This is a genomic window from Orrella marina, assembly GCF_003058465.1.
In the GTDB taxonomy this organism is placed as follows: Bacteria; Pseudomonadota; Gammaproteobacteria; order Burkholderiales; family Burkholderiaceae_B; genus Algicoccus; species Algicoccus marinus.
In genome coordinates this window covers 2,073,544-2,131,214 of record NZ_CP028901.1, presented here as the reverse complement: position 1 = coordinate 2,131,214, position 57,671 = coordinate 2,073,544, and the positions used below count along the sequence as shown (strand labels likewise).

The 57,671-nt window shown below is 55.4% G+C and carries 46 protein-coding genes and 4 pseudogenes (2 of these 50 only partly in view); 25 read left to right on the top strand and 25 right to left on the bottom strand.

Annotated features, from left to right (window positions below):
- The 9 genes in view from ccmI to ccmA are tightly spaced (at most 6 nt apart) and all read right to left on the bottom strand, a layout consistent with a single transcriptional unit that may run on beyond the window.
- On the bottom strand, positions 1-867 hold the 5' portion of the coding sequence (gene ccmI, locus DBV39_RS09550; RefSeq protein WP_108621337.1) for a c-type cytochrome biogenesis protein CcmI. It extends 12 nt beyond the left edge of the window; only the first 867 of its 879 coding nucleotides appear in the window; the start codon lies at positions 865-867; its stop codon lies off the left edge, out of view.
- Positions 867-1,319 carry a cytochrome c-type biogenesis protein gene (locus DBV39_RS09545; RefSeq protein ID WP_108621336.1) on the bottom strand — a complete coding sequence of 151 codons (453 nt, stop codon included), beginning with the start codon at positions 1,317-1,319 and terminating at the stop codon, positions 867-869. The genes ccmI and DBV39_RS09545 overlap by 1 nt, the downstream gene beginning before the upstream one ends.
- A complete protein-coding gene (locus DBV39_RS09540) occupies positions 1,316-1,840 on the bottom strand; it encodes a DsbE family thiol:disulfide interchange protein (protein WP_108621335.1) in 525 nt (174 codons plus the stop codon). The genes DBV39_RS09545 and DBV39_RS09540 overlap by 4 nt, the downstream gene beginning before the upstream one ends.
- Positions 1,837-3,798, bottom strand: a complete 1,962-nt coding sequence (locus DBV39_RS09535) for a heme lyase CcmF/NrfE family subunit (RefSeq protein ID WP_108621334.1) — start codon at positions 3,796-3,798, stop codon at positions 1,837-1,839. The genes DBV39_RS09540 and DBV39_RS09535 overlap by 4 nt, the downstream gene beginning before the upstream one ends.
- A complete protein-coding gene (gene ccmE, locus DBV39_RS09530; RefSeq protein WP_108621333.1) occupies positions 3,795-4,244 on the bottom strand; it encodes a cytochrome c maturation protein CcmE in 450 nt (149 codons plus the stop codon). Before ccmE ends, DBV39_RS09535 begins: the two co-directional genes overlap by 4 nt.
- Positions 4,228-4,422, bottom strand: a complete 195-nt coding sequence (gene ccmD, locus DBV39_RS09525) for a heme exporter protein CcmD (protein ID WP_108621332.1) — start codon at positions 4,420-4,422, stop codon at positions 4,228-4,230. Before ccmD ends, ccmE begins: the two co-directional genes overlap by 17 nt.
- Positions 4,419-5,156 (bottom strand): heme ABC transporter permease, encoded by a 738-nt coding sequence (locus DBV39_RS09520; protein WP_108621331.1) that lies wholly within the window; start codon positions 5,154-5,156, stop codon positions 4,419-4,421. The genes ccmD and DBV39_RS09520 overlap by 4 nt, the downstream gene beginning before the upstream one ends.
- A gap of 6 nt (positions 5,157-5,162) precedes the next feature.
- A complete protein-coding gene (gene ccmB, locus DBV39_RS09515) occupies positions 5,163-5,846 on the bottom strand; it encodes a heme exporter protein CcmB (protein ID WP_108621330.1) in 684 nt (227 codons plus the stop codon).
- Positions 5,843-6,457 carry a cytochrome c biogenesis heme-transporting ATPase CcmA gene (ccmA, locus tag DBV39_RS09510; RefSeq protein ID WP_227870574.1) on the bottom strand — a complete coding sequence of 205 codons (615 nt, stop codon included), beginning with the start codon at positions 6,455-6,457 and terminating at the stop codon, positions 5,843-5,845. Before ccmA ends, ccmB begins: the two co-directional genes overlap by 4 nt.
- Positions 6,458-7,493: 1,036 nt before the next feature.
- Here ccmA and DBV39_RS09505 point away from each other — a divergent pair.
- From DBV39_RS09505 to ltrA, 7 genes and pseudogenes are all read left to right on the top strand, one after another.
- Positions 7,494-8,027: a JAB domain-containing protein gene (locus DBV39_RS09505; protein ID WP_108621329.1), complete on the top strand. Its 534-nt coding sequence runs from the start codon at positions 7,494-7,496 to the stop codon at positions 8,025-8,027.
- Between the two features lie 565 nt (positions 8,028-8,592).
- A complete protein-coding gene (locus tag DBV39_RS09500; protein WP_227870573.1) occupies positions 8,593-9,066 on the top strand; it encodes a DUF3560 domain-containing protein in 474 nt (157 codons plus the stop codon).
- Positions 9,067-9,114: 48 nt separating this feature from the next.
- Positions 9,115-9,501 (top strand): transposase, encoded by a 387-nt coding sequence (locus tag DBV39_RS09495; protein ID WP_159078890.1) that lies wholly within the window; start codon positions 9,115-9,117, stop codon positions 9,499-9,501.
- A complete protein-coding gene (gene tnpB / locus DBV39_RS09490) occupies positions 9,498-9,833 on the top strand; it encodes an IS66 family insertion sequence element accessory protein TnpB (protein WP_108621327.1) in 336 nt (111 codons plus the stop codon). The genes DBV39_RS09495 and tnpB overlap by 4 nt, the downstream gene beginning before the upstream one ends.
- Before the next feature lie 98 nt (positions 9,834-9,931).
- Positions 9,932-11,503 (top strand): annotated as a pseudogene (gene tnpC, locus DBV39_RS09485) (IS66 family transposase).
- A gap of 91 nt (positions 11,504-11,594) precedes the next feature.
- Positions 11,595-11,888 (top strand): hypothetical protein, encoded by a 294-nt coding sequence (locus tag DBV39_RS19715; RefSeq protein WP_108621326.1) that lies wholly within the window; start codon positions 11,595-11,597, stop codon positions 11,886-11,888.
- Entirely contained in the window at positions 11,878-13,380 is a 1,503-nt protein-coding gene (gene ltrA / locus DBV39_RS09475; RefSeq protein WP_227870572.1) for a group II intron reverse transcriptase/maturase, read from the top strand. Before DBV39_RS19715 ends, ltrA begins: the two co-directional genes overlap by 11 nt.
- 581 nt (positions 13,381-13,961) lie before the next feature.
- Here ltrA and DBV39_RS09470 read toward each other — a convergent pair.
- The 3 genes and pseudogenes from DBV39_RS09470 to DBV39_RS09460 form a co-directional block, all read right to left on the bottom strand.
- Entirely contained in the window at positions 13,962-14,789 is an 828-nt protein-coding gene (locus tag DBV39_RS09470; RefSeq protein ID WP_108621325.1) for a hypothetical protein, read from the bottom strand.
- 255 nt (positions 14,790-15,044) lie between these two features.
- Positions 15,045-16,487 (bottom strand): tyrosine-type recombinase/integrase, encoded by a 1,443-nt coding sequence (locus DBV39_RS09465; protein ID WP_227870571.1) that lies wholly within the window; start codon positions 16,485-16,487, stop codon positions 15,045-15,047.
- A gap of 199 nt (positions 16,488-16,686) precedes the next feature.
- Positions 16,687-16,905, bottom strand: a pseudogene (locus DBV39_RS09460) (transposase domain-containing protein); the annotation flags it as partial.
- Between the two features lie 22 nt (positions 16,906-16,927).
- On the opposite strand from DBV39_RS09460, the pseudogene DBV39_RS09455 reads away from it, so the two are divergent.
- From DBV39_RS09455 to DBV39_RS09445, 3 genes and pseudogenes are all read left to right on the top strand, one after another.
- Positions 16,928-17,161: pseudogene (locus tag DBV39_RS09455) on the top strand (transposase domain-containing protein); the annotation flags it as partial.
- Between the two features lie 268 nt (positions 17,162-17,429).
- Positions 17,430-17,585, top strand: a complete 156-nt coding sequence (locus DBV39_RS09450; protein ID WP_108623203.1) for an STAS-like domain-containing protein — start codon at positions 17,430-17,432, stop codon at positions 17,583-17,585.
- A 403-nt stretch (positions 17,586-17,988) separates the two neighbouring features.
- Entirely contained in the window at positions 17,989-18,885 is an 897-nt protein-coding gene (locus tag DBV39_RS09445) for a polysaccharide deacetylase family protein (protein ID WP_108621324.1), read from the top strand.
- A gap of 204 nt (positions 18,886-19,089) precedes the next feature.
- On the opposite strand, the gene DBV39_RS09440 is transcribed toward DBV39_RS09445, so the two are convergent.
- The 8 genes and pseudogenes from DBV39_RS09440 to DBV39_RS09405 form a co-directional block, all read right to left on the bottom strand.
- Positions 19,090-19,767 (bottom strand): amino acid ABC transporter permease, encoded by a 678-nt coding sequence (locus tag DBV39_RS09440; protein WP_108621323.1) that lies wholly within the window; start codon positions 19,765-19,767, stop codon positions 19,090-19,092.
- A gap of 42 nt (positions 19,768-19,809) precedes the next feature.
- Complete coding sequence (locus tag DBV39_RS09435) at positions 19,810-20,487, bottom strand: amino acid ABC transporter permease (protein ID WP_108621322.1); 678 nt, start codon at positions 20,485-20,487, stop codon at positions 19,810-19,812.
- 18 nt (positions 20,488-20,505) lie between these two features.
- The gene (locus DBV39_RS09430; RefSeq protein WP_108621321.1) at positions 20,506-21,246 is read right to left on the bottom strand and encodes an amino acid ABC transporter ATP-binding protein; all 741 of its coding nucleotides are present in this window, start codon (positions 21,244-21,246) and stop codon (positions 20,506-20,508) included.
- A gap of 48 nt (positions 21,247-21,294) precedes the next feature.
- Positions 21,295-22,158, bottom strand: a complete 864-nt coding sequence (locus DBV39_RS09425) for a transporter substrate-binding domain-containing protein (RefSeq protein WP_108621320.1) — start codon at positions 22,156-22,158, stop codon at positions 21,295-21,297.
- 62 nt (positions 22,159-22,220) lie between these two features.
- A complete protein-coding gene (locus DBV39_RS09420) occupies positions 22,221-23,171 on the bottom strand; it encodes an N-carbamoyl-D-amino-acid hydrolase (RefSeq protein ID WP_108621319.1) in 951 nt (316 codons plus the stop codon).
- A pseudogene (gene hydA / locus DBV39_RS09415) lies at positions 23,168-24,645 on the bottom strand (dihydropyrimidinase). Before hydA ends, DBV39_RS09420 begins: the two are co-directional and overlap by 4 nt.
- A 15-nt stretch (positions 24,646-24,660) precedes the next feature.
- A complete protein-coding gene (locus DBV39_RS09410) occupies positions 24,661-25,593 on the bottom strand; it encodes a dihydrodipicolinate synthase family protein (protein WP_108621318.1) in 933 nt (310 codons plus the stop codon).
- Positions 25,594-25,699: 106 nt separating this feature from the next.
- Positions 25,700-26,638: a LysR family transcriptional regulator gene (locus DBV39_RS09405; protein ID WP_108621317.1), complete on the bottom strand. Its 939-nt coding sequence runs from the start codon at positions 26,636-26,638 to the stop codon at positions 25,700-25,702.
- A 283-nt stretch (positions 26,639-26,921) separates the two neighbouring features.
- Between DBV39_RS09405 and DBV39_RS09400 the strand changes: the two genes are divergently transcribed.
- The 4 genes from DBV39_RS09400 (at position 26,922) to DBV39_RS09385 (ending at position 32,396) form a co-directional block, all read left to right on the top strand.
- Entirely contained in the window at positions 26,922-27,593 is a 672-nt protein-coding gene (locus tag DBV39_RS09400; RefSeq protein WP_322348755.1) for an aspartate/glutamate racemase family protein, read from the top strand.
- Between the two features lie 119 nt (positions 27,594-27,712).
- Complete coding sequence (locus DBV39_RS09395; RefSeq protein WP_108621315.1) at positions 27,713-29,122, top strand: FAD-binding oxidoreductase; 1,410 nt, start codon at positions 27,713-27,715, stop codon at positions 29,120-29,122.
- Positions 29,123-29,316: 194 nt separating this feature from the next.
- Positions 29,317-29,937, top strand: a complete 621-nt coding sequence (locus tag DBV39_RS09390; RefSeq protein WP_159078889.1) for a class I SAM-dependent methyltransferase — start codon at positions 29,317-29,319, stop codon at positions 29,935-29,937.
- Positions 29,937-32,396, top strand: coding sequence for a DEAD/DEAH box helicase family protein (locus DBV39_RS09385; protein WP_159078888.1), 2,460 nt, complete (start codon positions 29,937-29,939; stop codon positions 32,394-32,396). The genes DBV39_RS09390 and DBV39_RS09385 overlap by 1 nt, the downstream gene beginning before the upstream one ends.
- 98 nt (positions 32,397-32,494) lie before the next feature.
- On the opposite strand, the gene DBV39_RS09380 is transcribed toward DBV39_RS09385, so the two are convergent.
- On the bottom strand, positions 32,495-34,834 hold the full coding sequence (locus DBV39_RS09380) for a glycosyltransferase family 4 protein (RefSeq protein ID WP_159078887.1): 2,340 nt from the start codon (positions 34,832-34,834) through the stop codon (positions 32,495-32,497).
- A gap of 312 nt (positions 34,835-35,146) precedes the next feature.
- Here DBV39_RS09380 and DBV39_RS09375 point away from each other — a divergent pair, with 312 nt between their 5' ends.
- Together DBV39_RS09375 and DBV39_RS09370 are read left to right on the top strand one after the other, a co-directional pair.
- A complete protein-coding gene (locus tag DBV39_RS09375) occupies positions 35,147-35,494 on the top strand; it encodes a transposase (RefSeq protein ID WP_227870917.1) in 348 nt (115 codons plus the stop codon).
- A gap of 193 nt (positions 35,495-35,687) precedes the next feature.
- Positions 35,688-38,960 carry an Ig-like domain-containing protein gene (locus DBV39_RS09370; RefSeq protein ID WP_108621311.1) on the top strand — a complete coding sequence of 1,091 codons (3,273 nt, stop codon included), beginning with the start codon at positions 35,688-35,690 and terminating at the stop codon, positions 38,958-38,960.
- Between the two features lie 34 nt (positions 38,961-38,994).
- Here DBV39_RS09370 and DBV39_RS09365 read toward each other — a convergent pair whose 3' ends face one another.
- Together DBV39_RS09365 and DBV39_RS09360 are read right to left on the bottom strand one after the other, a co-directional pair.
- Positions 38,995-40,068 carry a DNA-binding protein gene (locus DBV39_RS09365; protein WP_108621310.1) on the bottom strand — a complete coding sequence of 358 codons (1,074 nt, stop codon included), beginning with the start codon at positions 40,066-40,068 and terminating at the stop codon, positions 38,995-38,997.
- A gap of 112 nt (positions 40,069-40,180) precedes the next feature.
- Positions 40,181-40,963, bottom strand: coding sequence for an IclR family transcriptional regulator (locus DBV39_RS09360; RefSeq protein WP_108621309.1), 783 nt, complete (start codon positions 40,961-40,963; stop codon positions 40,181-40,183).
- A gap of 443 nt (positions 40,964-41,406) precedes the next feature.
- On the opposite strand from DBV39_RS09360, the gene DBV39_RS09355 reads away from it, so the two are divergent.
- The 9 genes from DBV39_RS09355 (at position 41,407) to DBV39_RS09315 (ending at position 52,691) form a co-directional block, all read left to right on the top strand.
- Positions 41,407-42,972, top strand: a complete 1,566-nt coding sequence (locus DBV39_RS09355) for an acyl-CoA synthetase (RefSeq protein WP_108623202.1) — start codon at positions 41,407-41,409, stop codon at positions 42,970-42,972.
- A 75-nt stretch (positions 42,973-43,047) separates the two neighbouring features.
- The gene (locus tag DBV39_RS09350) at positions 43,048-44,187 is read left to right on the top strand and encodes an FAS1-like dehydratase domain-containing protein (protein WP_108621308.1); all 1,140 of its coding nucleotides are present in this window, start codon (positions 43,048-43,050) and stop codon (positions 44,185-44,187) included.
- Between the two features lie 8 nt (positions 44,188-44,195).
- A complete protein-coding gene (locus tag DBV39_RS09345; protein WP_108621307.1) occupies positions 44,196-45,410 on the top strand; it encodes a CaiB/BaiF CoA transferase family protein in 1,215 nt (404 codons plus the stop codon).
- A 44-nt stretch (positions 45,411-45,454) separates the two neighbouring features.
- Positions 45,455-46,441, top strand: coding sequence for a Bug family tripartite tricarboxylate transporter substrate binding protein (locus tag DBV39_RS09340; RefSeq protein WP_227870881.1), 987 nt, complete (start codon positions 45,455-45,457; stop codon positions 46,439-46,441).
- 81 nt (positions 46,442-46,522) lie between these two features.
- The gene (locus DBV39_RS09335) at positions 46,523-47,017 is read left to right on the top strand and encodes a PaaI family thioesterase (RefSeq protein ID WP_227870880.1); all 495 of its coding nucleotides are present in this window, start codon (positions 46,523-46,525) and stop codon (positions 47,015-47,017) included.
- A 234-nt stretch (positions 47,018-47,251) separates the two neighbouring features.
- A complete protein-coding gene (locus DBV39_RS09330; RefSeq protein ID WP_108621305.1) occupies positions 47,252-48,859 on the top strand; it encodes a carboxyl transferase domain-containing protein in 1,608 nt (535 codons plus the stop codon).
- Between the two features lie 66 nt (positions 48,860-48,925).
- A complete protein-coding gene (locus DBV39_RS09325) occupies positions 48,926-49,717 on the top strand; it encodes an enoyl-CoA hydratase/isomerase family protein (RefSeq protein WP_108621304.1) in 792 nt (263 codons plus the stop codon).
- Positions 49,718-49,726: 9 nt separating this feature from the next.
- A complete protein-coding gene (locus DBV39_RS09320) occupies positions 49,727-51,751 on the top strand; it encodes an acetyl/propionyl/methylcrotonyl-CoA carboxylase subunit alpha (protein WP_108621303.1) in 2,025 nt (674 codons plus the stop codon).
- Positions 51,744-52,691, top strand: a complete 948-nt coding sequence (locus DBV39_RS09315; protein WP_193853059.1) for a hydroxymethylglutaryl-CoA lyase — start codon at positions 51,744-51,746, stop codon at positions 52,689-52,691. Before DBV39_RS09320 ends, DBV39_RS09315 begins: the two co-directional genes overlap by 8 nt.
- 131 nt (positions 52,692-52,822) lie before the next feature.
- Here the strand turns inward: DBV39_RS09315 and DBV39_RS09310 are convergent, their stop codons facing one another.
- Complete coding sequence (locus DBV39_RS09310; protein WP_159078886.1) at positions 52,823-56,131, bottom strand: mechanosensitive ion channel domain-containing protein; 3,309 nt, start codon at positions 56,129-56,131, stop codon at positions 52,823-52,825.
- A gap of 464 nt (positions 56,132-56,595) precedes the next feature.
- Positions 56,596-57,671 carry the 3' portion of a CNNM domain-containing protein gene (locus DBV39_RS09305; RefSeq protein WP_227870879.1) on the bottom strand. The gene runs 79 nt beyond the window's last position, so the window shows 1,076 of its 1,155 coding nt (coding positions 80-1,155); its start codon lies beyond the right edge, outside the window — the gene reads right to left on this strand; the stop codon is at positions 56,596-56,598.

Sequence of the window (57,671 nt, the reverse complement as noted above, 5' to 3'; positions counted from 1 at the left end):
CTCAATCCCTAACTTATCGGAAGGTGTGTTTTGATCCCGCTGCCCGCGCGCGCGCTCGATGCTGTCGTTGACAGCGCGCGCGGCGTCTGAATCAGGGGGAAGCAGTTCGCGCAACTGTTGCCAATAATTGATTGCCTGATCGTAATCGCGGCGTTCGAGCGCTGCAGCCCCCGCCAGGGTCAGAGCAAAGGGTTCTTTAGGATTAAGAGCGAGCGCTCGCCCAAGTAGCGCGGTAGGCTCGCCCACGAATCCATTCGAGCTGCTTCGTACAAGTGCCTCGGCATATTCGGTCAAAGCGAGTGGGTCTGACTTGATCGCGCCGCCCGCTTTCGCAAAAGCATTAGCGGCGTCTTCATACCTGTCGAAATAGCGATACGAACGCGCCAGCATCAGCCAGCCTGCCGGATCATCGGGGTTGAGCGCAAGGCGGGCAGCGAGCGAATCTACCATGGCTTGCACATCGGCCTGCGTGACGTTTGGGACGCTTTGCACGGGTACTGGGCTAATTGCCGCAGGATTTCCCAAACGAAGGTAAATCAACGTGGATGCTAAGGGGAGTACGATGGCCAGCCCTAGCGCTGCATACTTGCTGCTTGGCCGGCGGCTGACGATCGTTGTTGGCGGCTTTGCCTCCTCGAGGACGCGGCGTTGTAGGTCTTGAACAGCTTCTGCGTGGTCTTGCTCGGATAAGGTGCCGCTCCTGCGGTCACGGTCCAGTTCAGCGAATTGGTCACGCAGTACAGACGCATTAACCACGTGGTGCTCTACACCCCCGTCTGTGCGTGGCCCCCGCCATAGCACGAGCCCGAGGCGCAGCGCGACTGCTGAAACCAGCAGCGCGGCAAGTACAATAAAAATTATATTCATCAGCGTTTCCCAGTGTCGGCAGCTTGAGCCAACAACGCGTTAGCTCGTCTGCGGTCTTCGTCGCTCAACGACGAGTTGACAATTCGAGCCTTGCGTCGACGCAGCGACACCATTAGTATCGTGAGGCCAAAGAAAAAGAGCAGCATCGGTCCGAACCAGAGCAAGAAAGTGGTGGCTTTGAACGGCGGGCGATAGAGCACGAAATCACCGTACCGTTCGACCATATAGGTTCGGATCTCGTCGTCAGTCTGGCCGGCCTGGATCTGCTCTCGGATTTGCTGACGTAAATCGACCGCCAGATCGGCCCGTGACGCCGCAATGGATTCGTTCTGGCATACTAGGCAGCGCAGCTCCGCTGCGATGCCCAGCATACGTTTCTCAAGCTCGGCGCTCGTCGCCAAAGAGGGCATTGCATTTAGTAGGCAAAACACCGCCAGCCACCAATATTTCATTGCTGCAACTCCCTTATCAGTGGCAAGAGTGTGTCGCGCACAGCGCTTTGCGTCACTGGCCCTATGTGTTTGTAGCGAATAACGCCTTGCTTATCGATCACAAATGTTTCAGGCACGCCATAGACGCCGTAGTCGATGCCCACGCGCCCCTGCGTATCGGAAACTGACAGCGTATAAGCATCGCCGTTCCGTGCGAGCCACGCGAGTGCTTCGTTTCGCACATCCTTGTAATTGAGCCCTACGATGGGCACGATGCCCGATTTAGCCAGTTCCGTGATGACAGGATGCTCATCAAGGCATGCAACGCACCATGACGCCCATACGTTTAATAGCCACACCTGGCCCTTCATCTCTTCTGGCGTAAAGGCCTTCTCGGGCGCCGCTAAGTGGGGCAGGGAAAAGCTTGGTGCTGGCTTACTGATCAATGGTGACGGCAGTTCGCTCGGTTTTAATGTGAGACCTATCGCAAGAAAACCCACCAACACGATAAAGCCGGCCAAGGGCCAAAAGAAACGATTCACGATGTTGCCCCTTTCAATGCCGTAGAGGCGCTATGCTGCTTTCGCTTCAGGCGGTAGCGCCTATCGCTAATGGCTAGCAGTCCCCCTAGCGCCATCAAAATACAGCCCCCCCAGATCCAGTCGACGAAAGGCTTGTAATAGACACGAATGCTCCAAGCGCCGTCGGCGAGCGGTTCGCCCAACGCCACGTACACATGGCGAAGGCCATTGGCATCGATCGCCGCTTCGGTCATCGGCATAGCGGACGATGCATAGGTCCGCTTCTCGGGATGCAGCAGGCGTAAGGCCTTCCCATCGCGCGACATCTCGATGTCGCCCACTTCGGCGACATAGTTCGGCCCGCGAGCCTTTCGCACCCCAAGGAATTTCAATTCGTAACCACCCGCGCTCGCGGTTTGACCGGGCGCCATGCTCACATCTTGTTCGGTCTCGTAGCCCATCACGAGGGTTACGCCGACAACGAACACGGCAATTCCGAGATGGGCCACATGCATACCAAGCCAACTGCGTGGCTGTGCGAGTAAACCGCTACGGGTGGCCCGCATGCGCTCATAGATACCCAGGATTACGGCAGTAGCGATCCACGTAGCCAGCGCTACGCCTAAAGCTACCATTAACGACCAGCGTCCTAGGACAAACGGCACGCCAATACCAGTGGCAACAGCCAAGACTGCTGGCACATACAATCGTTTCATCATGGCCGGCAGTTTGGCCGACTTCCAGTTAGCAACCGGACCCACGGCCATGAGCAACAAGGCAGGCACCATAAGCGGCACAAAGACGGCGTTAAAGTAGGGGGGCCCCACAGACAGCTTGCCCAACCCCAGCGCATCGATAAATAATGGATACAAGGTGCCCAGGATCACGGATCCGGCGGCTACCGCCATCAAGACATTATTGGTAAGCAAGAGGGATTCGCGAGAGATGAGATCGAACCGACCGCCTAATCCGATTTTAGGCGCCCGCAGCGCATACAGGAATAACGAGGTTCCCACTACCACCGTAAACAGCAGCAAGATGAATACGCCTCTACGTGGATCCGTGGCAAAGGCATGTACGGAGGTCAGCACGCCCGAGCGAACGAGAAATGCACCGAGCAATGAGAGCGAGAAGGTACTAATGGCAAGCAGCACCGTCCAGCTTTTGAAGCTGTTGCGCTTTTCGGTGACGGCTAATGAGTGAATGAGGGCGGTGCCCACCAGCCAGGGAATAAACGACGAGTTTTCCACCGGATCCCAAAACCACCAGCCACCCCAGCCCAGCTCGTAATAGGCCCACCAGCTACCCAATGCTATGCCAAGGGTAAGGAAGAGCCACGCAGCCGTAGCCCAAGGCCTGGACCACCGCGCCCAGGTCGCATCCAACTGGCCGGCAAGAAGGGCAGCAATTGCGAAGGCAAATACCACCGAAAACCCGACATAGCCCATGTACAGCAGCGGAGGGTGAAAAATCAGCCCGACGTCCTGCAGCAATGGATTCAAATCGAGTCCTTCCATCGGAGCGGGCGAAAGACGCTCAAAAGGGTTTGATGTGAGCAAGACAAAGAGCAAGAAGCCGGCTGTAACCAAACCCAGAACGCCGAGCACACGCGCCACCATTGCGTCGGGTAATTGTCGAGAAAACATACTGACGGCATATGCCCAACCCGTTTGCATGAGCAGCCATAGCAGAAGCGACCCTTCATGTCCACCCCACACCGCGGCGATACGGTAAACTAGGGGTAATTGCGAATTGGCGTTTTGCGCAACATAAGCAACCGAAAAGTCCTTGGTGATAAAGGCCCACGTCAGACTTAAGAACGCAATAACGGTCAAGAAGAACTGCGTACCTGCGGCGGGTCGCGCCAAAGCGATCCATGCTGCGTTACCGCGCGCCGCGCCCGGCAGGGTCAAAGCGCCTTGAGCAAGCGCGACGAGCAGCGTCAGGATAAGAGAAAAGTGGCCAAATTCAGCGATCATTTTTGTTCCGGCCTCGCAGATTCGGTGTTCATCGCTGCCTGATCCAAGGCATGTTGGGCTTCGGGCGGCATATAGTTTTCATCGTGCTTGGCCAGAACTTCGTCGGCACGAAACCAACCGTTGCTCTCCAGCTTGCCTTGGGCCACCACACCCTTACCTTCGCTAAACAGGTCAGGCAGTATCCCGGTATAGCGAACTGGTATGGTCTTGGCCGAGTCTGTAACAACAAACCGGACCGTCAGGCCATCGCGTTGCACGCTGGCGGTTTGGACCATGCCACCAATGCGAAAGGTGCGATTCTCGGGCGCCTCTCCAGCACTGACTTGTGTGGGCGTAAAGAAAAACACCAGATTGTCTTGGAAAGCGTTAAGCACCAATGCACTGGCGATCCCTAGCGCGGCCAAGCCACCGCCAATGAGTGCCATCCTTTTATGTCGAGCTTTCATTGAGGCCTTTCCTTTCCAAAGTTAATTCATGTTTTGATTGCAACAAAGCGCCTTGTCGGCGTTGTCGAAGCAGGAACAATTCCACAGCCAGCGCGATAGCACTGACGCCGACCGAACCCCATACGTATTGCGCATAGCCGCCCATTGCGAAAAACTCAGCGACACTATTCCAGGTCATCGTTTCACCTCGTTCAGTTGCCCAACCCATTCGGCATGCCCTTCACGCTCCAAAATGATGCAGCGCACGCGCATCAGGGCGACAGCCACTGTGTACATCCAGGCAGCCAAAGCCATAAGCAGCATTCCGACCAGCATGATCGTGGCCATGGAAGGAGCTCGGGTCAGTGATACCGATGCACCTTGGTGCAGGGTGTTCCACCATTGAACCGAAAAATAAATAATGGGAATATTCACGACACCGACAAGCGCAAGCACGGCGCCTGCTTTATCGGCGCGCCGAGGATCATCAATAGACGACTGCAGCGCCATGAATGCGATGTATAGAAACAGCAAAATCAGTTCAGAGGTCAATCGGGCATCCCATACCCACCACGTCCCCCACATCGGCTTACCCCATAGGGCGCCAGTCCAAAGCGACAGAAAGGTGAACATTGCGCCAGTCGGCGCCAGTGCGCTGGCCATCATGGCCGAGAGCCGACTATTGAACGCGAGACCCACGGCAGCCCAGAACGCCATGACCACGTAGATGAACATGGACATCCATGAAACTGGCACATGCACAAAAATTATTCGGTAGCCTTCGCCTTGTTGGGCATCGGTAGGAGCCAAGAAGAACCCCACATAAAGCCCTGCGATTGCCGTCAGTACGGCTCCCACCGTGAACCACGGAACCATACTTCCCGCGAGAGGATAAAACGTCCTTGGCGTTGAATACTTAAACCAGTTGATCATTTCTGCCTATTCCAACGCGATCCGCAGTGCCACGGTAGTGGCCCACGGCGCAAAAAAACCGGCGAGCACCAGGCCCGCTGCCAATAATGAGAGATGCGACTCGCCACCCAACCCCGCCGCCACCGAGGCCACTGCGCCCGCGCCGAAGATAAGCACGGGCACATAAAGCGGTAGGACTAATAGCGCCACGAGGACGCCGCCGCCGCGCAAGCCGACAGTTAGGCTTGCTCCAATCGCACCGATTAGACTGAGTACCGGGGTACCGATCGCCAGAGACGCCGCCAAAGTGAGTAACGACGTGAGCGGCAGATCGAACTGCAACGCCAATAGCGGCGCGAGTAGCACCAGGGGCAGTCCAGAGAGCAACCAGTGTGCAGTCACTTTACCGACCGCTAGAAGGCCAAGTGGCGCCGCCGCGAGTACGAGTTGTTCTAGCGTGCCATCGGCGTAGTCCTGTTCGAACAGGCGATTAAGTGAAAGCATGCTTGCCAATAACGCCGCGACCCACAGAACCCCCGGGGCGATTTGGCGCAGCGTGTCGCGCTCTGGCCCGATGCCTAAGGGAAACAAGCTCACTACGATGGCGAAGAAAAAAAGCGGCGTTAAGGCATCGGCCTTACGGCGCATGGCAAGGCGCACGTCCCGACGTATCACTGCAGAAAGCGCAGTCAACCCGAATGTGTCGGTCATAGGTTTATCCGTAAGGTACGCGTGGCGCCGGACAAGGGCATGTCCAGGTGACTGGTCCAAACCACGATGCCGCCGTCTCTGAGGTGATCCGAAATCATTCGGAGTACCCATTGGGTAGCTTCGTCGTCCAGTGCCGTCAAAGGCTCATCGAGTATCCAAAGAGGCCGCCGATGTAACAGCAGTCTCGCCAGACTTGCGCGACGCTTCTGACCTTGCGACAGCGTCCGCACCGGCAGATGTTCTCTACCTTGCAAACCACTCTGATGTAAGGCCTCCAGCACCGCTGCATGGCTAATAGGTTTGTTAGCCAGCGCCGTTGCGTAAACCAAATTCTCCGCTGCCGTCAGGTCATCTTTGAGGCCCAGGAGGTGTCCGTAATAACAGAGGTCACGTCGCCACTCATCTGTCTGCTTTTGAAGGGAATTACCCTTCCAGCGGACAGTTCCAGCACTAGGCGGGGTGAGTCCTGCCAATATACGCAGCAGGCTTGTTTTTCCGCTTCCGTTCTGACCTCGCACGAACAGGCTCGCGCCAGCTTCGAGCTCAAAGCTCAGGCTATGAAATAAGCGGCGTTTTCCGCGCACGCAGTCGAGATTGATGGCTTCAAGCACTATCGGTCCCAGCTCCAGCAATAGCTTTAAATGTTGGGCAACGTCGGTGAAGGCCTGGCGCTAGAAGACCGGTAGTCCAGTACATTTGGCGCTAGGCGATTTTGAGATGGCTGGAAGAGGGCGCGCACAGTGAACTGCGTGCGCTTTCACGCCCCGAACGCGGGATCAATCAAGCAAATGAGTTGAGTTAGCGGCGTGCCAGCTTAGGCAAGAGAAAGCCACTGGGGCCGATCGGGCCGCTCTGCGAGCATACCCAAACTTAGCGTTGCCTCTGGAAACGGGGCAGCCAAGTTGGAAACGTGCGGGGGAGGAGTTTCGTGTGAAGAGGAAATGAGGAACGCAGGAGAAGCATGGCATGAATGCTCATAGTGATCCAGCATGCCGGATGTTGGGGCTGATTGCTTCGCCACATCGGTTGAATAGACTTGTTGCTCCGGATTGGTGGGATAACAGGGGTCAATGCAGCCCACCTGTTCTGGCCCACAATACATGCTCACAACCGCCCAGGACGCCTGGAGCGGGACAAGAGCAAGCATCACGATGAGGATAAGTCTATTCAACACGCTCGATATTGTACCGGGTTGGCATAGGTCTCGCAAACGGCTATGGGACCAAAGCTTTCGTGTTCATGCTAACGGACCTAGCCATTAAAACCAATTTCGATTAGATCGCCCATTGGGCGATGATTGCGCTCGCCGCGCGGGCCAGCATTTGCAATTAGTGCATATCGGGCCGTCATTCCCGTCGCCATGAGTGCGCCGCCCAAAACGCCGACTGTACCGCCATCCGTTTCCGCTGCCCTGGCTTTCGCGGCATAAACGGCTTCCTCCCCGCAAGGCGGGTCCCCTCCATATATTCCACGGTCCTGTTCATCAGCCCCGGCCAGCAGTTCAGCACGGCAAGGCGACGAACTCACGGCAACGGCGGCAACCCCGCAGGAACCGTATTACTGCGAACGCCGAAAACCTACGATCAGGCTCGGAATCTTCGGCCCCGGTCAGCAGGAAAACCAACCGGCTTTTGAAGGAACAGGAAAATGGAACACGTTAACCTCAATGCGGCTTTGGGCTATGATAACATGAACGCAGGGCAGACGCTTTATGTGCGTAGCCCGTCAGGCCGATATCATGCCGCGACCGATTCGCACGTGCTGGCTGCCGCGCGGATTGCAGCCGAAAGCTTGATCGGTGATCGGGCTGACATGGGGAACCCTAATGCCGTCAAACGGTATTTTCAGGCCAAATTGTCGGGCATGGGGCATGAAGTTGCCGCTGTGCTGTATCTGAACAGCCAGTTTAAGGTGATCCGTTACATGGAAATGAGTCACGGAACGTTGACGCAGGCCAGCGTATACCCTCGTGAGATCGTGAAAACGGCGCTTCGCCTGGATGCGGCTGCAATCATCATGTCGCATAACCACCCGAGCGGCATACCTGAGCCCAGCGAGGCCGATCTGGCACTGACGCGGCACTTAAAACATGCTTTGGCGCTGGTTGATGTTCGTTTGTTGGATCACATCATCGTGACCGGGCAGAACACCACTTCGTTAGCGGAACGAGGTCAGGTGTAAGCCTGGAGCAGGGCGGGTGTGAGCCCGCCTGTACAGGTAGACGCCGCGTGCTGCGGCGCAGATTGGACTTGTGCTGTCGCCCAAGTAGTTTTCCTCTTTCTTCCTTCTCAACAAAAGCAGCCCATCCCTGTGTACCGGGATGGGCGTAGCGGCTTGCTGGCGCAAGCTGGATACAGCTGCGTAACTGCCTTCAATTTAGATCACCGCCTCGGTGATGGTGGCGCTCACCGCGCGGGCTGCTGCCGGGTTGTGTGTGGTGACACCGCAAGCCTGGTCCTGAGGGTTCCATCGCCCTAAAACGCCGACTGTATCACTACGTTCCGGCGCTTCAAGGGGGTGTTCATAAAACCCGCTACGCGACTTTTACAAATCTTCCCCCTTTCCGCTAGTCACTGCCTGATTCAGCACGGCAAGGGCGATGGAACTCACAGGACTGGCGGCAAAACGCGATGGAACCAACACACAACCAGGCAGCAAAAACCTACAAACGGGCTCAAGAATCTTCAGGCCCGGTCAGCAATGACATCACAACCGCGCCACTGCGCACTTTTTGAAGGAAAGCGACATGAACCACTACGAAGCAAAGCAGGCAGATCGTAAGGCCAGGCTAGAGGCCAGGGCAGTGCAGGCCGAGGCACAGGCGGCAACCACCTATGACCGCGCAAAGCAAATGGGTGAAGCGATTCCGTTCGGACAGCCGATCCTAGTTGGCCACCATAGCGAAGGCCGAGACCGCAATTACCGGCAGCGGATCCATAACACGTACGGCAAAGCCTTTGATCTGCAAAAGAAGGCTGACCATTATGTGAAGAAGGCGGCTGCTGTAGGCGATGGGGGAGTATCCAGCGATGACCCGGATGCAATAGCAAAACTCATGCGCCAGGTAGAGCAACTCACAGCGCATCAGGAGCATATGAAGAAGATCAACCAGATGATCCGTAAGCATAAGGGAGATTCAGAGGGCCAACGGCGTGCTTTGGTTGAGCTTGGGTACTCGGAAGAAAGTAAGCGACTGCCGAACCCCATCTTGAGCGTGTGATCCGGATTGACGATCATGTCCGCATGATTTTCTTTCGAGGACATGCAAATGATTGACACCCCAGAATCCACCCCACACAAGGCAGCCGTCCCGCGTTCCCGACGTCGATACAGTGCTCAGTTCAAGTCCGAAGTCATCCAGGCCTGCCTGGCGCCGGGTGCGACCACGCGAGACGTGGCTCAGCGCTATGGACTGCGACGGGATCTGGTGGGTCGATGGTTACTCGGACACCGTCGGCACCCGCAACCTGATGAACCGAAGTTTGTCGCCTGGGCACCCGCGCCAGAGCGGCGCCCTGCAAGTTCGCCTGCCCGATCCGGCGCATCAGAACATTTCCGCATCACCTGCTCGCGCGGCGATCGTGATATCTGTGTGGAGTGGCCCATGAGCGCCGCGGATCAGTGTGCACGCTTTCTGCGGGAGTGGCTGCAATGATTCCAATCGAACAGTACTGGCTTGCGACCGAACCGATTGACATGCGTGCAGGCATGCAGACCATGCTGGGCAAGGTGGTGTCCGTGTTCGGTTCTGCCCAGGCCAACCACGCTTACCTTTTTACCAATCGACGCGGCACGCGGATCAAGGTGCTCGTCAGTGACGAGTTCGGGCTGTGGCTGATGACCCGTCAGCTCTATGAAGGGGCCTTTCGCTGGCAGACAAATGGGTCGGGAACTCGGCTGGAAATGACCGAAAGTCAGTTCGAAGCGCTGGTGCTTGGGCTGCCCTGGCAACGGGTTTCAAGACGGACGATGGTGGCCGCTGCATGAGGAGATTACGGGTCACATTCTGATCCAATTTCTCTATATAAATCAATTGGTAAATGCTCCAATTCCGGTCGACTTGAGAGCATGTCATACTGCCTTTCATGATCATCGACACGACCGCTCTCGAGAACATGGATGCCCAGGCTTTGCGAAGCCTGGCGCGTCAGCTTCTGCAGACAGTGGGCGCGCAAAGCAAGACACTTGACGAGCGTGAGCGCGAGATCAAGGACAAAGAGCTCAAGATCGCACAGCTCACACACGAGATTGCCTTGCACCGACGTTGGCGCTTTGACAAGCGCAGCGAGCAACTCAAGGGTGTGCAAGGTTCGCTGTTTGAAGAAACGCTCGATGCCGATCTGGCGGCCATGCAGACCGAGCTCGAGGAGCTGGTCAAGCCAGAGGACAAGGACTCGGACAAGATGCGCTCGCAACCCAAACGCAACCCCTTGCCGCCGGAGCTGCCGCGCACCGACATCTTTCATGAGCCTGAGAATGCAATGTGCGGCTGTGGCTGCGCCTTGAAGCGCATCGGCCAGGACGTCAGCGAGAAGCTGCACTACTCGCCGGGTGTGTTCACAGTGGAACGTCACATTCGTGGCAAATGGGCCTGTGCCCATTGCGAGTCAATCACCCAGGAGCCCGTTCCGGCGCAGGTCATCGACAAAGGCTATGCCACGCCTTCACTGCTGGCGCATCTGCTGATCTCCAAGTTTGCGGATCATCTGCCGCTGTATCGCCTGGAGCAGATCTACGGCCGAGCGGGTCTGGCGATCCCTCGCTCGACACTGTCCGAGTGGGTGGGGATTTGCGGTGTGCGACTGCAACCGCTGGTCGATGCGCTCAGGCAGGCGGTTCTGGCCCAGGATGTGCTACACGCCGATGAGACACCGGTGAAGTTGCTCAAACCCGGTTTGGGCAAGGCTCACAAAGCCTATATGTGAGCCTACGCCAGTGGTCGCTTCGAGCCCATGCAGGCGGTGATTTACGAGTTCTCGGAGAATCGCTCTGGCGAGAACGCGAAGACATTTCTCAAAGACTGGAAGGGTCGCCTGGTGTGCGATTACTACAGCGGGTATCAGAACCTGTTCGGTGATGATAAAGCGATCATCGAAATTGGTTGCCTTGCCCATGCTCGACGCCGCTTTAACGATCTGTACGAGGCGAACAAGAGTGAAATCGCCCATCAGGCACTCGTGATGATCGGGTTTCTCTATGATGTGGAGTATGAAGCCCGGGACATGACACCCGAGGATCGGTGGCGAATACGCCAGCAGAAAGTCAAACCCATTCTTCGAAAGATGCGCGCCTGGCTGGCATTGCAACGCATCAAAGCGACCCATGGTACGGCACTCGCACGCGCACTGGACTACAGCATCAAGCGTTGGGATGCGCTCACACGCTATGTAGACGACGGTCGTCTGCCGATTGATAACAACCATCTCGAGACCAGAATTAGGCCGGTTGCAACTGGCCGATCGAACTGGATGTTTATGGGATCAACCCGGGCCGGCAAGCGTGCCGCCGCGATCATGAGTCTGGTCCAGTCGGCCAAACTCAATGGCCTTGATCCGTACGCCTATATGATCGATGTGCTGACACGACTACCGACTCATCCGAACAAGCGGATCCAGGAGCTATTGCCTCAGAACTGGAAACCGCAAGCACAATCCTGATCAAATGAGTTCAATATGGGGTTTGCCACCCGCTTAGTGCGCCAGTATTGCTGGCATGGAATAGTCAATGAAAGTTTGATACTGATAAGAAATGGCGAATCAATCAGACCCCGAGTCATGCGTGCGGTATCGCGAGGTGTCGCGCGAAGCGTTGACAGGGGAAACCAGCGGGCCAGCCATTGAGCCGCGAAATCAGGATTCCGGGGGGCCGATGCTGTTAAGCGAAGCAGAAGGCAATACGGGCTATGGCGTATGTCGCCTGTCATGGCCTGACCCCGCGCGGTCGGAGACCCTGCGCACGCTGGGAAGTTCCATGCACGGAAACTGGGAGGTCTCGTCTGTGCCTGGCTTGACTTGGCAGAACAGGAAAGACCATGAGTCATAACCCTGTTATTAACGCAGACGAGAAGTCGGATACGTCCATAGTACCGAGGAAACTCGCGAACAAGGATCGGCCCATGGGCTGCTCTGCGGAGCGGATGGAGGGAAGGGGCGTAACCAAGGGAAATGCCGACAAGCACCCCGCGTGCCGGACACAGAGCCGGGACTATGACGCGTCGATGGCGCTTGAAGGTATACGCAAGTTGGCACGTAAGGATAAGAACGTGCAGTTCACGGCACTGCTACATCATGTGACCCCGCAATTGCTGCGAGAGAGCTTTTACGCTCTTCGCCGTGATGCGGCGGTGGGCGTGGATGGCGTGACGTGGCGAGACTACGAGCAAGACCTGACCGAGCGGTTGAATCGGTTGCACCGGGCTGTAAACACGGGTGCATACCGCTGCCGTCCATCACGGCGGGTTTACATACCCAAAGCCGATGGAAGGCAACGTCCACTCGGGATTGCCTCTCTGGAGGACAAGATTGTGCAACAGGCGGTTTCGACCGTACTGAGCATGATCTACGAAGAGGACTTTCTCGGATTCTCGTATGGGTTTCGACTGGGACGGGGTCAGCACGATGCGCTCGATGCTCTCACAGTCGGGATCAAGAGCCGACATGTGAATTGGATACTGGATGCAGACATACAGTCTTTCTTCGACGAGATCGATCACGACTGGATGCTCAAGTTTCTGAAACACCGAATTGCCGACAAACGGCTGTTACGTTTGATCTGCAAATGGCTCAAAGCGGGTGTGATTGAGGATGGGTGCAGGATGGCGGCACACAAGGGCACCCCTCAGGGGGCTGTCATATCACCGTTGCTTGCTAACATTTACTTGCATTACGTTCTCGATCTATGGACTCGGCAATGGCGGCAGCGGCATGCCCGTGGCGCGATGATTGTCGTACGCTACGCTGATGACAGCGTGTTTGGATTCCAGAAAGAACAGGATGCTCAGCGCTTCCTCGAGGATATGCAGGCGAGAATGCACAAATTTGGACTGACCTTGAATACTTCTAAAACGAGGTTGATCGAGTTTGGGCGCTTTGCTGCTTCGAATCGGAGGCGGCGCGGGGCTGGTAAGCCTGAAACGTTTGACTTTCTGGGATTCACGCACTGTTGCGGCGTAGGTCGAGGCGGGCAATTTAATGTGATCCGCTTGACTGTCAAAAAGCGCATGCGAGCGACGCTTGAGGCCATTAGGCTGGAGCTGATGCGTCGCAGGCACCATCCAGTGCCTGTTGTCGGAAAGTGGCTACGCACGGTTGTGCAAGGCTACTTTGCTTACTATGCGGTTCCCACAAACCTGTACCGTTTGGGTAGCTTCCGTTCCGAGGTCTGCCGCGCCTGGCGGCACGCCCTCAAACGAAGAAGCCAACGTCATCGGCTGCCGTGGGATCGGTTCCTCCGCCTGGTTGCTCGGTACCTCCCTGGCCCGCGCAAATTGCACCCTTATCCTGAAGAGCGCTTCTATGCGTCATACCCGAGGTAGGAGCCGTATGCGGTAGTTCCGCACGTACGGATCTGTGCGGGGGGCATCGGGAAACCGATGTCCCTACCGCAACCAGGCGCGCGCGTTATCATCTTCCAAGTCGTCTGCCGGCTCGAGAGGCCTTGTTTGAGCGGCTTTATTGAGTGTACGGCCAGAGCATCCGAGTAGCTATTTGCATGGATCGAAAATAAAGTCTGAATAACCTGATCCAGCATTCGAATTCCAGTCGACTAAACAGCTCTCTTGTGTATGCCGAGATACTTCAGCACACAGGATTACCGACCTCGGAACCATCGACGGCACACCAGGTATGAGTTAAGTTCATAGGTGAATATCAGTCAGTCCTGCGATAACCAAACTCACCGCCAGATAAAATGATTGGGACTGCAATCTGGGCAACTGCGGGCCCCTCAAAATTTTGCGTACCATTGGCGAGTCTTGCTGTCGACTCGTTGGTAGGTTCATTCTTCTCTGTACACATCCAGGCAGTCTGTCCGCAGCGTTCCTTCAGCGATGAAGTCTTCTTTCTTTTGCTCTCACACAACTCCCCCCTTATTGCTCTGGTTGGTACCCATCCTCGCCTACTTACCACGCTTAAACGGCATCGCAATGCGGTCTACTGCCTTCGCATCAGCTTCTGAAAGCGTTGGGTCACTTTCTCTAAGCCACTCAATTACATGGGCTTGAGGTGGCCTTGTATCGGGATCGCTTGGGTCGAAATTGTCCCCTAGGTATCTTTCTTGTACTTTCGCCACCAGTTGCAACAAGTCTGTTTCATAGCGAAATGCCAAGCCCGAACCCACTAGCGGCCTTGCCTCCAGGCGACCTTCACCATCTTGTGCGTTCAACTGGCCTTTCAAAGCATCGCTTTCTTTCTGCGGCTGCGCATTTTCAGCAATCGGGCTGGCTGACTCATCGATCGGACTGACACCACCCATAGTCGGTGGCGCTGGCTTCGCCAATTTCATTGATTCGATCAGTTCGCGGATCGGTTTGCCTGACAGACGGATATCAGGACTATCAAGCGGTGGGCAATACGGCTCAAAGTAATCTGTGTATCCCGGCCTGGGAGCAGCTTGTAAAACGCGATAGCAGATCCCGCTATCATCATAAACTATCAGTCCTGCACCTGCTATGCTAGGTTGAAACTCAGGATCAAACACAGAACCAAACACAAAACCGGTAAGCGTGCACAGGTCTCGGATCTTAAGCTCGCTGAGAGCTTCTAAGTCTGTTGATGTTCTAAAAATTGTGGAAACGACTTTAAATCGGCCCTCAGCGATCCTGATTGGTGAGTTCTTGTCGAGCAGGTATGAGACCTCAGGAAATGACCTCCTGCTATCATCATCTAGAAAGTTAAACGGTCGGACTGGCTGTATCCATCGCTCATCATGCGGCTGAAACTCCAAATCCAGTTCCCCTTAAGGTTCGCGCTGAGAATGTCACTGACAGAAATCGGCTCTCCGCGTACTTTGGTCAATAGATCTGCCCCCTCTTGTGCGGTAAGGCTCTGTGTAATGTAACGTAGACTCCTGTCGTTCATGCTGTCCTCGTATGGTTCGGTTTTTATCAGGGCCAGCGTCAGGCTGGCGGACTATCCCGCTTTTTCCCGTCAGGGTAGGCGCTGGCTTAGGCTGTTAAACGTTGGATGTAAGCATAGCGTTCTAAGCGAGCAACGCTTCCAACCTTTTACCAAGTCTTGCCCAAGCTTCCGTCTTTTCTATTTTGTAATCATGGTGTAGGTAGTGCCGCCTCACACGCGAGCCAGCCAAGACGTGATTCTGACAGCGGTCGATCACATCAAGGGATACCCCCAGTTCTTGCATCGTCGTCGCGCCTGTCCGCCGCAAGTCATGAGGTGTCCACTCCCCGTTAGCACCACTAGACAACACGAGGCTGTTGTCAAATGCGCGCCCCAATGGTGGTTTGGAGCGGTTCTTAAACTGAATCTGCCGATCCCCCACCTGTTTACTGATCGTTTTCAAACAAACATGTGTACTTGCCGCCCCACGTTTGTTCTTTGCTGGGAAGCACCATTCGCTATGTCCTGTCAATTCGTGCAAGGTCAGGAACTGACGTTTAGCAAAGTCTGACAGGTATACGGTCTGTTCCTGTTTCTTGCCGCGGTGTCCTTTGACGTTTTGGCGCGGGATGAACCACGTCCCTTCGTCAAGGTTCACGTGCTCCCATCTAGTCATCAGAAGCTCACCGATTCGACATAGCGTGCTCAGGCAAAGCCAGAGCGCAACCTGGGTTGTTTTTGTAATGGGACGGCAAGTTGATCTTCTGTCGGGGGCGTTCCGCCAGTCTTCCTCCATCCTGAGAAAGATCTGGTTGAGTTCCCGAATTTCTGATGGTGACAGAACTCGGTCACGCTCTTCCTCGTAGTCTGCAGGTAGCAGTTTTCCGACGTCTACCAACGCGCAGGGGTTGCCATCAATCAGCAGTTGACGCCAGGGCTGGCGCTTTTCTGCCCAGTTCAACATTTGGTTCACTTCTTTAAAAGTGGTCACCATCAGCCGCGTGACGCCACGCTTCATCTGCTTGCGTAGCATCGCGCGAATATCACCTTCCGAAAGTTCGCGAACTGCTTTTTTACCAATGATGGGCAATACGTCCTTTGCGAACAAGCGTTTCAGTTCTGCATTTCCATCTTTGCGCGCCACGCCATCAATGATCCACGCGTCAAACAGGTCTGACACGGTGCTGCTGTTAATTTGCTCCTGCTCAGCCTCGCGGATAGTCTCTGCAATTGCGCGCTGGGTTTTGATCCGTTCCGCTTTTTTCGCTTGCAGCGGGTTAATGCCGAGTTTGATTCCCGGTTTGACCGCATCACGCTCGGCCCTGATTGTTGCCAGTGTTTTCTTGGGCCATGATCCGAGTCGGTAATCGTGCTTCTTTCCATCCAGCCAAAACTCGTATCTAAACTGAACTGTAATTCCGCGAACGCCAGCGCGAACCTTACCAACAAGGCCACCGTCGCCTCGCAAGGTCTTCCCATCATCTGTTGGTTTGAGCCGGTCTAGTTCAACTTTTGTAATTTGCGCCATTTCATCCCTTGTTGATTTTTGCCCCATGTTTTGCCCCATGAAATTCACTCGCTTCATGAGTATGGTTGTATACGGGTGGAAACGCCATATTACACTAAGCAACTAATTTATAAAGGTAATTTAAAGATAATTGTTGTCTCCACCCGTTTCCATGGATCTACTATCTAATTACCTACGAACCAAGGGGTAGTGGGTTCGAATCCTGCCGGGCGCGCCAGTATTATCAAGGGTACGCGATCCAGCAATAACAGGATGTTCAGATTTCGCGCTGAGTGATTAAATCCTGTGGATGAAGATTCCACGGCATCAAGGCCTCATAGTCCTCGACAGTCTGCGCCAATGGCAGACGACGCAGGACGTGGCGCAACCGCAGGTAGGGTTCGAACCCGAAGCCCTTGGCCGTCTCGACCAGGGAGTAGATGACTGCACTGGCATGTGCGCCAGCCGGTGTGTCACTGAACAACCAGCCCTTGCGGTAATGGGAATTTGCTCATTACCGCAAAGCCTGGCTCTTCTCGAACACGCCAGCCGGTGCCAAAGCCAGTGCGTTGCTTTATTCGCTCGTTGAGTCGGCCAAAGCCCATGGCAAAGAGCCTTACGCATGGTTGTGCTACGTGCTCGAGCGATTGCCTCTGGCTCAGAACGCCGATGACTACGAAGCGTTGTTGCCGTGGAATATTCATGACGAGGATCTCGCCATGAATCTGGTTGCACGGGAATCATCGGCATAACAGACAGTGCGTTGACAAACAGTCAGCAACGAGTCCGGACGTCGTTTGACTTCTTCGAACGGGCTGTGCATCTGCTGCGCCCGTGTAAACACCTGAAGACTCACACCTGCACGCTGCGCACAGACCCTGGTGCGGATCGCTTCTTCTTTGATGAGTTGCAGGTAGAGCCATCCGGTCGGATCGTGGTGTGTCATGTGTCTGATGCTGAAAAATGTCAGCTACATGATCCCACCAGGCACGATCAACCCGCAATCATGGGGTCAATGGACTGGATACCTTTGATGGAGTAGAGTCGATCGGCCAAGCCTTTGCTGATGAAATATTTCGTGTTTTTCAGAATGAGCATCCAGAAGTTTCGATTAGCGCTCAAAACACTAATCCAGATGTGGACTTTATGATTAAAAGGGCTCTGGCTCAAAAGTAAGGCGGCTCAAGTGCGTATCAAGTAGTCTTCCCGTTTTCAGTGGGGGTATCGACATCTTGCAGCTATCAGTAGTCGTAAGCCAAAAATATTCAGTGCTTTGATGACGGATCTTCCAGCCACCTGCGGGTGGCTTTTTGTTACCGATAACATCAGGCAGTGGGTAAACCTATAAACAGTAGTTAGCCCGTCGCCGGCAGTGGCTGACCGGGTGGTTTCGCGTCATTCCGGGGTGCAGTTTCCTGACTACGATACTGTGACAGAGGTTTCAGCCTGAAACTTTCGGGTTTCCCAGTGCTTAATGGCAATACGCTTTCTTGCCATCATGAGCGCAGACCTGTACCTTTAAAGGCGTTGGCTGATCGCTTTGAAATCAGCCATTTCCCCACGATATTGCGGAGGCGCCATGCTCAAGTCCCACGGTCGTTACAACTACAGTGCAATCCCACATCGAGAAGACTATTGCTGGCCTGATGGCAAGCGACTGGCGATTCATTTCAGCCTGAACGTAGAGCATTTCGCATTTGGGGAAGGCTTGGGTAACGACTATGCGACACCGCATCCTCAGCCCAACTCCCGCAGCTTTGCCTGGCGTGATTACGGTAATCGGGTGGGTGCATGGCGTCTGCTGGAATTGGCCGAGCAATATGACTTTCCTTACGCGTTGCTCGTCAACACCGAACTATATGATTACTGTCCCGAGATGATTCGAGCGTTCAGTGAAAGAGGGGATGAAATCGTTGCACATGGGCGCACCAACGCAGAGCGGCAAGTCGATATGCCGTTTGACGAGGAGCGCACATGCATTCAGGAGGCCACTCGGACCATCCTCGAACATGAAGGCAAGGCGCCTTCAGGCTGGCTTGCACCTTATATTTCGCAGACGCACCACTCGCTGGATCTCCTGAAAGAAGCCGGTTACCGATACATGATGGACTGGCCACTTGATGACCAGCCGGTCTGGTTCCGGACCGAAAATGGACCGATCCTGGCCATTCCGTATTCTCATGATCTCAATGACTCAATCGAGTGTGTCTCCAGACGCACGCCATCCCAGGTGTTTTGTGACAATCTTATTGACCAGTTTGACGAGATGCTTGAAGAGTCCAGCAAGCGTCCGCTCGTCATGAGTATTGTGTTGCACAGTTTTATTCTTGGGCAGCCGTATCGACTTCGCCAGTTCCGTCGCGTGATCGAACACATCATGGCCAAACGGGATCAGGTCTGGCTCACAACACCGGGACAGATCTGCTCCCATGTTGAAAGCCTGCCAGCAGGTGTCGTTCCATCGCCTACTGACTGATCGCGAAGAGAAAGACTTCTGATCACAAACCACCTGGATAAAGGGTTTTGATTGTTCAGGAGCCTTTGTCTCATGCCATACTTGAAGCGCTCAAACAGGAATGCCCAAACTGACAGTGTGCGGAACGGTCACCAGGAATTCAGGGCTGAGGCGAGGCTTAGGCATCGCGCCAGATTAAACCTGAACGGATAGGGCCGTTGCGGGTCAGTGTCCGCCGCCTAGCTTGCGATGCTCGAGACGGCTGAGTAACCGGACGATCGGCCAGAGCAGGGCCAGGTAGATGAGTGCCGCCAGGACGATAGGTGACGGGTTGTAAACCAGCGATTGTGCATCGCGTGCGACTCTCAACAGTTCAGGCATTGCGACGGCGCTGGCGAGTGTGGTCATCTTCACCACCTCCAGGGTGTTACTGATCAGGTCTGGCATCACGTTGCGCGTGGCTTGCGGGATCTGGACATGCCAGAGCGTCTGCATGGCACTTAGACCCGTTGATCTGGCCGCCTCAACCTGACCATGTGGCACGCTTTGCAATCCAGCCCTGAAAATCTCCCCGTAGTAAGAAGAGTTGTTGAGCATGAAGCCCAGCACGACAGCCAGCATCTTGGGGAGATCAATGCCTAGAAACGGCGTTGCGAAATAGATGAAGATCAGCAGGTAGAGTGGTGGCAGCGCCCGGAAAACGTCAATGTAGATGGCCAGCAGGGTTCTGCTCCAGCGTGACGTGAGCGTGATGGACAAGATGCCAATTCCCAGGCCAGATATCACACCAACAGGAATGACCAGTGCGGATAGCAGCAAAGTCATCCAGAGTCCATCAAGCAAGTACGGAAACACTTCCTTGTAGATCTCGAAGTTGAAGAAGTTGTAGTAGATCTCTTGCACGCTGCTCACCCTTGCTGTTAACGATCCGGCTGGTTCCGGAAGTTATTGTTTCCACGCGAACCGTGTCTCAGTCCATCGACCAAGCAGCACCACGGGTATGAATATCACCAGGCATCCCAGGGCACCCATCATCAGTGGTGTTGCACTGCCCGAAGCACTCATGGCTGACTGGGAGTTGTTCAGAACTTCACTCAGACCGACAACACTCCCCAGCGCAGTACTCTTGGTGATGGCGATCACCCGGTTGGTTAGCGGTGCGACTGTGAGTCGTAGCGCCTGCGGGACGACCACATAAACCATGCTCTGCCACCAGGACAGTCCGGTCGACCGGGCCGCTTCTGCCTGTCCCTTAGGCACCGATACGATGCCTGCCCAGCAAATCTCCTCTGCAAATGCGGCCAGCACCAGGGACAGCGAAAGCCAGGTCGCTGTGAAGGCGGACATCGACAGGTTCAGATAAGGGAAGGCGAAGAACAGCACCATGATGACCACTAGTGGTGGAATGGCGCGAAGTATGTCCGCGAAACAGATGATAAAAAAGTTCAGGAATCGCCACTGCAGTGCTCTGAGCATCGCCAGACCCAGGCCCAGTACGATACCTGTCACCGACACGACAAGTCCAAGCTCTATGGTGACCAGCATGCCAGCCAGGATATCGGGGAAATATGTCTTGATGACATTCAGGTTGAAGAAGGTAAAGGCAAGTGCTTCAAAATCCATGGCCGGCTTCCGTTGTCGTCAGTGTGAAATCCGCGCCAGAAACGCCTGTGTACGAGGCTGACTTGGCGCCCCGAATACATCCTCCGGTTTGCCTTGTTCAACGATCACACCTTGATCCATGAACACCACATGATCAGCCGCCGCGCGTGCAAATCCCATCTCATGGCTGACAACCATCATGGTCATGCCGTCGTTCTTGAGTTCCTGCATGACCTTGAGTACTTCGCCAACCAGCTCCGGGTCGAGCGCGCTGGTTGGTTCGTCAAACAGCACTACTTTCGGTGCCAGTGCAATCGAACGGGCGATACCTACCCGCTGTTGTTGTCCACCAGATAGCTGATCGGGAAATGACTTCGCCTTGTCCTGCAAACCGACCCTGGCAAGGGCGTCAAGTCCGATTTTCTCTGCCTTCTCATTCGACAGTTTCTGAACCTTGCGCAAGGCGAGTGTGACGTTGTCCAGGGTAGTCAGGTGGCGATACAGATTGAAGTGCTGGAATACCATCCCGATCTTTTGTCGAATCCGGTTCAGATTCGCGTTTGAGGCCGTGATGTCATCGCCATCAATCAAAATCTGTCCGCCACTGGATTCTTCCAGCCGGTTGCAGCACCTGAGCAGACTGCTCTTTCCGGAGCCAGATGGCCCGATGACAAATACGAGCTGTCCGGGGTTGATCTCCAGATCAATGCCCTTTAGCACTTCGTTGTCAGCGTATGCCTTTCTGAGGCCTATGATTTCCAGAATCGGTCTATTCTTCATGCTTGCAACCTGCTGTCTTTGATTGTCAGGAATCCGGGTTTACTCGGGTCAGTCGCATTTGAGTTCGACCGGAGTGGGGTCGTAGCCTTCGATGCCTGGTACACCATGTCCTACGCCTACAGTGACAGGAACCGAACCTTTCTCAGGTGTGACGCCAAACCATTTCTCGGACAGCCTGGCGATGGTTCCGTCCTGCTTCAGGCATTTCAGCGCCATGGAGACCTTGTCGCGGGTTTCTTTGTCGCCAAACCGGAAGGCAAGTGCCCAAACGCGCCCGGTCGACAAGGTAAAGGCGACCTTGACTTTCGGGTTCTGTTTGACTGCCCATGCTGAAACGGTGTTGCCTGCCATGTTGGCGAATGCACGTCCTGACTGAACGGCTTGTAGTGCATCCGCATTGGTGGCGTAGACGTCATACTTGAAGCCATATTTCGAGGCATTCTCCCGCGCCCAGGCCTCGTAGACGGACCCCTTGTTCAAGGCGATTGTCTTGCCCTTGAGTGCGTCCAGCGAATCGAACGATGGTGTGCTGGCAGCCACCACAAACGAGTAGTCCGTGTTCAGATAGCCTTCTGAGAACCACATGTTCTTGGCGCGCTCTTCAGTGACCGTAGTTGGTGCCAAGACGAAGTCATACTTTCCCGCGTTCATGCCTGGGATGAGTCCCGAGAACTCGGTGCCTTCGATCTCGATGGTTGTGCCAAGCTGACGTGCAAGTGCATGTCCGAGATCCACGTTGAAGCCCTGAATGCCGCCACCTAGCTTGGGCATGGCATGGGGGGCGAATGTGGCATCCACCCCGGTGACAAGTGGTTTGCTCGCCAGCGCTGCACTAGACAGGGTGGCACCAAGCAGAAGGGCACCAGCGAGACGACTTGCTCTGGCAATCATGGAGTAGCGTTGTGTCATCATCTTTCCTTTGTGGTTGGAGAGGGGCGTAAGGGTTAAAGAAAGTAGGCGTTGTTGGGTGTTCGTTATGATGGGTCAGGCTCTTTGCCGAGCGGATCACCAACGCCAGTGCGTTCGGTGATCAGTCGGTAATGTTCCGGGCGTCGGTGTGCCCCATAGTTGAAGATGTGTTGTCTGAATGTGTCTGCGAGTGCAAGGTCGGCTTTGCAATAGATCACTTCGTCGTCTTCAGACTGGGTCTGGGCCAGGATTTCGCCGGCTGGCGAAACGATGACCGACCCTGCAAACAGGTGACACCCATCCTCAAGACCAGCCTTGCCTGCTGCAGCGATCCAGGTGGTGTTCTGGTAGGCTGCCGCCTGAAGCGAAATCAGGTGTGAATGCATTCTGAGATGCGGTGGTTCGGGCCAGTGAATGTTGACCGATGGGGTGTTGTAGCCAACAGCCACAATATCGGCGCCCTGCAGGGCCAGGACCCGCCAGGTCTCAGTCCAGCGGCGGTCATTGCACAGACACATGCCAATGCGTGCATCCATGGTCTGCCAGACGTGGAAGCCTTCATTGCCAACTTCAAAGTATTTCTTTTCCAGATGCTGAAACGGCTTTCCGACTTTGTGATCAGCATGACCTGGCAAATGGATTTTGCGATACCGGCCGACGATCTTGCCCGTCTGATCGACCAGAATGGACGTGTTGAAACGGTGCCCGTCAGTCGTCAGTTCAGCGTACCCCAGGTAGAACCCGATCCCCAGGTTCTTGCTGGTATCAAACAGTATCTGCGTTTGCGCCGATGGCATCGACTTTTCGAAGTAACGCTCGATTGCGTCCTCGTCGCTCATCCAGTATCGAGGGAAGAACGTTGTGAGAGCCAGTTCAGGAAATACCACCATGCGCGCGCCAAGTGATGCGGCTTCACGCATCATCTCGACCAGGCGAGCAACAGCGCTGGCACGAGAGTCCGATGGCTGGATCGGCCCGAGCTGGGCAACTGCAATTCCGAAGGGCCGCTTCATCATGTCTGGTCACTCCCGGTGAAGTACTTTTTCATGACCGACTGCGGATTGCCGTTCAGCCGCTTGCGCAAGACGGGCTCGGGTGTCGTTCTGGCCACAAACTTTCCGCTACCACGCTCGACTGCGAGTTTTGCGTTCTGGACTGCGATCCGCCCGCGGCTGACGACTGTTTCCGGCCAGCCACGGATGGTTTTGCCTTCGTAAGGTGTGTAGCCGACGTGGTCGTGCAGCATCTTGTAGGTGATGGTGCGTTCACACTCAGGATTCCAGATGGCCAGGTCTGCGTCGGCTCCGACGGCAATGGTGCCTTTTCGGGGCATCATGCCGTACATGCGTGCATGGTTGGTCGAAGTCAGTGCAACAAATCGCTCGATACTGATGCGTCCTTTGAGTACACCTTCAGAGAAGAGCAGCGGCAGACGCAGCTCGATTCCCGGAACACCGTTGGCCATGTCCTTGAAAGTTGTCTGGTCCCCTTTGGGGAGCTTGCCTGTCTCGTCGAACTTGTATGGCGCATGGTCAGATGAGTAAATCTGTAACGTGCCGTCGATCAGCCCTTGCCATATCGCTTCCTGGGATGCCTCGTCGCCTGGGGGAGGGCTGCAGCAGAACTTGGCACCTTCAAGGCCCGGCTTGTCCAGATCCTTGGCTGTCAGAAACAGGTACTGAGGACAGCTTTCTGCGTGAACAGATACCCCGAGAGCCTGGGCCGCATTGATGACACTGACGGTTTCTTTGCCGGCAACATGAACGATCAGGATGGGTACATCGACCAGCCTGGCCATGGCGACTGCGCGGTTGGCTGCTTCCGATTCAGCCAGTGGTGTGTGTGCAACGCCATGGAACTTTGGGGCAGTCATGCCACGCTCGACCAGCCTGCGGGCAATCCAGCGGATCATGTCGTTGTTTTCGGCATGAATCATGACCAGTGCACCTTCACGACCAGCACATTCCAGCACGTCCAGAACCTGATAATCGTTAAGCAGCATCCGGTCGTAGGTCATGTAGATCTTGAACGAAGTGATGCCGTCACGGATTGCCTTGGGCAGGTGCTCGGATAGCGTCTCTGGAGTCGGGTCCGTCAGAATCAGGTGAATGCCATAGTCGATCACGGCTTTGTCAGCCGCGCGCTGCATGTAATCAGCCAGCACGTCTGGCACATGGTTGCCACGGTGCTGTGCCGCGAACGGAACAATGGTCGTGGTCCCTCCGAACACTGCCGAAACCGTGGCGCTGTAAAAATCATCCGCACACATCACGCCCATTCCAGACAGTTGTTCCACGTGGCAGTGACTGTCGATTCCACCGGGCAGTATCCACTGGCCGCTCGCGTCGATATCGTTTGTGGCAGGGGGAGTTTTGCGGCGATGGCTGCGATTTGTCCGTCACGAATCCCGATGTCGGCGTAGTACGTTTCGGCAGCTGTACTGATTCTGCCATTGCGGATAGTGAGATCGAACTGCTGATTCGATTGCATGACTGCCTCCCTTGATCAGCTGTAGTTCCTGAGAATGGAGGGGCCGTTTCCTTCGTAGGAAAGTCCCACTCGCCTGACGATTGCATCAAGCTCAGCAATTGTCGTGCCATCAATACGCATGCCAGGTGAGCGGATGGCCTGACTGGAAATGGCACCGCGACGCTGATAGACATACTTGCGCAGTGCAAGCCCGATTTTGGGCTGGAACTCATAGCGGATAAGCGGACAGTATTTATCAAAGACCGCAGCAGCCCCTTGAACATCACCACTCGCGAACTTTTCGTAGATGGCAACCAGGATCTCTGGAAAGGCGAAGCCAGTCATGGTGCCAATCGCCCCACGTTGCAGCTCTTCCAGGAAGTACACCCCGCCCAGTCCGCCAAAGATGCTGACGGGACTGGATCCTGCAAGCTCGATAATCTTGCTGATTTTCTGGCCAACTGGAGGCTCTTCCATCTTGATCATGGAAACACCACCACTTTGGGCCAGTCCGGCAATGACTTCTGGCTTGACTTCGGTGCCAAAGGAGTCTGGAAAGTCGTGGATCACGACAGGGATCTTGACTGAGTCAGCCAGTGTCCTGTAATAGTCGTAGAGCAGGGCATCGCTTGCGCCGTCAAGCGGAGCAGCGAAGACGGCGCTCGCTCCGAGGCTCTGGGCGTCTTGAGCCTGCTCGATCGCACCAGCAATGCCGAGAGCACGGACGCCGACCCAGACCGGAACCCGCCCGGCCGCATGGTCAATAAATGTTTTTGCGACGAGGCGACGCTCCTGATCGGACAGTTTGTGAAGCTCCCCCAGGAAGCCCAGGATCGCCAGACCGGTCACACCGCTTTCAATCAGGAAGTCGGTCAGTTGCCTGATGCTCTGCACGTCGACCGACATGTCGTCAGTGAACGGTGTCGGGCAGATTGTGTAAACGCCATGAACGCTGGGTGCGTCAACCATGAATATCCCCTTGCAAACGATGTGATGAGTCGTAACTGTTAATTCATGCTATCCCCGAATACACGTTTCATCACTTGCATATTTATTCGCCTTGTATAACGAACTGTTAAGGGCTGGGGGGCCGGTCATGCATCAGATCGCTCTCGTGGAGTGAAAATCCCGACTGATCGACAGTCTCCTGCAGGCACTTCACGAAGTCCTGCGCAAGCTGAGAAATCGGCTCAAACCGTGACTGAACCAGGTTGATCATCAGTTTTGTCGTGTTTCGGATTGGTCGGATCACAAAGTCCCCTTTGGAGCTTCGGGCTGAGAACTCGTCAACAATGGAAATCCCCGCTCCAGCCTTGACCAGGGCGCAGGCATTGAGTGGGGAACTGACCTCGATCGAGACTTTGAGGGGCTGCTGTTCACGCTGGTAAAGACTGGCGATCAGGATGCCAAACTGAGAGTCAGGGCTGTAGGCAATCAGCGAGTATGGTTTCAGATCGGAAATCTCGAGGACGGCTCGTCGCGCAAGTTCGTGGTCGTAGGGGCAGATGCAGACCAGTTCACCCTTGCCGATTGTGCGAGAGAGCAGATTGGGGTGATCGGTCGGGACGATCATGGCGCCGAGCTCGGCGCGACCCTCAAGCAGCATCTGCGTCATGGGGTGCAGTGTCAATGGCTGAAAAGTGACCTTGACTTCGGGCCGGATGTTGTGAAACCGGGTAATTGCCATGGGGACCAGCATGTGACCGATGCTAGGACTTGAAACCAGGTGCAGGATTCCGGCTCGCCTTTCAGCGAGCTCAGTCGCAAGCTCAGATACACGTCTGACCCCGTTGTAGACAATTTCGACCTCCCGGAACATGGATTTGGCCTCCGGGGTTGCGTACAAGCGTCCCTTGACCCGTTCAAACAGCGGAAAACCCAGTCGCTGCTCCATGTGTGAGAGCGTACGGCTGACTGCGGGTTGGGACACAAAAAGCAGCTTGGCTGCACCGCTGATAGATCCGGTTGACATCACGGCACGAAATACTTCGATTTGTCGCAGATTGAGTTGCATGGCTGGTTGGATGTGAGGAGAGTTGGATGGTGGATGAGTGCCTCGGTGCAGGGCAAATGAGCCGGGCGAACGAGTCGCTGTTCGGAAGGACCTGGGCGACAGTACCCGGAGTGCAGGTTTGCTCGCATTCGCTGTATCAGCGACAGACCTCCGAACCTGGTACCCATAACTTAATGTTAAGTACTCAATACAAAATTGCAATCTTGTTTTCACTTAGTGACTGCTAGACTCTGGTCATGCTCTCATGCCCGAGGGCAGTCGTTCTGACAGGAGAACCATGCTCATGCGTCCGATCATCTTCGTTATCAATCCCAATAGCACCCAGAGCGTCACCGATGCATTTGACAAGGCACTGGATCCCTTACGAACAACCGACGGCCCTGAGATCCAGTGTCTGACACTGGCCGAAGGTCCGTCCGGTGTGGAGCGTCAGATCGACGTCGAGAATGTCACATTACCTTTGGTGCGACTGGTTCAGAAACTGGAATCCGAGCACGGTGAACGTACGGGTGGGTTTGTGATCGCGTGTTTCAGTGATCCGGGCTTGTATGCGGTTCGCGAGGCAACATCACGTCCCGTCATGGGGATCAGCGAGAGCGGCATTTTGACAGCGATGACGATGGGGCAACGCATTGGCGTCATTGCCATCCTGCGCGGTTCGATCCGGCGTCATGGACGAATGTTTGGTGCCATGGGTGTGACCGACCGGGTGGTCGCAGAAGAGCCATTGGGGATGACTGTTCTGGAGCTTGGCGATCCGCAGCGCACCCGGGAAGGTCTCAAACGTGCGGGTCAGAAATTGCGAGACGAGTATCTCGTTGATGTGCTGGTGCTGGGGTGTGCAGGTATGGCTGATCATCGGGACTGGTTGCAGCAGGAACTGGATATGCCAGTCGTCGAGCCGACTCAGGCGGCAACTGCAATGGCCATGGGCAGGGCGTTGCTGAGGTGGTGATCTGCACAGGTTTCGGGGCTTGTCACAAGCAAGCTTGCGGCATATTCGATCAATTCCATTAAAGCTCAAGACAGCAGTGGCATTGCACTACTTCTCTGTATCTGGACCCTTGTAAGAAGATGAATCACCAAAGCCTGGTCGGGCAGTTTGCTCATATTGTGGGTCCGGACGGAATCATTTCGGACAAGACCGAACACGATGCCTACGTCCGGGACTGGCTGGGCAAGTGGACGGGTCTGACGCCTGTGGTCGTCAGACCGAGAAGCACCACCGAGGTATCGGCCGTGCTCAGACTGTGTCATCAGACACACACACCTGTAGTCACTCAAGGTGGAAACACTGGCATGAGTGGTGCGGCGACGCCCGACACGAGCAACTCCCAGGTCGTGCTGAGCCTGACCCGCATGAAGCGCATCCGCGATGTCGACCCGATTAACAACACCATGACCGTCGATGCGGGCGTCACGCTCGCGCAAGTGCAACAGGTGGCTACCGATGCAGACCGTTTGTTTCCGCTGAGTCTGGGGGCACAGGGCAGTTGCACCATCGGTGGTAACGTGGCCACAAACGCGGGTGGTTCCGGTGTGCTTCGTTACGGTAATACGCGTGATCTTGTGCTGGGTCTGGAAGTCGTATTGCCAGATGGCAGGGTCTGGAATGGGTTGCGGGCTTTAAGGAAAGACAATACGGGATACGACCTGAAGCATCTCTTTATCGGGTCGGAAGGTACTCTGGGTGTTGTGACTGCCGCAGTTCTTAAAATGTATCCGGCAGTTCGAAACCGGCAGACAGCATGGATTGGTTTCGAGCGCCTTGCCGATGTGGTGGATGCCTTGCGCGGATTGCAGGATATTTGTGGCGATTCCTTGACTGCATTCGAGATGATGACTCAGGCAAGCCTGGATCTTGTACTAGGTCATTTCAACTCGGCACGCAGTCCCCTTCAGAGTCCTGTGGCGTTTCACGTGCTCGCAGAAGTCAGCCATACGTCGGCGACGGCAGCCACGACGCCGTTTGAAGATGCTTTGCAGGCACTAATCGAACGCGGCCTGGCGGTGGATGTGGCGCTGGCGAGCTCAACCGCACAGGCTGTCGAAATGTGGGGATTGCGTGAAGGCATCTCGCCCGCTCAAGTTGCAGCCGGACATGCCATCAAGCATGACATTGCTTTGCCAATCTCGAGTATTCCCCAGTTTGTGCAGGAGGCCGATTCCATCTGCGCCGACGTCCGGCCAGAGTTCACCGTCATCAACTTCGGGCACATTGGAGATGGCAACCTGCATTACAACGTGCTCGCGCCCGCATCGCTGGGCGAGAAGTCATACAAGCAGGCGGTCGAACAGCTGAATCGTTTGATACATGATCTGGTTGCACAATACGGAGGCAGTATCAGTGCCGAGCATGGTGTAGGGCAGTTGCGACGTGATGAACTCAAGCGCTATAAATCCAGTGTCGAGATGGACCTCATGATGACGATCAAGCGATCGCTCGATCCAAACCATCTCATGAATCCCGGGAAACTGCTTTGATGTCCTGCACGGTTTTTTCCTTTCAACAGAAAGTCTTTGTCGACAAAAAGGTCTGTACACGATCCTAAATCTGGTTTTATCCTGATCGGAAACTCTAGATTGCGAACAGTGATGCATCGTTACATCGTGCCGTGTAGAGATTGTTTTAACCCTGGAGGTTGAGCGGCAAAACCTGGATCTGGATAGGAGAACGCGTGATCGACAAAACCATTTTGCATTACGACCAGCATGCCCGGCGGTATCAGTCGCAGTATGACTCGGTCGCAGCGGCCGATGTGCATGCAGAATGGGTCGGCGTTCTCGAGCGTCTACAACCTGGGTACGCGCTGGATGTGGGGGCTGGCAGCGGGCGAGACGCGGCCTGGCTTGATCGCATTGGCTGGCGGGTGACTGCTGCCGAGCCGTCACCGGCGTTGCGCGAACTTGGACGGCAGCGAACAGGAAGCACAGTTCAATGGTGTGATGCCCGTCTACCAGGACTCGAGGGCCTGGCTGCACCAGCTCGAGAATATGACCTGATTCTCCTGTCGGCGGTCTGGATGCATCTGAAACCAGAGCACCGGCCTCGAGCATTTGCCCGACTCGACGGCATATTGTCCCGGCAGGGTGTGCTGATCATCACTTTGCGTTTCGGCGCACCGGATCCGGACCGACCCATGTATGCAGTGAGTGCACAGGAGGTGGAGCGACTTGCGCATGCCTGTGGGCGGTCGTTTCATGCCCTGAGCGAAGGGTTGGCGCCAGACCGACTCCGGCGCAGTGAGGTGCGCTGGCAGACCGTCTGTGTCGCCAGCGAGGGATGGAATCCGCCCTGATGGCTGCAGCGAACGTTTCATCGTTTCTGGTGACCGGGGGTGAGCATCATCAGCTTTTGCCGGCACTACGTCGAGCACTGGTTCAGGCAACCGAGATCGAGATTGCCGTTTCGTTCATCCGCAAGACTGGTCTTGATCTGATTTTCGGGGACCTCGAAGCCGCACTCCTGTCCGAGAGCAGACATGTGCGTTTAGCCGTTTTGACCAGTGACTATCTGAGTGTGACCGATCCGATTGCGCTCAGACAACTGATGTTGCTGGCCGAGCGTGGAGCAGACATCCGGGTGTTCCAGACCGGGCCTGGTGACAGTTTTCATCTCAAAGCGTACATCTTTGTGAAGTCAGAACAAGGCGCGATGGTCAGCGCTGATGTGTTCGTCGGATCGAGCAATCTCAGTAAGAAAGCACTCACGGACGGTCTGGAGTGGAACTACCACCTTAGCTACCCGGATGAGCACGATCCCTCGTCCGACAAGCGTGTCGCGCAGGTCCGGCAGGGGTTTGCGACCTTGAATCAACACCCGCAGGTCGTGCCGTTGAGTTCTGTGTGGATTGATGAGTATCAGACCCGGTACGACAATGCGCGCAAGATCGTGCCGATCGATGTTGTCAGACCCGAGGTTGATGTTGCATCACCCGGTAAGCCGACTCCCAGACCACATCAGGTGAGTGCGCTTGAGGCCTTGAAACTGGCTCGCGCGAGAGGACTGCGCAAGGGGCTGGTGGTGCTCGCGACAGGACTTGGTAAAACCTATCTGGCAGCCTTTGATGCCATACAGGCCGGCGCAAAACGAGTGCTCTTTGTCGCGCACCGCGAAGAGATTCTGCTGCAGGCACAAGTCAGCTTTCTGAACGTCATGCCAGACCAGCGGATCGGCCGGTTCACCGGCAAGCAAAAGGACGATCACGTGGATCTGCTGTTTGCCTCGGTCCAGACGCTCGCTAGAGAGTCCCATCTCGAGCGTTTTGGTAGGGATCACTTCGATTACATTGTGGTCGACGAGTTTCACCACGCTGCGGCAGGTACATATCAGAAACTGCTGTCCTACTTCGAGCCAGAGTTCCTGCTGGGACTGACCGCGACGCCGGACCGCTCGGATGGATCAGACATCCTGCATCTATGTGATAACAATCTGATCTTCAGGTTCGATCTGTTTGATGGGATCGAGGCCGACCAACTCTGCCCATTCAGCTACTACGGTATTTTCGACCGGGATGTCGACTATCAGCACATTCCATGGCGAAACGGCCGTTTCGATCCGGATAGCCTGTTTGCGCAGCTCGCGACTCGGTCGAGGGCCCGTCATGTGTTTAACGAGTGGAAATCCAGGGCGAAATCGAGAACGCTCGCGTTCTGCGCTTCGCAAAAACATGCGGATTACATGGCGGATTTCTTCCAGCATGCGGGAGTACCCGCACTTAGCGTCCATAGCGACTCGCAAGTTACGCGCTCGCAGGCATTGCATCAACTTGCTCGCGCGGTCGTGCGGGTTGTGTTCTCGGTGGATCTGTTTAATGAGGGCGTGGACTTGCCTGAGATTGACACGGTGATGATGCTGCGCCCAACCGAATCCAGGGTTCTTTTTCTACAGCAACTGGGTCGGGGACTGCGTCTGAGTGACACCAAGGATCGACTGGTTGTCGTTGACTTTGTAGGAAATCATCATAGTTTTCTGAATCGTCCCGAGCTATTGCTGGGACACCAGTTCGCACACAAACCTTCCCGTCGGGAGCTGGTGAGTTACTTGCACAGGTCTGATCTCAAGCTTGCAAAGGGTTGCTTCGTCAACTACGACCTGGGCTTCATCGAGTTTCTGGATGGTCTGGTCAAGGACAGGTTAGATCGACAGTACACGGCGACCAGGGCGAGCCTGGGGCGTCGCCCTACCATCACCGAACTGGCGCAAACCGGTGTCAACCTGACGAACCTGCGGCGCAATCATGGCTCCTGGTGGGAGTATCTGGATGAACAGGGTGATGCCACACCGGATGAGATGGCTGTCATCGAGCGTCACGCGCAGTGGTTCAGGGACCTGACCGTGACCCGGGTCGTTCGGTCCTACAAGCTCATCTTGTTGAAGACTTTGATTTCTCGGGAAAAGCTGGATCAGGAGGTGGCGATCGACAGTCTCGCAGTCTGGGGAAAAGACTGGTTCTTGCGAAACCCGGCCTGGCAACGTGACCTGCCTGCATCGTTGCAGCCGCTTTCCAGTTTGTCAGACCGACGGTGGGCTAATCAATGGAAGAAGATGCCAGTCCACTACTGGTGCACGCCTGAGCCCGGCTCTGCGATTGCCTGGTTTGCATCTGATGGATCCGTTTTCAGGTTCACTCAGACTGTGTTGCCAGATGAGACAGGCACATTGAGTCGGATGACCGATGAAATCGTTAACTGGCGGCTCGGTCAGTACGGTCAGTCTCTCTTTGCTGATTCAGCCAGTGACGGTGAGTGGCGATAGGCCTCTGCAGGCTATTACTGTGATTGCCGATATTGTGACTGGTCATATGGCGCTATTCGGGTTCTTGTTCAGACCCCTCGAAAACCTGTGCGAAGCGATCAGGGAGAGCTGGAGCGGTTTGTCAGCAAACTTGTGATGAGGTTGTCCAGGCGCCTGGCCAGAACAGTATGACGGTGGCTGTCACGCCAGATCTGGGCACCAGGTTGCAGGCTTTCGATATTCTGTGGGCAGGTTCGCAGGGTGTAAATCAGCTGAGCAATGCCGTCTGCCATTTGCGCTGGACGGATGCCGGGCAACTTGCTGACATATGGCCCCACATCTTCAAAGATCGCGAGCGGAGTAACGGCGACTACTCTGGCAGCAGCGAGTCCGTAACGTACGGCGCCGCTGGCTGATTCCTCGGTCGTCTGGTAAGGGTACACGATGATATCGGCACCTGATAACAGTTCAAGGCTGTCCGTATCTGACAGAAACTGGTCATGCAGCTCGATGTGCTTTTCCAGATTCCTTCGTTTGATGGTGCTTCGGATCTGCTGGGCAAGATCTGCGGAGGACTGGGTGGGGTAACGTGCGTTAACCATACGCAGTTTCACGTCCAGTCCTTGCTGTCTGAGCAGTTCCAGAACTTCGATTATCTCTGGCAGTCCTTTTTGAGGCAGACAGAAGCCGTAGGTGGCCAGAACAATTTGCCTCTGACCAATTGGTGCGAAGCACCGGGATCCGTCTGGGATGTCCAGAATCCCATGCGGAAAAAGCGTGACGTTCTCGGTCAGTCCCAGTGTCTTGAGCCGGTTCAGATCGTGAGTGCTGTGAACGAGCAACCTGTCGCAGCGCGCAAGTGCCGGCACAAGGTTCATCAGGCGCTTGTCGCGCCGGTTACCAGGGTCTGCGGTGGCATGCATCATGACGATGATTGTGCGCCCGGCATCCACTTCGCCATTCAGGAAGTTTGCAAATGACGTGAAGTCGAACAGGCCGTAGTTGAACTGGATGACCAGAACATTCAGGCCTCGATCACGAATAGCCAGTTGTAACTCGATAGGATTCGAGGGGTCTTCGCTCACCCAGCAGCGCTGGACGTGTCGTTCATCCGGCCTGACCGTGGATGCGGTGTTTGAAGCAAGTACGGTCACACGCGTTGACATATGTCTGACCAGGTGCTCGGAGTAAGTGGCGATGCCACACATGGCGTTCCAGGTCGTGACCCAGCCAATGCGAGGTCTCGGGGGGAGAGGTCTGTTCCGAAATCGTCGCACCGATTCGACCAGACGGGATGCTGACTGATCCCATCGCCAGTTTGATTGAAGCCGGTTCTGGCCTGCCAGAATACGAGCCCTTCGCAGCCTCTCAGGTGCCTGGTAAACCTCACGCATGACTGATGCAAGGTGGCTTGTGTCAGGCTCTGCCCAGATGGAGTCGGTCAGTCCGAGATGACTTTGGGCTCTGGCGAATTTGTAGTCAACCATCCAGGCAACAGATTCATCACAGAAGTCGGTCTGCCCACCCCACGCAGTCGTGATGACCGCCAGTCCGGACAGCAAGCCTTCAGCAAGGGGTAGACAGAACCCCTCCGCACGACTTGGATTGACCAGCGCGTGACATTGTTCATACAGATTCTTGAGCTGGCGGTCACAGAGGTCTTCTTCGATGATCTCGACGTGTGGGTAGTCAGATCGTCGCCCGCGGGCCTGTGCCAGCCATGTGTGAACCTCATTGTGCGGATTGCGGATGGTCTTGATGATCAGGGTGACATCATCCTCACTGGAAAATGCGATGCCATAGGCTTGAAGCAGGCAGTCCACGCCCTTTCTCGGAAAGCATGAGGAAACATGGAGAAACCTGAATGACCTGCCAGACACACTGATCCCGGGCTGGGATGTTAGTCCTCTCCAGTGGTCCGTGCCCAGCCCGGTGACGGCTATAGGAACAGTGACGCCGTTGTCAATCAGGATCTTGCGAACGTGATGTGAGACAACCGAGATGCCGTCAAGATGGTGAATGAACTGATGGACCCATGACTGGGGAAACTCGCTTTCCTCCCAGGCATACGCATGCAGGCAGCGTATGGATCTGCTCATGCTGTGAACCCTCGGCGGATAAAGATTGCGGCTTGTCACATGCAGTTTGTATGGTTTGCGCTGTTGGGTGCGCAAGTGCATTTCGTTCAGATCTGGATTGCGTAGCAGAAACGAGCCATCGGGATCAAAGTCACCCGGGCCTTCGGTACTTTTTAATGCCACGCAGTGGCCAAGTTCAGTGAGCGATCTGGCTGTCTCCCGGTTGACCAGGGCCAGGCTGTAACTGCTATCGAAAGGACCCTCCAGCCGCCAGTTGAGGGTTTCAGGCAGATTGCGCCAGCGCATGGCTCTAAACCACAGGGCTTCAGTTCCGTCCCGCAGGTCCAGCAAAGCAGCCTGGAGCCGCAGGCAGGCCCGCATCGTCAGTCTCCGGATTCGAGCTGGGGAAAGGTTCAACGCACATTTCCTCACGGTGTATCGCCTGCGCGGGGGCAGCATGTTATCGGGTAGCTATAAGCCGATTGAACGCCACGCCCTTCGAGCCGAACTGAAGTGAACTCAGATCAGAGGTGTCTGGTGGCAAGTCAGCCATATCGTAGCCTTCCATTATCACCCTGCGCGAATCCGGGACGGGTTGACTGCGTACTCTGGTGAGAGGGATATTTTGTGCTGCAGGCTGCGTGATGGACTCCTCGTTGAAACAGAAGTCTGGCCTGAAACGGTCAATTCTAGATCAAGGCTGGGCGCAGTTTCGCCGGCAACTCGAGTACAAGGCGCGTACGGGCTGGTGGGTTTGTTGTTGCCGTTGCGCCCCGATACGCCAGCCAGACCTGTTCGTGTTGTGGCCATGAGTCGAAAGGCAACCGCCAGACGCAAGCGCGTTTCGTGTGTGTCGGTTGGGATTTTGAAGGAAAAGCCGACCTGGTTGGCGCAATCAATATTCTAGTGCGAGGGCATCGAGTTTTAGCCTGTGCAGAGTCGGTGCAGTCAGGCCCCTCGATAAAGCAGGAGTTCACTGAAGCGTCACTGACCATCGGCCAAAGCGAAGTAGGAATCGCGGTCCTTTTGGGGAGACGTTGATGCAAATAACTTAGTTGCTCAGGCAAAACGAATGGCTGTATAACAAGATCGATTGCTCAATCATTGATCAGTGGATGTCTGCGTGCAAGCTGACAGCTACGGTTTTTGTCGCGGTTGGGGTGTATGTAGCCTGACAGGCTGCTTAAGTGTCTTACTGACATGTTTTCAGAGAAATGCCGAGGCGGATCTTTCCATGACGACCAGCGCGATCAAAGTTGACCTGACAGCACAGAAGAAGGCATTTCTCGAAAGCAAGGATGCCTATCTCTTTACCGTAGCATTTGATGGCGCGACAGCATACTGGTCAACTATCTATGACGCGGCCAGCAAGAAGGCAAGTGCCAGCGCCACGATTCCGCTGATCAATAGCGGCAAGTTGTATGTGGTTCAGACCAATGCTGATCTGGCCAGCATTCAGAAGCAGATCACCAAAGAGGCCGATCTGGCTCCGAGTACGTCGACAACAGCGACCGACCAGTTTCGCTACGACTCGTTCGAGTATGCGCTCGATCCGGCAGATGCCGGTGGCACACCACAAGGCAACCTGACGTCAGTCAACGGCTTCGGATTTCCGATGTCGCTGCGGGTCGACTACACCAATGGCAGTTCAGCGATGACCGCAGGTTACGGAGTCTCCGGCAACACGCTTCTCGCAGACATGCACTCGGCGGGTTCGCCTTTGATCAAGTTCAGCTCGGGTCCGCTGGCGGACGAGTTTCTCTACGCGGGGTCGCCTTCAACGGCGTCACAGGGTTTGTATGTCAGGCCGACGGAATACACCGACGCTCACTGGACAACCTATCTATCCAAACTTGGGGAACATCTCAAGGACAATCCCGTCAGGATTGCCGGAATATTCAATGGTGCCCCGGACGCCACCGGTGAATGGCACAACCAGGGCTTCTATAACTATCGTGCGTCCTACGATGAGGCAACCCGAACGTATATTCTGACGCCTGACGTCAACAGTCAGATCAAGGGCACGATCAAGATCAGTTCGGCGGATCTGGCCAGGAATATCTATGCAATTGACGCGTCGACAAAGGCAGACATTTACTCGGTCGTAAACGGCAAGGAAACGTTCTACAAATCAGAGTTTCTCGGTGAGAATGATCAGTACGGTGCAATTTTTACCCAGTTTCTAACGGGACTGGACCTCGGCTACCTTGGGCAGAGGGGGGCGACACCGACCTCCATGACTGATGAGGTCAACCTTGATTACAACTGGAACTGGAGTCCCGTCTACGCATTTGGCAGCAATCTGAAGTCCGGGGACATCGCGCCGACCTATGATGAATACTCAAAGGTATTCTTCGATAAATCGAACTCGTACGGCTCGCAGTATTCAGACAACGCCATGAGCCAGTATCCGGTTGGTGGCCCGTTGTTAAATCTTTTTCAGACGGTAAACGGCGTCAATCAGAATGTCAGTGCAGACCAGATCACGCTGACGATTTTTGATGATGCGCAGACCCCGTCAGGCTATGTCAAGCCGGTGCTTTATGACTATATCGCGCCGCCTTCCAAGTCGGGTTACGCAACTTTTCCGGACATGAGCAATGCAACATTCGGCAATATGGTGCTGAATCTTGGCATTCCGGCAGGAACACCGGCGGGCGATCCTTCGGTTCCGTCAAACAGGCTTGGGCAGACTTCCTGGTTCGCAGACCCTTCCAAGTTTGCATTCTCATATCAGTATCTCGTGGGCAAGGACTCCTGGTCCAATCCCGCCTATATTTACTCTGACGCAGGCAAGGACGAGGAACTCTGGTCACAATGGAGCCTGAGTTCGGAAGGTGGGCGCGCCGGACTCACCGCCAACACATCCTATGGTCAGCAGGGTGTCGGGTCCATGCTGATCAACGACATCCCGCTGAGCACGAAAGAGGGAGACATTAACTGGCATCGTCTGACGGTTTATGACAAGACGGTTTCCAAATGGGAAACAAAGGGGGCGCTCAAAACGTTCAACATGTTCACCACCTCGGATGGAAGCGGTGGGTTCTACTACCACGATGGAAAGCTGGCCATTGATGGCGGGGCCCAGTTCACTTCGATGTCTCAGGATTCCGGGCCGAGTGCAACGCTGAATCTGGCTGCTGGATCGGGTGCTTTTTTTGATCCGGCACTGCTGTACGCGTTTCCGAGTTCTGGTCAGGCTTATGCAATGTCAGGCAGCGTCCCTGCAGCACCGGTCGTTGGTGCACTAGACCATTCCAAACAGTTTGTCGCAGCGACCGGGCAGTCCAGCATGATTAATCCGAGTGCGATAGTAGAGGGAAACAACGCTGTCTTTGGCTGGACCGGTTTGAACCCGGCCTCCAGGACGGGTGCCGATGCGTGGATTGGCCATTACACCAACAAGGTCTCAGCTCAGCATACGGTCAAAGTTACCTGGCATCTGTTCTCAGGAAGGGATCAAGGTACCGCTGGAAGTCTGGAAGCGGCTGCCGATATCGATGGAAGGTGGATGACAGGGATGACACACATTGCGCCTGGAAAGTACAGCGTCACGATGACCGAGTATTCGATGGTCGACGGCAAGAGTGTCCAGTTCGCTCAGACCAGCAATCCATTGACGCTGACTGTGGATGGACGAGGGGAACAGGGGCAGGCGATGAGTGATGCTTACCTTGTACAGTCTCCCGCTGTCCTCAAAGTGAGCCAGACTGATGGCGTACTGACCAATGATCTGGGCGCACCCGAGTCAGCGACCCTGCTCAATGGTCCGGCCTATGGTCACCTGGCGTTCAATAAAAACGGTTCGTTCACCTATACGGCTGATAAGGGTTTTGTGGGGCTGGATTATTTCGATTACCTCGCCCATAAGGATCTTGGAGATGGTCAGATTGAGTCATCCGTGTCCAGAGTCAAACTGCAGGTCGTGCCGGAGATCGGAGAGCTTGCTGGAGCAATGGGAGACTACTCGTTAGTAGGGCTTGGAGCGTACGGCTACCTTCACCATGGAATCGACCAGGATCTGGCTGACGTGTATCTTGGCTTGCTCGATGAGTATGAGGAGCAGGGACTGTCTGCACAGCAGTCTTTTTACAGTCTGGCCAATGTGCTTGGGGAAAGCGAGCGGGCTCGCATGCTCTATCCCTTTCTTCAGAACCCGACCACCGAGGAGTCTGATATCAACGCGTTTCTGGATACGGTCTATCAGGTCCTGTTCAATCGCGTGCCAGATGATGTGGGAAGGGCCTACTGGGTTGATGATATTCAGAAGGCGATCAGGCGTGGTGACGACATCGACCCGTATGTGTTCACTATCATGAACGGCGCACAGGAGCCTGACATGCAGGTGCTAGCCGCCAAGAGCTTGATTGCCAAGGAAACACTGTTTCAGCAGTATCAGCACGATAGCAATCTGAGCGCGCAGGAGTCGGGAGATATTCTGGCTGAAGTGATGCCATTGAACCTTTTGCCATCCATGGTAAACGTCTACAACGATGCGATTGTCTGAGCTGCTGGCGCCGGCTCGGGCGCGCAGTGGCGCTTCAGTGCGTCCGGTTTGTCAGGCGCAACCCGCATTGGTCGGCGAATACTTCAAGCATCTGGTCCTGCAGGACATTGCGAGATCCTTGCTCAAGCATCAGATCGTCTAGTGCGAAAAGCAGTTCCGGGCGTTGCGATGCGGTGATCTTCGATTCTGTTGCCTTCGCAATCAAGGCTGTCAGTGCGAGAATCCGAACTGCAGTGGTTGTCCCTGGCTGCTTATGCTCTGCGGCATCCGTGTGATCAGCTTTGTCAGGCTTGTTGCGATCTCGTGTCAGTGCATGCTCGATGAGTGCACCGATTCGCTGGTGTGTTTCCTGGTCGAGTGTCCGACGGTGCTTTCTTACAGTCAGGTGTTGCGCAAGTGGCCAGTCGCTTGTGCGACTGGCATCGAGTGCGCTGTGGCCACGTGCAACTGAGAGAAACATTAACTCGTTTGCATGAATGACATCATCTTGCGACCAGTCATCGATAGCTTGTTGCACGGTGTGGTCGAGCTCGAGTCTTGTCTGACGCAGCCTGCGTTTGCGCCAGATGTGGGCAATGTCATCAAGTGTGTCGGGTATTTTTGCGGTCAGATTCCATAGATGTGTTGCCAGCCAGACGATGACGTTGATCAGAAGGATACACAGATTGATCGCCAGTGAGGCCAGTGCCACGACGCCTGTGATTGCAAGCATGACCATCTGGATGAATAACGCCTTCTGTCCGCGAACCTGGACCCCGAAAAGTTTTGCAGACGATCGATTCGGTTTGATCCAGTTGATGGTGCCAAACGGATTGCGGGTCGAGACGGTCATACCAGTCTTCGAGACATTCAACCGGGTCGGGCCTGAGCCGTAACGTCCGCGAAACACCAGTCTGCCGTTTTGAAACGCAAGCTGGGTCTTTCTGCCAAGTCGGTGAGAAACTCTCAAACCATGCCTGGTGTTGGCAGTCAGATTCAGGCCTGCGGCTCGGGTCTGAGCTCGTAGCGATATGCCACCAGTTCGACTGGCACGCAGGAATTTGCCCTCGTGGGCAATTCGTTTCTGTCGACCGTAACGATCCTTCTCGCCGATGCCAAGCAACGCCATGAGCTCTGACTCCCGCTAGTTATCTCCCCTGCGCAATGTTTAGCATAGCGCCGAATGTGAACGCAAAGGACTAAACGGTCTATATGTCTTGAATAAGTCTTGTCGGCGTTCTTTAGCCGAGCGTCATTCTGGATAAGGCCGACGCTTCCTGGCGCATAGATTGCGCCAGATCCGTCGTGAAGTCCTGATCGAACTGCGACGACAGGCCGGCAGCCACCAGGGTATGGGACAGGCGTCCACTCGGTGCCAGGACAGGAACAGCGAGAACGGTGATTCCTCTCAGAAAGTTGTCGCGATCAATACTCCAGCCCTGTTCCTTTGCAAGTTCGACCTCCATCTTCCAGTCCGTGAAAGCAGGGCGTCTGTCCCAGGCAATTGCATCGAACTTCTGGCGCAGGCTGCTCCAGGGCGCATTGCTGTGTGCGGCGATCAGGCGACCTGTGGCACTGACCAGCGTGTTGAACTGACTGCCGACATCGGTGTGAATCCGGAATGGCTGGGCTGAATGAGATATCCCCAGCACCACCACCGATTCCTGCGCCGTCACTTCGACAAACATGGCCGTGACTCCGAAACTGGAGGCGATCCGGTCCAGAGCAGGCTGAGCCCGCTCAGCGAAGCTGCCCTTTTCCAGAACGCTTCTGGCCAGCGTGATCATGCCACCTCCTAGTACGTATCGCTTGGTGTCTGCATCGACTTCGATGAGCTCTTCACTGACCAGCACGCGAAGAATGTGCAGTGTTGTGGACGGCACCAGTCCGAGTTCGTCAGCGATGGCTTTCACGCCAAGCGGTTGCTCGGATTCTCCGAGCAGACGAAGGATGGCGATGGCTCTTGATACTGCGGGTACGGGACGGACACGCGCCGGCTTTTTGGTGGGGGAAACAGTGGACATAGTCGCTCCTGAGCAGGTCCGCGGACCACGGTCTGTCGTTTGAGTGGATGTTTTCTAGAAAATTTTTGGAGAATAGTTATTGTATACCGACAAAATAATTTCATATTTTCGAGTAAGACGATCATCCATTTTTATATGTCTGAGTGACGCAGCATGGTCATCTCCGGACGCATGGATGGATTGCAAGGCGGGATCTAAACTCGCCCATGGTGAAATTTAATACCATGATTTATAACAAAAAAATTTAAACCGTGGCCTCCCTATACTGAACAGCGATGGAATCAGAAGTGTGACATATGCTGCCAATCCAGAATCCTTGAAATCAATCAGCGTTGTTGATTGAACAGTATATTTTGTATATATACAATTTAATAATTCATTTGACAAAAATAAATCGATGCAGCCATACTGGACTCATATCAACAACAGCCTTGGTCCAGATCATGACCCTACTTACCGATTACCAGAGTTATGCGGATGCGCAGCAACATTTTTCCCCGGAGAAATTGTGGGACCTGTTTGATGGAAACCGTGATTCGTTCAACATCGCCCATGAGTGTGTTGACCGGCACGCCACAAGTGGCCGCGATGCACTGATCGTTGCCCATGCGGATGGCACCGACGAGATCATCAGCTATGCGGAGCTGTCAGCGGAGTCGTCACGGTTTGCGCATTTCCTGAAGGAGCAGGGCGTCAATCGCGGGGATCGGGTTGCCATCATGCTTGACCCCTCCAAGGCCTTCTATGTCGCGATGTTCGGTGTCATCAAGCACGGCGCGATCGCAGTGCCGATGTTCACCTTGTTCGGACCGGATGGCATTGCCTTGCGAGTGAACGATTGCAAGCCGGTCATGCTGCTTACGCACGCCCACAAGGCACAGGATGTTTCCGGTGTCAGCCAGTCGGTGAACGTGCAGATCTATGACGCGGAGTTTGAGCGCTCGCTGAGTGGATTCTCCGACACATACCCGGTTCAGTCGCACAGTAATGAGCTTGCTGTGTTTCAGTACACATCGGGCACCACCAGGGAGCTGCCTGAAGCGGTCAAACATTCCCATCGGGCACTCGTGACGCTGATGGTCGCTGCGCTGTACGGAACAGGCCTTCGTCCCGGTGACCGTTTTTTCTGCCCGTCCTCACCTGCGTGGGGCCATGGGCTGTGGCACGGTACGCTAGCGCCGCTTGCAATGGGACTGACCGTGGGCGCCTACAGCGGGCGCTTTAATCCGGTTCGACTCATCGAGGCACTCTCCCAGCACAGTTTCACAAACATGTCTGCCGCTGCAACCCACTACCGCATGATCAAAAACAGTGGGGTTGCCAGCAACTACCAGTACAGCTTCGAAAAACTCTCATTCACAGGTGAGCCCATTGATGACGATACCGCTGACTTTATCAAGCGTGTGTTCGGTCTAGAAGTCTGCAGCATGTACGGCACCACCGAGATTGGTGTGGTGCTCGTGAGCTACCCCGGAGCGCCTGATTTTGCGGTCAAGCGTGGGTCGCTTGGAAAGCCGATTCCTGGTGGAAAAGTGGAGGTTCACGATGCAAAAGGGAATGAATGTGCAGTAGGTGACACCGGCGAGATGATGGTCTGGCGTCGCAGCGAATGGGTTCGAACCAAGGACCTGGGGCGTGTGGACGAGGAGGGTTACTTCTACCACGGTGGGCGTGCGGACGATGTGATTATCTCTGCCGGATGGACCATGAGTGCTGTGGAGATCGAGAACGTGATGCTCATGCATCCCGACGTTCTGGAAGCCGCTGCGATTGGTGTGCCAGATTCGCTCAGAGGTCAGGTGGTCAAGGCGTTCATCGTGAGCGGTCGGCCAGAGAGCGCTGAATTTACTGCAGAAATTCAGGATCTGGTCAAGCGAAAGCTAAGCCAGCACGAGTATCCGCGACATGTTGCGATCGTGAGCGAGCTCCCCAAAACCCCTGCCGGAAAGGTGCATCGCAAGGTGTTGCGTGAACGCGAAGCCCAGGCGCTGGCAGCGGCCCAGTCGTGAGTTTTGAATTCATCGTCAGAACATATATCAGTTAGATCAAGCTTACATACCCATAATTGAAAAAGGAGACCTATTGTGTCAACACAGATTGAGCGCAGCTTCCCCAAAATCACCGAAGCAGGCCTTGATGACTTGCGACGTCGTATCGGCGTAAAGATCAACGAGACGGCAGAGCCATGGTGCTACGAAGCCACACGCGACAACATCCGTCACTATGCGCATGGGATCGGTGACGACAATCCACTCTGGTGTGACCCGGCATACGCGGCCAACACCCAGTATGGCGGCATCATTGCGTTGCCAAGTTTTTTGTTCGCAACCAACCGGATTGTGTCGGGATACGTAGGTGGGCTGCCAGGGGTACATGCGATGTGGTCGGGTGCAAACTGGACCTGGCACAAAGTGGTCAGTCGCAATGACGAGATCCGAACCGAGGCCTATCTCAAAGATCTGATCGAACACGACACGCGCTTTGCCGGCCGTGCTGTCCAGCAGATTTACCACGTGGACTTCTTTAATCAGGAAGGCGACAAGGTTGCTGAAGCTGATAGCTGGTGCTTCCGTACCGAGCGAGATCATGCCCGTGAAAAGGGCACCAAGTACAAGGAAGTGCGCGAGCGCGGTCCTCGTCAGTACACGGACGAAGAGCTGCAGGCGGCTTACAACCTGTATCGCAATGAAGAAGTCCGGGGCGCCGTGCCGCGCTACTGGGAAGAAGTGAACGAGGGTGAAGAGCTGCCCGTCATGTTCAAAGGCCCGATGACCGTCACTGGCTTTATCGCGTATGCCCAGGGATGGGGCGGCCTGTACATTCGCGCCAACAAGATGGCATGGAGGCTGATTGATGCACACCCCGGCGTTGGCATCAAGAACCGTTTTGGTATTCCGGATGTGCCTGAGCGCGTGCACTGGGAAGAAGACTTTGCACTGGAAGTCGGGGCACCAGGTGCCTACGACTATGGTCCAGAGCGGACTTCCTGGCTGACCCATCAGCTGACCAACTGGATGGGAGATGCTGGCTTCCTGCACAAGACCACCTGCCAGGTTCGTCGTCACAACCCTGAAGGCGACATGTTGTTCATCCACGGCAAGGTCAAGCGCAAGTTTGTCGAAGACGGCAAACACATGGTCGAAATCGAGCAACAGGCCCGCAACCAGGACGATGAACTCTCAGCGGTCGGAACCGGTATCGTCGTTCTGCCTAGCAAAGGTTAAGGTAAATCATGAGCGCGAACACTAACGGAGCGCTCTGTGGAATCAAAGTGGTCGACCTGACCCGGGTGCTGGCAGGTCCGCTTTGCACCCAGATGCTGGCCGACAACGGGGCCGATGTGATCAAGGTGGAGCCGCCGATGGGTGATGAAACCAGAAAACTCGGCCCACCATTTGGCTCTTGTGGTAACGCAGCCTACTTTTCTGCGCTTAACCGTGGCAAGCGCTCGATCAGTCTGGATCTCTCGAAACCCCGTGCCCAGGCGGTACTGCACACGCTGCTCGATGGTGCCGATGTGCTGGTGGAGAACTTTCTTCCTGGCACCATGGAGAAGTGGGGGATCGGGTATGAGCAGACTTTGAAAGACCGGTATCCGGGACTCGTGTATTGCACAGTGACTGGATTCGGATCAGACGGTCCACTTGGTGGATTGCCCGGATATGACGCGGTCTTGCAGGCGATCTGCGGGGTGATGAGTATCAATGGGTCAACCGAAACCGGCTCGACCCGGGTCGGCATACCCATCGTTGATCACTTGACAGGGTATGTTGCACTGTCAGAGATTCTGATGGCATTGCAGGCTCGCCATCACACCGGACAGGGGCAGCGAGTTGAAGCGGCCCTGTTTGACACTGCGCTGAGCCTTCTGATTCCACATGCGTCAAACTGGTTTGCCTCAGGACGTGAGCCAGAACTGCTTGGCAGTGCACACCCCAATATTGCACCCTACGACAAGTTCAGAGCTCGTGATGGTGAGGTTTTCATTGGCGTGGTCAATGATGGGCAGTTCAGGCGATTCTGCAAGCATGTCGGTCTGGACCCCCTGCTTGAGGATGAGCGTTTCAGCTCCAACGCTCGACGCGTTAGCCATCGCGATGCACTCAAACAGTTAATTGAAGAGGCCATCAGCGGTCACGATGCTCAGGCGTTATGCGAGGCACTCATGCGTGTTGGTGTTCCCGCCGGAAGTGTTAACTCGGTGCCTCAAGCCTTGAATCACCCACACGTCGCACATCGACAAATGGTTGTCACGGATGGTGTGTATCGCGGCTTGCGTTCGCCCATGCGACTACACGGTACGCCTGGGCAGCAAGGCTCTGCACCACCTGCTTTTGCGAAAGATGCTCACCCTATTCTGCGCGAACACGGATATCAGGATGCCGATATCCGTGCGCTGGAAGCGTCTGGAGCGATGCCTGATATGGACGGCGTCGTTTCGAGATAGTTGTGTTCATGCTAAATAAAACTCAATTTTGAGGAGACATCAAGATGCAACGACTTAGTTCTATGATCAAGCCCATTGCCGGTTCCGTTCTGACCGCAGTGTCGTTGGCTCTGGCCGCTCCGGCAGCACTTGCCAACAGCTATCCTGACAAGCCGATCACGATTGTCGTGGCGTATCCCGCCGGTCAAGGTACTGACGTCGCAACCCGCTACCTGGCTGATCTGGTGGCCAAGGACCTGGGTCAGCCGGTCGTCATTGACAACCGTCCTGGTGCAGGCGGCAACATCGGTACCAGCTATGCGGCGCGCGCGGAGAATGACGGTTACACCCTGACCATGGGTACCAACGCGACACACGTGTTGAACCAGTTCCTGTACTCCAACACAGGTTATGAGGCCGACAAGGATTTTGAGCCAGTGCTGCTGGTGGGCGCATTTCCGATGGTTGTGGCCGTCACTACCGATTCGCCTCTGACATCGGTTGAAGAATTGCTGGCTGCGGTCAAGGCCGATCCGCGCGCAGCCGATGTGGCCATGCCGAGCACAACCGCGCGACTGGTGGTGGAGTTGCTCAAGGAAGAGTCTGGGGTCCCATTGTTTGGCGTGCCTTACAAAGGTTCTGCCAACGCGTTGTCGGATCTGCTTGGTGGTCAGATCCAGGTAACAGTCGATACACCCACCGCGACTCGCCCGCACATCGCTGGCAAGAAGCTGCGGCCGATCGGCGTGACCTCAACCGAACCCAGCAAACTCGTACCCGGCGCAACGCCGGTTGCCTCGCAAGGTGTTCCCGGATTTGATGTGACCGCCTGGAACGCACTGTTCGCACCCAAAGGGACCCCGCAGGCGGTGATCGACAAGCTGAACAAAGCCTTCAATGACGTGCTGTCTCGTCCGGAAACCCAGGCCCGGTTACTTGAAATGGGTTTTGAGGTCAAGGGTGGCACACCTGCTGATCTGGATGAATTCACGAGTAGTGAGCGAGTCAAGTGGGAGCCTGTCATCGAGAAGGCCGGACTGAAGATCAACTAAGCAAGGAATCAAAGCGATCGGATGAATGTTCAGGCTCCGCTTGATCCATTGGTCCGACGCACTCGTCCCGGGAGTATCAGTGTGAAACAAGCTTCTAGAACCATCAGTGACAAGTCCACGGTCGATCAGAACACGCATGGATCTGATGTATCCGGGGCTGCCCTGACGGCTGCAGGATGGAAGTCACGCGATATGCCGGGTTTTATGGGTCTGGCAGGTCCGCTCTGGACTCGTCGGATAGAGGATTCGGGTGAGCATCCTGCTAGCTGGCAGTTCGGATTGCTCGTCCAGGCGCGTCATCTGAATCCGGTTGGAATCGTGCATGGCGGCGCGCTGACAACACTGATTGACCATGCGGTAAGTTTGCAGGCCTGGTCGCACAGCGGGCGTCAGCCCTGCGTCACGGTTGAACTCACCACGCATTTTGTGGGGGCGGCGCGTGAGGGGGAGTTTCTTGTCGCAGACGCGCAGGTGACGCATGCAACGCGCAGCATGCTGTTTCTACGGGGGGCGATCAGCGTAGAGGACAGACCGGTCTTGCTGGCCCAGGCAATCATGAAGGTCACGCGCAGCTGACGCATGCGACAGCTGCTGCAAAGAGTGGCCTTCTTCGCTTGAATCTCAGAACCCCTGTGCTGGTCTGCCCGCAAGCCCCGTGTGTGATGCAAGCGGCAAGGTGTTCCGAAAATGCTTGATCAGTGCGAAACTCGAGTTCGCGATCATGGTCGGTTGGTATGGGTTCGGACTGATCTGGACAGAGTCGGTGAAAGCCGGCACAGAATAAATAAAAGCGCAAACACGTGAGGATATATGAGCATCATTCAATCTGCAGTCAATCCGCGCAGCGCGCAGTTCCAGGAGAATGCCGAGGCGATGCGCAATCTGGTTGCAGACTTGCGAGACACGGCAACCCGGGTTTCCATGGGAGGCGGCGAGGCCGCCCGGGCAAAGCATATCGCTAGAGGCAAACTGCTACCGCGAGACCGTATCGGCCATTTGCTGGATCCAGGTAGCCCGTTTCTGGAGATCGGCCAGCTCGCGGCTTATGACATGTACGACAATGATGCGCCATCGGCGGGCATGGTGGCGGGCATTGGCAGGGTGCAAGGTGTCGAGTGCATGATTGTGGCAAATGATGCCACGGTTAAAGGGGGTACGTACTACCCCATCACCGTCAAGAAACATCTACGGGCCCAGGAAATAGCCGAGCAGAACCATCTGCCCTGCATTTATCTTGTCGATTCCGGTGGGGCGTTCCTGCCATTACAGGACGAGGTCTTCCCGGATCGTGACCATTTCGGGCGCATTTTTTACAACCAGGCCAACATGTCGGCCAAGGGGATTCCGCAGGTCGCCGTGGTCATGGGATCCTGCACAGCAGGAGGGGCCTACGTTCCTGCGATGAGTGATGAAACCGTGATCGTTCGCAATCAGGGCACGATCTTTCTGGCGGGTCCACCGCTGGTCAAAGCGGCTACCGGGGAGATTGTCAGTGCTGAGGACCTGGGGGGCGGAGATGTGCATACGCGCCTGTCCGGTGTGGCGGATCATCTTGCCGAGAATGACGCCCATGCTCTCAGTCTTGCCAGGCGGGTCATCGCCAATCTGAATCATCGCAAACCAGGTGATCTGGTGATCGGCAATGCTGAGGAGCCGCTTTACGATCCGAAGGAAATCTACGGGATTGTGCCGAAAGATGCCCGTAGACCTTACGACGTACGCGAGGTGATTGCACGCGTGGTCGATGGGTCGCGCTTTGACGAATTCAAGGCGCGTTACGGCACTACGCTCGTGACCGGATTTGCCCAGTTGTATGGCATGCCAGTCGGAATCGTGGCCAACAACGGCATTCTGTTTGGCGAGTCCGCTCAGAAAGGCGCGCACTTTGTGGAGCTTTGCGGACAGCGTGGTATCCCATTGGTCTTCTTGCAGAACATTACTGGCTTCATGGTCGGGCGCAAGTATGAGACTGGCGGCATTGCCAAGGATGGTGCCAAGATGGTGACAGCGGTTGCAACAGTTCAGGTTCCCAAGATCACCGCCATCATTGGGGGGAGTTTTGGAGCTGGAAACTATGGCATGTGTGGACGTGCGTACAGTCCAAGAATGATGTGGACCTGGCCGAATTCGAGAATCAGCGTGATGGGCGGTGAGCAGGCAGCCAGCGTGCTGGCTACGGTCCGTCGCGATGGAATAGAGGCCAGAGGAGGGCAGTGGAGCAGCGACGAAGAGAACGCATTCAAGATGCCCATCCGGGATCAGTATGAGCATCAGGGACATCCATATTACGCGACAGCGCGCCTCTGGGATGATGGTGTGATTGACCCGGCCCAGACACGCAGGACACTTGGCCTTTCTCTGTCAGCCACCCTGAATGCACCGATCGGACCAACCCGGTTTGGCGTGTTCCGTATGTGATCAGAAAAGTTGTTCCGAACTTTGGCGAACCTCAGAATGTATCTGCGGTTAAAGGAGATAGCGAGAATGGAGAGCAAGACCCTGGAAGTCGATGTGAATCAGGGCGTGGCGACGGTATGGATGAATCGTCCGGAATTGCACAATGCGTTCAATCCAGAGTTGATTGAGGCGTTGACCCAGACATTCAGACAACTGGATCAACAAAGCGATGTGCGAGTGATGGTTCTGGCTGGACGGGGTAAAAGTTTTTCTGCCGGTGCTGACCTGGCGTGGATGAAGCAGGCCGGTCAGGCCAGCGAATCGGAGAACTTTGCGGACGCGATGAAGCTTGCCCTGATGATGCGTACGCTCGCTGAAATGAACAAGCCAACGGTTGCACGGGTGCAAGGTGCGGCACTCGGTGGTGGCATGGGTCTGGCCAGCGCATGCGATATCTGCATTGCGTCCGAGCAGGCATTGTTCGCGACTTCAGAAGTGAAGTTCGGCATCATTCCTGCCGCCATCAGTCCGTATGTGATACGGGCAATCGGAGAGCGCCATGCCTGCCGCTACTTTCAGACTGCGGAGTTGATCAGTGCGCACAAGGCCGTCGAACTTGGGCTGGTTCATGAGGTGGTTGCGGCTGACTCGCTTGATGAGTGTGTGGCAGGGATGGTCAAGAGCTTGCAGCGTGGCGGGCCCCAGTCACAGGCTGCTGCCAAAGACCTGATCCGCGCAGTGGCCAGCCGGCCTGTCACCGATGAGATCGTTCGGGATACTGCGCAGCGGATTGCCAGATTGCGCGCAACGCCTGAGGCCAGAGAAGGACTCGACGCCTTTCTGGCAAAGCGGCCCCCACAGTGGCTGCCCAAGGGCTGAGGAGAGAACATGTTTAACAAGATTCTGATTGCTAACCGTGGCGAGATTGCCTGCCGCATCATCAAGACTGCACGCAGGATGGGTATCCGTACGGTTGCGGTGTATTCCGAGGCGGATACCCGGGCGCGTCATGTCCGGATGGCAGATGAGGCGGTCCTGATTGGCCCTGCTAGCGCGAGGGAAAGCTATCTGGTGATCGAACGGATCATTGATGCTGCAAAACATACCGGTGCACAGGCGATTCACCCCGGCTACGGCTTCTTGTCGGAGAATGTGGCGTTTTGCGAGGCGTGCGACGCGGCCGGTCTGGTCTTTATTGGTCCACCTGCGCACGCGATCCGTTCCATGGGATCGAAGTCTCACGCCAAGCAGTTGATGGGCGATGCAGGCGTTCCGCTCACTCCCGGATATCACGGGGAGAATCAGGCACCCGCTTTTCTACATCAGCAAGCTGAGCAGATTGGCTATCCGGTTCTGATCAAGGCTGCGGCTGGCGGTGGAGGCAAGGGAATGCGTCTGGTCGAACAGTCCGGCCAGTTTCTGGACGCGCTGGCCTCCTGCAAGCGGGAAGCTGTCTCCAGCTTTGGTGATGATCATGTGCTCGTGGAGAAGTACATCACACGACCACGTCACATCGAGATTCAGATTTTTGGTGATACTCATGGCAATGTGGTTTATCTCTTCGAGCGGGATTGTTCGGTTCAGCGGCGCCACCAGAAAGTGCTCGAAGAGGCGCCGGCTCCAGGCATGACTCCTGAGAGACGTGCCGCAATGGGTCAGGCCGCAGTCGATGCTGCCAGAGCGGTGGGTTACGTCGGCGCAGGTACCGTTGAGTTCATCGCCAATCAGGATGGGTCCTTTTATTTCATGGAAATGAACACCCGGCTACAGGTGGAGCACCCAGTAACTGAAATGATCACCGGTCAGGATCTGGTCGAATGGCAATTGCGGGTGGCTAGTGGCGAACCCTTGCCCCTTGCACAAGAGCAGATCGTCATGAACGGCCATGCGCTAGAGGCGAGAATCTACGCCGAAGATCCAGACAGAGGGTTTCTGCCATCGACCGGCAGGCTGGTGCATCTTGAGCCGCCCGCAGAGAACCTGCACATTCGTGTGGATACCGGGGTTGAAGAAGGCGACGAGATCAGCCCACATTACGATCCCATGATTGCCAAACTGATTGTCTGGGACAGCGACCGGGACAGGGCGCTGGCGCGGATGTTGCAAGCGCTGGCTGACTATCAGGTCGTTGGTGTTTCGAACAACATCGACTTTCTGACTCGTCTGACGGCATGCCCGGCATTTTCCGGTGCGGATCTTGATACTGGACTGATCGAACGCGAACATGATTTTCTGTTCAGAAAGTCAGAACACATTCCTGATGATGTGTGGATGGTGGCCGCGCTGGCTCAGCTGACCACAGACACTGAACAGGCGCAAAGACGTGCTGCGCATACAGAAGAACCTTCATCTCCGTGGTACGTATCCGATGGCTGGCGCCTCAATCTTCAGGCTGAGCGCGAGTTTCGGTTTATGAGAGGATCGCTTGAGCGGGTGGTCAGAGTCGCCTACCAGGAAGATGGGTTCCTGATGGATATCAACGGCCAGTGTGTGCAGGTTCGCGCGCAAGGCGATGACAGGGGACGTCTGCAGGTTGATATCGATGGCAGACGCCGGGAAGCCAGTGTGATCGCTGTCGGGCACAAACGACATGTATTCCTGGATGGCCAGGCATGGGTGCTTGACCATGCCGATCCACTCGAACACGCGGCGCAAGGCAGTGTTGCTGAAGGGGGGCTTCTGGCACCCATGCCCGGAAAGGTGATTGCCCTGCTGGCAACCGAAGGTGCTCAGGTAGAGGAAGGCGCACCGCTTTTGGTGCTGGAGGCGATGAAAATGGAACACACCATCACCGCACCATTCGCAGGCACCTTGACGTCATTCAGGTATGCGGTGGGGGACCAGGTGGAAGATGGTGCCGAGATGGTGGAGCTTGAGCGTCATGTGCAAAGTGAGGCGGCGACAAATGCCTGAACTGACTCTGGAACACTTGCCCACGGATGTCCGGATCGTTGAGGTCGGTCCACGAGACGGGTTGCAGAACGAGAAGCAGCCCGTATCGACAGACATCAAGGTCGAGTTGATCGAGCGTCTGGCGCGTACGGGCTTGCGTACGATCGAGGCAACGGCATTTGTGTCGCCCAAGTGGGTCCCGCAAATGGCTGACAGTGCCGACGTGCTGACACGCTCGCTCGCTTTGCCGGGCACCAGCCATATCCAGTTTCCGGTGCTGGCGCCAAATTTGAAAGGACTTGAAGCGGCACTTTCGCATGGCGTGAGGGAGGTGGCTGTGTTTGGTGCTGCGTCGGAATCATTCAGTCACAAAAACATTAACTGTTCGATTGACGAGTCGCTTGCCCGTTTTGAGCCGGTTGCGAAGGCCGCACTGCAGGCCGGTGTCAGAGTCAGGGGCTATATCTCATGTGTTCTGGGTTGCCCTTACGAAGGAGAGGTGAGCCCGCAGGCAGTGGCAAAGGTGGCCCGAAAGCTGGCGGATATGGGGTGCTACGAAATTTCGCTGGGTGACACCATTGGAATGGGAACACCGCTGGCCACCCAGAAAATGCTCCAGGCAGTCGCAGCCGAGATTCCGATCGAGAGTATGGCTGGCCATTACCATGATACATATTCGATGGCACTGCCCAACATACTGGCCTCACTTGAGATGGGGGTGCGGGTGTTCGATGCATCGATCGGAGGATTGGGTGGGTGTCCCTATGCCGCTGGCGCCTCGGGAAATGTTGCAACCGAAGATGTGGTCTGGATGATGCACGGAATGGGTATCAAGACTGGAATTAATCTTGAACAACTGGTTGACACTTCTCGCTGGATCAACCGGCAAATTGGTCGGGAGCCTGCTTCCAAGGTTTCGCGCGCGTTGCTGGCCAGGACGGAGCAGAGTGTGTCGGCGTAGTAGAGCAATCCATCAGGATTGCTCTACATGGCAGGTCCACTTTTTAGCGACTGGCTGGACTCGGGTTTTTCAGGTGTTGACTATAAAGTTTTCATATCAGGGGGGGCGGAATGTATGCACTAAGTCTAGTGTTACTGCGATTGCTTCGATTTCCCTGATCCATCGTTTTCTTTTTTCATCATCATCACATCCAGGGGACTCTTGAAATCTAGGTGAATATCCCGTTGCGGGAACGCGATATTGATGTCGGCATCCCGGAATTTATTCAGGATTGACGCGTGAAGCCGTGTGATGACACTCAAACGGTTATCAAGATTGGCGAGATAAGCGCGCAAGTAAAGCATCAGACTATCAGAACCGAATGATTCGAAACTCACCAGTGGTGCCGGATCGGCGAGAATTTCCGGAATTTCCTTCGCTGCCTCATTTATCAGTTCCATTGCGCACTCGACATTGCTGTCGTACGAGATGCCGACAGGCAAGAGTATCCGGTTGAGACGATCACTGAGCGTCCAGTTGATCAACTGGCCAGTGATAAAGGTCTTGTTGGGAACGACCAGTTCCTGGCGATCGTAGTTTGTGATGGTGGTGGCGCGAATCTGGATCCGTGTGACAACCCCAGTGGTGTCATCGATCGTGACCACGTCCCCCACCCGGATTGGACGCTCGAACAGGAGAATGATGCCGCTCACAAAGTTTGCGACGATCTCCTGCAGCCCAAATCCCAGTCCCACACCGAGCGCTGCGATCAACCATTGCAATTTGTCCCACTCGACGCCCATGGTGCTAAATGACAGGAACACCCCGACGCCTGCGATGAAATATTGAGTGAGTGCCGTCAGCGCGTATCGGGCACCAGGATCAAGCGGCAGTCTCTGCAGCAGAATGATCTCCAGTAGTCCTGGAATGTTGCGTGCGGCTAATGTGGTTAGAACCAGAATAAAAAGTCCTGCAAGGATGTCAACCGTCGTCACGGGCATCAATTTGGCGAGTTCGCTGGCAGTTCCTGATCCATCGCCATAACCCAAAACGTTACGATTCCAGATGTCCAGTGCAGGTAGAAGATCAACCCAGATTGACCATGTTCCAAACAGAACCGCAAACACGAAACCGGTATGAACTAGCCGCTTCGATTGTTCACTCAGTGACTCGTAGTTAATCTCGGGCAACTGGGGGGTGAGCAGGCTGGAATCGCTGTCCGTCTCATCCTCACCTGGCTGTTGTGTCTGCGACATTTCTCTCTGACGTTCCCGCTTTCTTCTGTTGTCAGCGTGCTTGAGGTGCCTCGCCATGACATACAGCCAGCGAAGAATGAACTCGACGAGAATGTACAGACCAATCAGAAACCAGAGCGTCATCTGAACCCGGATTTCGAGTTGCACGGCCGTGTAGTGGTAGCCCGCCAGCGATAACGTGCCCAGAATGACGGGAATCAGCAGAAGTGCCGGATACCAGATGAAATGCAGCTGACTTACCCAGGATTTTGGAAAGTTGTCTTTCAGCAACGTTCGCAGGCAGCTACGGGGACCAAACAGTTGCCAGGTGACATACAGCCAGCCAAGTAGTAGCAGAATGAAGCTCAGGCTGCCGAGTGTCTGGATTGTCAGCGGAGGACTCGAAAGCGTGTACGCACCGACCAGAAAGCTCAGGATCGCCCCGAGGGGAAGGAACCATCGAAGCTGGGCTCGCACCTCACTGCAGATTTGGTCTGGCCAGCCGAAGTGACTGGAACCTACGCCGTTGGTTGCGGAAAATTCCTTGATCATTCCCAGCGTGAAAATCAGTGTGGCCGAACTGGTCAGGCCACTTGCGTAGGGTTGCGAAAGTGGGTCTGAAAACCCACGCATGACTGTAGAAATCAAGAGCAGCAACGCAGGTAATGGGGCCGCTCGTATCAGGTGTGCACCGATACCTTTGACAGTCAAATTGATCGAGTCTGTACCAATGTGTCGCACGGCCAGGCTCAGATGAGCAAGCTCACGCGCTGCCCAGCTGCGTCTGCTGATGACTAGCGCGAATGCCAACAGGGTGGCAAGTACTTGAAACGGAAATTCACTGATGTATTGTTTCCATGACTCACCGAGTTGTACGATCCCTTCACCACTGGTTAGCCATGGCTGCCAGGGTCCGGTTCGGGAAGATACGATCTGCAATGCACTCGTGCTCGGCATCCAGAACAGCTGCTGTTCGATGTACGTACCGTAATCTCGGGTCAGTCTTTCCAGTTCTGCCTGTGCAGCGTCCAGCGCTACCAGTTGGTTGATGTGGCGGCTCCATGTACTTTGCAGTTCCGCAAGGGAGTTTCTATAAGCCGAAACAACCTCTTCAGTCTGCCGCTCCAGTTGCCCGCGCTCGAAAGAGGAGAGATCGGCTGCGTGGCGCCCGATCAGTGATTCGATCTCACTGGCTTGATGTTCCAGTGTCCGGATCTGGTCGTCAATTTCCAGCTGTCGCTGGGTTGCGTCCGCAATCTCATCATCGCGTTCCGCCCGTAGGGCATGAAGCCCGGCCAGGCGAGGGAGCTCGGCGAGTCGGCTGCGCAGCGTGCTGCTGATCGAGGCATTGTGTCCGACAATTGCGATTCTTTGCCTGATCCGTTCATAATCTTCGCGCAAGGACGTTCTCAATGCCAGCAGCTCTCTCAACTGGAAGTCCATTGACTGTTCTGATTGCAGTATCGTTTCGAGCTCCATGCGCAGGGCCGTGTTCTCGCTGGCCAGCGCAGCAATGCCGTCTGGCAACTCCGTCGTCAAGTCCTGCAGTGCGTTCGCTTGTTCACGGGCCTGCCTGGCGATTTCCTGTCTGCGTTCCTGAATGACAGATGCAAGGTTGGCGGCCTCAGTGCGCAGTCGCGTAATCTGGGCACTGGCATGGTCTCGTTCTGCCTGGGCCAGGTTGCTGAGCGTGACCTGGTTGGCCAGGGTCAGGCTGTTGTAGTCAATTTCAGCCTGGTAGAGGCGTTGTCGTGCAATCAGGTTTTGCCGGCGGGCCAGCACACTTGCCTGACCTGAGGATTCAGAAAGGGTGGAGAGTTCAATTGCGATTTGTTCGAGTGCCGCTTTGCGGTCTGTCAAAAGCGTGTTGAGTGACTGGGTCGCACCCAGCAGCCGGGACAGTCTGGCTTGCGCTGACTGATACGATTGTTGGGCTTGGGTCAGTCTTTGCGTCAGCTCTAGCTGCTCAAGCTCGAGTTGCTCCAGTCTCATGGGACCAAAATCGCCATGGGTTCGTGGTTGTGGAGCCGTCCTCTTCTGTTCGGCCAGATCTGCTATTCGGTCTGCTGCAAGCAACAGTGTTTGCTCAAGCGTCTGAATCTGTTCGTTGATGGTCAGAAGACTACGAAGGTCGGCGATGCTCTGGTCGTAAGACTTGAGTAGTGCAGCCCGTTCGCTGTCGGACAGGGTGGTTGAACTTGAAACGCCTTCTCGTTGAGCGAGCATGTTTTCAACGGTCAAAGCCTGATTTGAAGGGTCCGTACCCAAGGTCTGGCTTTTAACTGCAGGCAGGTAGGCAAGGAGTGCGCAGAGTAACGACAACACTCCCCAGAGCCAGATCGATCTAGGTTTGACTGAGGGTGTCAGTGCTCTGGATGATCCTGTAAGTGACCATCTTCTGACATTGGTTCTGCACATCGCCGGGATGACCTTGCTTGAGTACGTGCCAGCCCCATGCTGGGCCACGTATTGCAGTCACTATAAGCCAAGTGCAGCCAATTCACGAGAGACCCGCTGGCGCGGCCCGGCCTTGCAAAGCGTGTTTGTTCCCCGTGATGCCTGTCGGGCTATATGAGGTGAATGTCTGGCTAGCGGTCAGGACGAGGCAGAGAATGAAAATCCCCACCCGACGATATTTATCGCTTTGGGGTGGGTCAGCGTCCTGTCAATGACGCGGGGGCAGTGCTTGATCAGGATTGCATATCCGCCAGTACCAGACGTTTGCTGCGTTTGCGATTCTGAGAGCTTTCTGACTCGGTAGATGCGTGTGCACGGGATTCCTGCACATTGTTCTTGATACCGAGAGATTCGGCACGCTTGCGCCAGAGCTTGCGGGCAAGTTGCTGCATGTCCTCAATCTTGTCGCCTTCGTCGACAATCTCGATACCCAGAAGGGTCTCGATCACGTCTTCCATGGTGACCAGGCCTTGCGTTTCACCATACTCACCCACCACGATGGCAACATGTTGACGTTTGTCCAGAAAAAGCTCTAGCAAATTCGACAGTGAGGTGGTCGCGGCTACGGCAACGATGTCACGTCGAAGCTCGGAAATCGGCCGATGGCCAGTTCCACGGGTTTGTGCGATGAGCAGATCCTCGCGTAGAACAAAGCCCGACACCGAGTCCAGATCTTCGTCGAAGACCGGGATACGAGAAAATGGGACTGTCATGCGGTATTGCAAGGCGTGTTCAATTGGCATTGTTTGTGGCAAAGCCGCCACCACCGTGCGCGGCGTCATGATGTCCTGCGCACGCAGGGATCCAAAGTGAAACAGGTTGCGGATGATTCGTGATTCGCGATCGTTGATGTGGCCCGCTTCCTTGCCGATATGAGCCATGGCAATGAATTCGTCGCGGTTAAACACATGGACGTCACGCCCTTTGGTCACCATTCTTGTGATTTTTTCCGAGACGACGATCAGTGGATAAAGAGCCTTTATCATCAGATTGACCACTACAGCCGTAGGCGTGGTCAGTGACCGCCAGTAGACGGCACCCAGAGTTTTGGGCAGGATCTCAGACAGAAACAGGATCAACAGTGTCATGATCGCCGAGAACAGGCCAAACCAGGCACTACCGAACACAGCGTTGGCTTTGGCGCCCGCGCCAATCGCGCCCATCGTGTGGGCAATCGTGTTCAAGGTCAGAATAGCGGCCAGGGAGCGATCAATGTTCTCGCCTTTGAGGCGTTTGATCAGGACGGCTTTCTTGGGGCTGACACCCTCAAGGCCGGCGATGTAGGTGGGCGTGATGCTCAGCAGGACGG

Coding starts and splice junctions, on each gene's coding strand:
- DBV39_RS09370 (WP_108621311.1), top strand. CDS start 35,688: ATGACGACCAGCGCGATCAAAGTTGACCTGACAGCACAGAAGAAGGCA.
- DBV39_RS09420 (WP_108621319.1), bottom strand. CDS start 23,171: ATGATGAAGCGGCCCTTCGGAATTGCAGTTGCCCAGCTCGGGCCGATC.
- DBV39_RS09545 (WP_108621336.1), bottom strand. CDS start 1,319: ATGAAATATTGGTGGCTGGCGGTGTTTTGCCTACTAAATGCAATGCCC.
- DBV39_RS09360 (WP_108621309.1), bottom strand. CDS start 40,963: ATGTCCACTGTTTCCCCCACCAAAAAGCCGGCGCGTGTCCGTCCCGTA.
- DBV39_RS09410 (WP_108621318.1), bottom strand. CDS start 25,593: ATGGTTGACGCACCCAGCGTTCATGGCGTTTACACAATCTGCCCGACA.
- DBV39_RS09340 (WP_227870881.1), top strand. CDS start 45,455: ATGCAACGACTTAGTTCTATGATCAAGCCCATTGCCGGTTCCGTTCTG.
- DBV39_RS09465 (WP_227870571.1), bottom strand. CDS start 16,487: ATGAAGCGAGTGAATTTCATGGGGCAAAACATGGGGCAAAAATCAACA.
- DBV39_RS09520 (WP_108621331.1), bottom strand. CDS start 5,156: ATGATCAACTGGTTTAAGTATTCAACGCCAAGGACGTTTTATCCTCTC.
- ccmD (WP_108621332.1), bottom strand. CDS start 4,422: ATGACCTGGAATAGTGTCGCTGAGTTTTTCGCAATGGGCGGCTATGCG.
- DBV39_RS09405 (WP_108621317.1), bottom strand. CDS start 26,638: ATGCAACTCAATCTGCGACAAATCGAAGTATTTCGTGCCGTGATGTCA.
- DBV39_RS09425 (WP_108621320.1), bottom strand. CDS start 22,158: ATGATGACACAACGCTACTCCATGATTGCCAGAGCAAGTCGTCTCGCT.
- DBV39_RS09315 (WP_193853059.1), top strand. CDS start 51,744: ATGCCTGAACTGACTCTGGAACACTTGCCCACGGATGTCCGGATCGTT.
- DBV39_RS09355 (WP_108623202.1), top strand. CDS start 41,407: ATGACCCTACTTACCGATTACCAGAGTTATGCGGATGCGCAGCAACAT.
- DBV39_RS19715 (WP_108621326.1), top strand. CDS start 11,595: ATGGCGAATCAATCAGACCCCGAGTCATGCGTGCGGTATCGCGAGGTG.
- DBV39_RS09395 (WP_108621315.1), top strand. CDS start 27,713: ATGAATCACCAAAGCCTGGTCGGGCAGTTTGCTCATATTGTGGGTCCG.
- DBV39_RS09320 (WP_108621303.1), top strand. CDS start 49,727: ATGTTTAACAAGATTCTGATTGCTAACCGTGGCGAGATTGCCTGCCGC.
- DBV39_RS09310 (WP_159078886.1), bottom strand. CDS start 56,131: ATGCTCGCTCAACGAGAAGGCGTTTCAAGTTCAACCACCCTGTCCGAC.
- ltrA (WP_227870572.1), top strand. CDS start 11,878: ATGAGTCATAACCCTGTTATTAACGCAGACGAGAAGTCGGATACGTCC.
- ccmE (WP_108621333.1), bottom strand. CDS start 4,244: ATGAAAGCTCGACATAAAAGGATGGCACTCATTGGCGGTGGCTTGGCC.
- DBV39_RS09400 (WP_322348755.1), top strand. CDS start 26,922: ATGCGTCCGATCATCTTCGTTATCAATCCCAATAGCACCCAGAGCGTC.
- DBV39_RS09495 (WP_159078890.1), top strand. CDS start 9,115: ATGATTGACACCCCAGAATCCACCCCACACAAGGCAGCCGTCCCGCGT.
- DBV39_RS09325 (WP_108621304.1), top strand. CDS start 48,926: ATGGAGAGCAAGACCCTGGAAGTCGATGTGAATCAGGGCGTGGCGACG.
- DBV39_RS09435 (WP_108621322.1), bottom strand. CDS start 20,487: ATGGATTTTGAAGCACTTGCCTTTACCTTCTTCAACCTGAATGTCATC.
- DBV39_RS09500 (WP_227870573.1), top strand. CDS start 8,593: ATGAACCACTACGAAGCAAAGCAGGCAGATCGTAAGGCCAGGCTAGAG.
- ccmB (WP_108621330.1), bottom strand. CDS start 5,846: ATGACCGACACATTCGGGTTGACTGCGCTTTCTGCAGTGATACGTCGG.
- DBV39_RS09385 (WP_159078888.1), top strand. CDS start 29,937: ATGGCTGCAGCGAACGTTTCATCGTTTCTGGTGACCGGGGGTGAGCAT.
- DBV39_RS09445 (WP_108621324.1), top strand. CDS start 17,989: ATGCTCAAGTCCCACGGTCGTTACAACTACAGTGCAATCCCACATCGA.
- DBV39_RS09365 (WP_108621310.1), bottom strand. CDS start 40,068: ATGGCGTTGCTTGGCATCGGCGAGAAGGATCGTTACGGTCGACAGAAA.
- DBV39_RS09330 (WP_108621305.1), top strand. CDS start 47,252: ATGAGCATCATTCAATCTGCAGTCAATCCGCGCAGCGCGCAGTTCCAG.
- DBV39_RS09505 (WP_108621329.1), top strand. CDS start 7,494: ATGGAACACGTTAACCTCAATGCGGCTTTGGGCTATGATAACATGAAC.
- tnpB (WP_108621327.1), top strand. CDS start 9,498: ATGATTCCAATCGAACAGTACTGGCTTGCGACCGAACCGATTGACATG.
- DBV39_RS09430 (WP_108621321.1), bottom strand. CDS start 21,246: ATGAAGAATAGACCGATTCTGGAAATCATAGGCCTCAGAAAGGCATAC.
- DBV39_RS09380 (WP_159078887.1), bottom strand. CDS start 34,834: ATGCGGGCCTGCCTGCGGCTCCAGGCTGCTTTGCTGGACCTGCGGGAC.
- DBV39_RS09345 (WP_108621307.1), top strand. CDS start 44,196: ATGAGCGCGAACACTAACGGAGCGCTCTGTGGAATCAAAGTGGTCGAC.
- DBV39_RS09535 (WP_108621334.1), bottom strand. CDS start 3,798: ATGATCGCTGAATTTGGCCACTTTTCTCTTATCCTGACGCTGCTCGTC.